General features: G+C 55.8%; 63 protein-coding genes (2 of these 63 running past the window's edge). 35 read left to right on the top strand and 28 right to left on the bottom strand.

Annotated features, from left to right (window positions below; translation table 11 throughout):
• Together SynBIOSE41_RS07895 and SynBIOSE41_RS07890 are read left to right on the top strand one after the other, a co-directional pair.
• A protein-coding gene (locus SynBIOSE41_RS07895; protein ID WP_186540355.1) for a pitrilysin family protein crosses the window boundary here: on the top strand, positions 1-1,010 show its 3' portion. 280 nt of this gene lie to the left of the window's left edge; the window shows 1,010 of its 1,290 coding nt (coding positions 281-1,290); its start codon lies off the left edge, out of view; the stop codon is at positions 1,008-1,010.
• Entirely contained in the window at positions 1,007-2,287 is a 1,281-nt protein-coding gene (locus SynBIOSE41_RS07890; RefSeq protein WP_186540353.1) for a pitrilysin family protein, read from the top strand. Before SynBIOSE41_RS07895 ends, SynBIOSE41_RS07890 begins: the two co-directional genes overlap by 4 nt.
• Here the strand turns inward: SynBIOSE41_RS07890 and SynBIOSE41_RS07885 are convergent, their stop codons facing one another.
• Positions 2,288-2,587: a DUF3148 domain-containing protein gene (locus SynBIOSE41_RS07885; protein ID WP_186540351.1), complete on the bottom strand. Its 300-nt coding sequence runs from the start codon at positions 2,585-2,587 to the stop codon at positions 2,288-2,290. It abuts the gene before it with no gap.
• A 56-nt stretch (positions 2,588-2,643) separates the two neighbouring features.
• Here SynBIOSE41_RS07885 and SynBIOSE41_RS07880 point away from each other — a divergent pair, with 56 nt between their 5' ends.
• From SynBIOSE41_RS07880 to SynBIOSE41_RS07865, 4 genes are read left to right on the top strand one after another with little or no spacing between them, the layout of a single operon-like run.
• Positions 2,644-3,216 (top strand): biotin transporter BioY, encoded by a 573-nt coding sequence (locus SynBIOSE41_RS07880; protein ID WP_066906611.1) that lies wholly within the window; start codon positions 2,644-2,646, stop codon positions 3,214-3,216.
• Between the two features lie 14 nt (positions 3,217-3,230).
• A complete protein-coding gene (gene lspA, locus SynBIOSE41_RS07875) occupies positions 3,231-3,719 on the top strand; it encodes a signal peptidase II (RefSeq protein ID WP_186540961.1) in 489 nt (162 codons plus the stop codon).
• A complete protein-coding gene (locus SynBIOSE41_RS07870) occupies positions 3,700-5,859 on the top strand; it encodes a transglycosylase domain-containing protein (protein WP_186540349.1) in 2,160 nt (719 codons plus the stop codon). The genes lspA and SynBIOSE41_RS07870 overlap by 20 nt, the downstream gene beginning before the upstream one ends.
• Positions 5,856-7,454 carry a YcjF family protein gene (locus SynBIOSE41_RS07865; RefSeq protein ID WP_186540347.1) on the top strand — a complete coding sequence of 533 codons (1,599 nt, stop codon included), beginning with the start codon at positions 5,856-5,858 and terminating at the stop codon, positions 7,452-7,454. The genes SynBIOSE41_RS07870 and SynBIOSE41_RS07865 overlap by 4 nt, the downstream gene beginning before the upstream one ends.
• Positions 7,455-7,544: 90 nt before the next feature.
• On the opposite strand, the gene SynBIOSE41_RS07860 is transcribed toward SynBIOSE41_RS07865, so the two are convergent.
• Positions 7,545-8,993 (bottom strand): aminotransferase class V-fold PLP-dependent enzyme, encoded by a 1,449-nt coding sequence (locus SynBIOSE41_RS07860; protein ID WP_186540345.1) that lies wholly within the window; start codon positions 8,991-8,993, stop codon positions 7,545-7,547.
• Positions 8,994-9,035: 42 nt separating this feature from the next.
• On the opposite strand from SynBIOSE41_RS07860, the gene tadA reads away from it, so the two are divergent.
• Complete coding sequence (gene tadA, locus SynBIOSE41_RS07855; protein ID WP_370594202.1) at positions 9,036-9,563, top strand: tRNA adenosine(34) deaminase TadA; 528 nt, start codon at positions 9,036-9,038, stop codon at positions 9,561-9,563.
• Here the strand turns inward: tadA and SynBIOSE41_RS07850 are convergent.
• Together SynBIOSE41_RS07850 and SynBIOSE41_RS07845 are read right to left on the bottom strand one after the other, a co-directional pair.
• Positions 9,505-10,683 (bottom strand): alanine--glyoxylate aminotransferase family protein, encoded by a 1,179-nt coding sequence (locus SynBIOSE41_RS07850; protein ID WP_186540343.1) that lies wholly within the window; start codon positions 10,681-10,683, stop codon positions 9,505-9,507. The genes tadA and SynBIOSE41_RS07850 overlap by 59 nt on opposite strands.
• Positions 10,684-10,794: 111 nt before the next feature.
• A complete protein-coding gene (locus SynBIOSE41_RS07845; protein WP_066906617.1) occupies positions 10,795-11,319 on the bottom strand; it encodes an allophycocyanin subunit beta in 525 nt (174 codons plus the stop codon).
• Between the two features lie 214 nt (positions 11,320-11,533).
• Here SynBIOSE41_RS07845 and glnA point away from each other — a divergent pair, with 214 nt between their 5' ends.
• From glnA to SynBIOSE41_RS07830, 3 genes are all read left to right on the top strand, one after another.
• Complete coding sequence (gene glnA / locus SynBIOSE41_RS07840) at positions 11,534-12,955, top strand: type I glutamate--ammonia ligase (protein WP_186540341.1); 1,422 nt, start codon at positions 11,534-11,536, stop codon at positions 12,953-12,955.
• A gap of 84 nt (positions 12,956-13,039) precedes the next feature.
• Positions 13,040-14,839, top strand: a complete 1,800-nt coding sequence (locus tag SynBIOSE41_RS07835; protein ID WP_186540339.1) for a phage integrase SAM-like domain-containing protein — start codon at positions 13,040-13,042, stop codon at positions 14,837-14,839.
• Positions 14,839-15,930 carry a hypothetical protein gene (locus SynBIOSE41_RS07830; RefSeq protein ID WP_186540337.1) on the top strand — a complete coding sequence of 364 codons (1,092 nt, stop codon included), beginning with the start codon at positions 14,839-14,841 and terminating at the stop codon, positions 15,928-15,930. The genes SynBIOSE41_RS07835 and SynBIOSE41_RS07830 overlap by 1 nt, the downstream gene beginning before the upstream one ends.
• On the opposite strand, the gene SynBIOSE41_RS07825 is transcribed toward SynBIOSE41_RS07830, so the two are convergent.
• Both SynBIOSE41_RS07825 and SynBIOSE41_RS07820 read right to left on the bottom strand, forming a co-directional pair.
• Complete coding sequence (locus SynBIOSE41_RS07825; RefSeq protein WP_186540335.1) at positions 15,927-16,076, bottom strand: hypothetical protein; 150 nt, start codon at positions 16,074-16,076, stop codon at positions 15,927-15,929. The genes SynBIOSE41_RS07830 and SynBIOSE41_RS07825 overlap by 4 nt on opposite strands.
• A gap of 4 nt (positions 16,077-16,080) precedes the next feature.
• A complete protein-coding gene (locus SynBIOSE41_RS07820) occupies positions 16,081-16,482 on the bottom strand; it encodes a hypothetical protein (RefSeq protein ID WP_186540333.1) in 402 nt (133 codons plus the stop codon).
• Between the two features lie 115 nt (positions 16,483-16,597).
• Between SynBIOSE41_RS07820 and SynBIOSE41_RS07815 the strand changes: the two genes are divergently transcribed.
• The 3 genes from SynBIOSE41_RS07815 to SynBIOSE41_RS07805 all read left to right on the top strand — a co-directional run bounded on the left by SynBIOSE41_RS07815 (position 16,598) and on the right by SynBIOSE41_RS07805 (position 20,023).
• On the top strand, positions 16,598-17,263 hold the full coding sequence (locus SynBIOSE41_RS07815; protein ID WP_186540331.1) for a hypothetical protein: 666 nt from the start codon (positions 16,598-16,600) through the stop codon (positions 17,261-17,263).
• Between the two features lie 387 nt (positions 17,264-17,650).
• Positions 17,651-19,570 (top strand): hypothetical protein, encoded by a 1,920-nt coding sequence (locus SynBIOSE41_RS07810; protein ID WP_186540329.1) that lies wholly within the window; start codon positions 17,651-17,653, stop codon positions 19,568-19,570.
• 87 nt (positions 19,571-19,657) lie between these two features.
• Complete coding sequence (locus tag SynBIOSE41_RS07805; protein WP_186540327.1) at positions 19,658-20,023, top strand: hypothetical protein; 366 nt, start codon at positions 19,658-19,660, stop codon at positions 20,021-20,023.
• On the opposite strand, the gene SynBIOSE41_RS07800 is transcribed toward SynBIOSE41_RS07805, so the two are convergent.
• Positions 20,024-20,284, bottom strand: coding sequence for a hypothetical protein (locus tag SynBIOSE41_RS07800; RefSeq protein WP_186540325.1), 261 nt, complete (start codon positions 20,282-20,284; stop codon positions 20,024-20,026).
• Between the two features lie 196 nt (positions 20,285-20,480).
• The gene (locus tag SynBIOSE41_RS07795; protein ID WP_186540323.1) at positions 20,481-20,693 is read right to left on the bottom strand and encodes a hypothetical protein; all 213 of its coding nucleotides are present in this window, start codon (positions 20,691-20,693) and stop codon (positions 20,481-20,483) included.
• A gap of 153 nt (positions 20,694-20,846) precedes the next feature.
• On the opposite strand from SynBIOSE41_RS07795, the gene SynBIOSE41_RS07790 reads away from it, so the two are divergent.
• The 8 genes from SynBIOSE41_RS07790 to SynBIOSE41_RS07755 all read left to right on the top strand — a co-directional run bounded on the left by SynBIOSE41_RS07790 (position 20,847) and on the right by SynBIOSE41_RS07755 (position 27,312).
• A complete protein-coding gene (locus SynBIOSE41_RS07790) occupies positions 20,847-21,095 on the top strand; it encodes a Nif11-like leader peptide family natural product precursor (protein ID WP_186540321.1) in 249 nt (82 codons plus the stop codon).
• A gap of 382 nt (positions 21,096-21,477) precedes the next feature.
• Positions 21,478-21,747 carry a Nif11-like leader peptide family natural product precursor gene (locus SynBIOSE41_RS07785; RefSeq protein WP_186540319.1) on the top strand — a complete coding sequence of 90 codons (270 nt, stop codon included), beginning with the start codon at positions 21,478-21,480 and terminating at the stop codon, positions 21,745-21,747.
• A gap of 212 nt (positions 21,748-21,959) precedes the next feature.
• A complete protein-coding gene (locus SynBIOSE41_RS07780; protein WP_186540317.1) occupies positions 21,960-22,214 on the top strand; it encodes a Nif11-like leader peptide family natural product precursor in 255 nt (84 codons plus the stop codon).
• A gap of 182 nt (positions 22,215-22,396) precedes the next feature.
• Positions 22,397-22,636 carry a Nif11-like leader peptide family natural product precursor gene (locus SynBIOSE41_RS07775; protein ID WP_186540315.1) on the top strand — a complete coding sequence of 80 codons (240 nt, stop codon included), beginning with the start codon at positions 22,397-22,399 and terminating at the stop codon, positions 22,634-22,636.
• Between the two features lie 138 nt (positions 22,637-22,774).
• Positions 22,775-23,047: a Nif11-like leader peptide family natural product precursor gene (locus SynBIOSE41_RS07770; protein WP_186540313.1), complete on the top strand. Its 273-nt coding sequence runs from the start codon at positions 22,775-22,777 to the stop codon at positions 23,045-23,047.
• A 690-nt stretch (positions 23,048-23,737) separates the two neighbouring features.
• Positions 23,738-23,971 carry a hypothetical protein gene (locus SynBIOSE41_RS07765; RefSeq protein WP_186540311.1) on the top strand — a complete coding sequence of 78 codons (234 nt, stop codon included), beginning with the start codon at positions 23,738-23,740 and terminating at the stop codon, positions 23,969-23,971.
• A 2-nt stretch (positions 23,972-23,973) separates the two neighbouring features.
• On the top strand, positions 23,974-26,664 hold the full coding sequence (locus tag SynBIOSE41_RS07760) for a DUF3854 domain-containing protein (RefSeq protein WP_186540309.1): 2,691 nt from the start codon (positions 23,974-23,976) through the stop codon (positions 26,662-26,664).
• A gap of 489 nt (positions 26,665-27,153) precedes the next feature.
• Positions 27,154-27,312 (top strand): high light inducible protein, encoded by a 159-nt coding sequence (locus SynBIOSE41_RS07755; protein ID WP_186540307.1) that lies wholly within the window; start codon positions 27,154-27,156, stop codon positions 27,310-27,312.
• Between the two features lie 1,677 nt (positions 27,313-28,989).
• Here the strand turns inward: SynBIOSE41_RS07755 and SynBIOSE41_RS07750 are convergent.
• The 4 genes from SynBIOSE41_RS07750 to SynBIOSE41_RS07735 all read right to left on the bottom strand — a co-directional run bounded on the left by SynBIOSE41_RS07750 (position 28,990) and on the right by SynBIOSE41_RS07735 (position 30,420).
• Positions 28,990-29,220, bottom strand: a complete 231-nt coding sequence (locus SynBIOSE41_RS07750; RefSeq protein WP_186540305.1) for a DUF1651 domain-containing protein — start codon at positions 29,218-29,220, stop codon at positions 28,990-28,992.
• 59 nt (positions 29,221-29,279) lie between these two features.
• Positions 29,280-29,486, bottom strand: coding sequence for a DUF1651 domain-containing protein (locus tag SynBIOSE41_RS07745; protein ID WP_186540957.1), 207 nt, complete (start codon positions 29,484-29,486; stop codon positions 29,280-29,282).
• Between the two features lie 187 nt (positions 29,487-29,673).
• Positions 29,674-29,856 (bottom strand): DUF1651 domain-containing protein, encoded by a 183-nt coding sequence (locus tag SynBIOSE41_RS07740; protein ID WP_255476002.1) that lies wholly within the window; start codon positions 29,854-29,856, stop codon positions 29,674-29,676.
• A gap of 291 nt (positions 29,857-30,147) precedes the next feature.
• A complete protein-coding gene (locus SynBIOSE41_RS07735) occupies positions 30,148-30,420 on the bottom strand; it encodes a hypothetical protein (protein WP_186540303.1) in 273 nt (90 codons plus the stop codon).
• A gap of 150 nt (positions 30,421-30,570) precedes the next feature.
• Between SynBIOSE41_RS07735 and SynBIOSE41_RS07730 the strand changes: the two genes are divergently transcribed.
• Entirely contained in the window at positions 30,571-31,656 is a 1,086-nt protein-coding gene (locus SynBIOSE41_RS07730; protein ID WP_186540301.1) for a class I SAM-dependent methyltransferase, read from the top strand.
• 55 nt (positions 31,657-31,711) lie between these two features.
• Positions 31,712-32,026, top strand: a complete 315-nt coding sequence (locus tag SynBIOSE41_RS07725) for a copper-binding protein (protein ID WP_066906370.1) — start codon at positions 31,712-31,714, stop codon at positions 32,024-32,026.
• Positions 32,027-32,029: 3 nt separating this feature from the next.
• Here the strand turns inward: SynBIOSE41_RS07725 and SynBIOSE41_RS07720 are convergent, their stop codons facing one another.
• A complete protein-coding gene (locus tag SynBIOSE41_RS07720; protein ID WP_156486564.1) occupies positions 32,030-32,284 on the bottom strand; it encodes a hypothetical protein in 255 nt (84 codons plus the stop codon).
• A gap of 56 nt (positions 32,285-32,340) precedes the next feature.
• Between SynBIOSE41_RS07720 and SynBIOSE41_RS07715 the strand changes: the two genes are divergently transcribed.
• Positions 32,341-32,589 (top strand): DUF6439 family protein, encoded by a 249-nt coding sequence (locus SynBIOSE41_RS07715; RefSeq protein ID WP_114993014.1) that lies wholly within the window; start codon positions 32,341-32,343, stop codon positions 32,587-32,589.
• Here SynBIOSE41_RS07715 and SynBIOSE41_RS07710 read toward each other — a convergent pair.
• Both SynBIOSE41_RS07710 and SynBIOSE41_RS07705 read right to left on the bottom strand, forming a co-directional pair.
• Positions 32,549-33,013 (bottom strand): ATP-binding protein, encoded by a 465-nt coding sequence (locus tag SynBIOSE41_RS07710; protein ID WP_067325686.1) that lies wholly within the window; start codon positions 33,011-33,013, stop codon positions 32,549-32,551. The genes SynBIOSE41_RS07715 and SynBIOSE41_RS07710 overlap by 41 nt on opposite strands.
• Positions 33,014-33,079: 66 nt before the next feature.
• Positions 33,080-33,793 carry a GUN4 domain-containing protein gene (locus SynBIOSE41_RS07705; protein WP_186540299.1) on the bottom strand — a complete coding sequence of 238 codons (714 nt, stop codon included), beginning with the start codon at positions 33,791-33,793 and terminating at the stop codon, positions 33,080-33,082.
• Between the two features lie 40 nt (positions 33,794-33,833).
• On the opposite strand from SynBIOSE41_RS07705, the gene mnmH reads away from it, so the two are divergent.
• Genes mnmH through SynBIOSE41_RS07685 form a run of 4 tightly spaced genes read left to right on the top strand, consistent with a single transcriptional unit; the run spans position 33,834 to position 37,379 of the window.
• Entirely contained in the window at positions 33,834-34,889 is a 1,056-nt protein-coding gene (gene mnmH, locus SynBIOSE41_RS07700) for a tRNA 2-selenouridine(34) synthase MnmH (RefSeq protein ID WP_186540955.1), read from the top strand.
• A 26-nt stretch (positions 34,890-34,915) separates the two neighbouring features.
• Entirely contained in the window at positions 34,916-35,305 is a 390-nt protein-coding gene (psb28, locus tag SynBIOSE41_RS07695) for a photosystem II reaction center protein Psb28 (RefSeq protein ID WP_186540297.1), read from the top strand.
• Positions 35,302-36,381: an AI-2E family transporter gene (locus tag SynBIOSE41_RS07690; RefSeq protein ID WP_186540295.1), complete on the top strand. Its 1,080-nt coding sequence runs from the start codon at positions 35,302-35,304 to the stop codon at positions 36,379-36,381. Before psb28 ends, SynBIOSE41_RS07690 begins: the two co-directional genes overlap by 4 nt.
• Positions 36,378-37,379, top strand: coding sequence for an AI-2E family transporter (locus SynBIOSE41_RS07685; RefSeq protein ID WP_186540953.1), 1,002 nt, complete (start codon positions 36,378-36,380; stop codon positions 37,377-37,379). The genes SynBIOSE41_RS07690 and SynBIOSE41_RS07685 overlap by 4 nt, the downstream gene beginning before the upstream one ends.
• A gap of 14 nt (positions 37,380-37,393) precedes the next feature.
• On the opposite strand, the gene SynBIOSE41_RS07680 is transcribed toward SynBIOSE41_RS07685, so the two are convergent.
• Positions 37,394-38,230 carry a hypothetical protein gene (locus tag SynBIOSE41_RS07680; RefSeq protein WP_186540293.1) on the bottom strand — a complete coding sequence of 279 codons (837 nt, stop codon included), beginning with the start codon at positions 38,228-38,230 and terminating at the stop codon, positions 37,394-37,396.
• Positions 38,231-38,429: 199 nt separating this feature from the next.
• Positions 38,430-38,912 (bottom strand): flavin reductase family protein, encoded by a 483-nt coding sequence (locus SynBIOSE41_RS07675; protein WP_066906390.1) that lies wholly within the window; start codon positions 38,910-38,912, stop codon positions 38,430-38,432.
• A gap of 151 nt (positions 38,913-39,063) precedes the next feature.
• On the opposite strand from SynBIOSE41_RS07675, the gene SynBIOSE41_RS07670 reads away from it, so the two are divergent.
• Complete coding sequence (locus SynBIOSE41_RS07670; protein ID WP_255476001.1) at positions 39,064-39,645, top strand: hypothetical protein; 582 nt, start codon at positions 39,064-39,066, stop codon at positions 39,643-39,645.
• Here the strand turns inward: SynBIOSE41_RS07670 and SynBIOSE41_RS07665 are convergent.
• The 7 genes from SynBIOSE41_RS07665 to rsmA form a co-directional block, all read right to left on the bottom strand.
• A complete protein-coding gene (locus SynBIOSE41_RS07665) occupies positions 39,617-39,868 on the bottom strand; it encodes a hypothetical protein (protein WP_370594198.1) in 252 nt (83 codons plus the stop codon). The two genes, SynBIOSE41_RS07670 and SynBIOSE41_RS07665, sit on opposite strands and share 29 nt — an antisense overlap.
• On the bottom strand, positions 39,861-40,856 hold the full coding sequence (gene secF, locus SynBIOSE41_RS07660; protein ID WP_186540291.1) for a protein translocase subunit SecF: 996 nt from the start codon (positions 40,854-40,856) through the stop codon (positions 39,861-39,863). Before secF ends, SynBIOSE41_RS07665 begins: the two co-directional genes overlap by 8 nt.
• A gap of 3 nt (positions 40,857-40,859) precedes the next feature.
• Entirely contained in the window at positions 40,860-42,332 is a 1,473-nt protein-coding gene (secD, locus tag SynBIOSE41_RS07655) for a protein translocase subunit SecD (RefSeq protein ID WP_186540289.1), read from the bottom strand.
• Between the two features lie 3 nt (positions 42,333-42,335).
• Positions 42,336-43,319 carry a pyruvate dehydrogenase complex E1 component subunit beta gene (locus SynBIOSE41_RS07650; protein ID WP_186540287.1) on the bottom strand — a complete coding sequence of 328 codons (984 nt, stop codon included), beginning with the start codon at positions 43,317-43,319 and terminating at the stop codon, positions 42,336-42,338.
• 182 nt (positions 43,320-43,501) lie between these two features.
• On the bottom strand, positions 43,502-43,807 hold the full coding sequence (locus SynBIOSE41_RS07645) for a DUF3082 domain-containing protein (protein ID WP_066906400.1): 306 nt from the start codon (positions 43,805-43,807) through the stop codon (positions 43,502-43,504).
• On the bottom strand, positions 43,804-44,736 hold the full coding sequence (gene ispE, locus SynBIOSE41_RS07640) for a 4-(cytidine 5'-diphospho)-2-C-methyl-D-erythritol kinase (protein ID WP_186540285.1): 933 nt from the start codon (positions 44,734-44,736) through the stop codon (positions 43,804-43,806). Before ispE ends, SynBIOSE41_RS07645 begins: the two co-directional genes overlap by 4 nt.
• Before the next feature lie 150 nt (positions 44,737-44,886).
• Positions 44,887-45,720 carry a 16S rRNA (adenine(1518)-N(6)/adenine(1519)-N(6))-dimethyltransferase RsmA gene (rsmA, locus tag SynBIOSE41_RS07635; RefSeq protein WP_186540283.1) on the bottom strand — a complete coding sequence of 278 codons (834 nt, stop codon included), beginning with the start codon at positions 45,718-45,720 and terminating at the stop codon, positions 44,887-44,889.
• A 199-nt stretch (positions 45,721-45,919) separates the two neighbouring features.
• Between rsmA and SynBIOSE41_RS07630 the strand changes: the two genes are divergently transcribed.
• Complete coding sequence (locus tag SynBIOSE41_RS07630; protein WP_186540281.1) at positions 45,920-46,543, top strand: uridine kinase; 624 nt, start codon at positions 45,920-45,922, stop codon at positions 46,541-46,543.
• Here the strand turns inward: SynBIOSE41_RS07630 and SynBIOSE41_RS07625 are convergent.
• Positions 46,515-46,907, bottom strand: coding sequence for a YraN family protein (locus SynBIOSE41_RS07625; protein ID WP_255476000.1), 393 nt, complete (start codon positions 46,905-46,907; stop codon positions 46,515-46,517). The two genes, SynBIOSE41_RS07630 and SynBIOSE41_RS07625, sit on opposite strands and share 29 nt — an antisense overlap.
• Positions 46,908-47,443: 536 nt before the next feature.
• On the opposite strand from SynBIOSE41_RS07625, the gene SynBIOSE41_RS07620 reads away from it, so the two are divergent.
• From SynBIOSE41_RS07620 to SynBIOSE41_RS07605, 4 genes are all read left to right on the top strand, one after another.
• The gene (locus SynBIOSE41_RS07620; RefSeq protein ID WP_186540277.1) at positions 47,444-49,702 is read left to right on the top strand and encodes a cation:dicarboxylate symporter family transporter; all 2,259 of its coding nucleotides are present in this window, start codon (positions 47,444-47,446) and stop codon (positions 49,700-49,702) included.
• A gap of 370 nt (positions 49,703-50,072) precedes the next feature.
• Positions 50,073-50,552: a pentapeptide repeat-containing protein gene (locus SynBIOSE41_RS07615; protein ID WP_186540275.1), complete on the top strand. Its 480-nt coding sequence runs from the start codon at positions 50,073-50,075 to the stop codon at positions 50,550-50,552.
• The gene (locus SynBIOSE41_RS07610; RefSeq protein WP_186540273.1) at positions 50,549-50,995 is read left to right on the top strand and encodes a hypothetical protein; all 447 of its coding nucleotides are present in this window, start codon (positions 50,549-50,551) and stop codon (positions 50,993-50,995) included. The genes SynBIOSE41_RS07615 and SynBIOSE41_RS07610 overlap by 4 nt, the downstream gene beginning before the upstream one ends.
• Before the next feature lie 12 nt (positions 50,996-51,007).
• Positions 51,008-51,442, top strand: coding sequence for a 23S rRNA (pseudouridine(1915)-N(3))-methyltransferase RlmH (locus SynBIOSE41_RS07605; protein ID WP_186540271.1), 435 nt, complete (start codon positions 51,008-51,010; stop codon positions 51,440-51,442).
• Between the two features lie 38 nt (positions 51,443-51,480).
• Here the strand turns inward: SynBIOSE41_RS07605 and SynBIOSE41_RS07600 are convergent, their stop codons facing one another.
• From SynBIOSE41_RS07600 to SynBIOSE41_RS07590, 3 genes are read right to left on the bottom strand one after another with little or no spacing between them, the layout of a single operon-like run.
• Positions 51,481-52,140: a hypothetical protein gene (locus tag SynBIOSE41_RS07600; RefSeq protein WP_186540269.1), complete on the bottom strand. Its 660-nt coding sequence runs from the start codon at positions 52,138-52,140 to the stop codon at positions 51,481-51,483.
• 33 nt (positions 52,141-52,173) lie between these two features.
• Entirely contained in the window at positions 52,174-53,412 is a 1,239-nt protein-coding gene (locus SynBIOSE41_RS07595) for a YbfB/YjiJ family MFS transporter (RefSeq protein ID WP_186540266.1), read from the bottom strand.
• Positions 53,413-53,421: 9 nt separating this feature from the next.
• On the bottom strand, positions 53,422-53,814 hold the full coding sequence (locus tag SynBIOSE41_RS07590) for a hypothetical protein (RefSeq protein ID WP_186540939.1): 393 nt from the start codon (positions 53,812-53,814) through the stop codon (positions 53,422-53,424).
• A 99-nt stretch (positions 53,815-53,913) separates the two neighbouring features.
• Here SynBIOSE41_RS07590 and SynBIOSE41_RS07585 point away from each other — a divergent pair, with 99 nt between their 5' ends.
• Positions 53,914-54,510 carry the 5' portion of an SGNH/GDSL hydrolase family protein gene (locus SynBIOSE41_RS07585; RefSeq protein WP_186540264.1) on the top strand. It continues 96 nt past the right edge of the window, so only the first 597 of its 693 coding nucleotides appear in the window; the start codon lies at positions 53,914-53,916; the stop codon falls past the right edge of the window.

The following is a 54,510-nucleotide window of genomic DNA, read 5'->3' as shown; positions in this document are numbered from 1 at the left end:
CCGGCTTCGATGATGTGCACTACCACGTGCTTGTGCCCAGCGCGGAATCGAACAAAGCACTAGATCTACTGCTGGATCTCGTTCTGGATCCGGCTCTGGAGCAGGACTGTTTCTCGATGGAGCGCGACGTGGTGCTCGAGGAGATCGCCCAGTATCGGGATCAGCCCGATGATCAGGTGCTGCAGACCTTGCTGGAACTCTGCTGTGCTCCCCACTGCTACGGCAGACCCATCCTCGGCTGGGAAAACAGCCTGCGGGAGATGAACCCGGGGGGAATGCGCTGCTACCACCAACGCCGCTACCAGGGAGCCAACTGCTGCCTGTCAGTGGCCGGAACCATTCAGAATGATCTGGTCAGCCACGTGCTCGATAGCCCCCTTGCAGCGCTTGACAAGGTCAGAGACTCAGATCTGAACACGACAACACGACCATCGCTGAGTTTTCGCAGCGGACGGGAATGCCGAAGCTTTCCTCGACTGGAAGCTGCGCGGCTGATGATGATCTGGCCGGTTGCCTCTGCAGACGATCAGCTGGCGATCGCCGGAGCTGATCTGGCCACCACAATCCTCGCCGAGGGTCGTCGCAGCCGACTGGTGCAGAAGCTGCGGGAAGAGCTTCAGATCGTTGAATCCATCGACATGGATGTCACCACGCTGGAACAGGGCAGCCTGGTGATGCTTGAGGCCTGTTGCCCCGAAGATCAGATCGAGCGCGTCGAGACCGAGATCCACCGAGAGCTGGACAGCAGCTTGACCACTGCAATCACCGATGAGGAATTGCATCGCGCCATGCAACTGGTTGGAAACGGTCATCGCTTCAGCCTTGAAGCCCCTGGAGCTGTGGCCGCCAGTGCCGGTTCACAAACACTCTGGGGACGGCACCGAGACCTTCTGGCTCCGCTTCAGGATCTGTTGCACTGGAATGCATCAGCTTTGCGGGAAAGGGTCATGCCCCTGCTGCAACCCCAGCACAGCTTCACCCTGATTGCCCGATCGGAGGACAACGCTTGAGCTCCTGCTGTGATCTTGTTCTTGATCCTGTAACCACGACCGGGGTGCTCTCCGCCAAACTCTGGATCCGGCGGGGAAGCAGTGCTGATCCTCGGGGGCAGAGGGGGGGGCATCAGCTACTGGGTTCGGTACTCAGCCGTGGATGCGGCCCTGTCGATCATCTGCAGCTTGCGGATCTGATTGAAGGCTGCGGCGCTGGTCTTCGTTGTGACACCCACGAGGACGGGATTCTGATCAGTCTCAAGTGCCGTGACATTGATGCCGATCGTCTGTTGCCTGCTCTTGGCTGGATGCTGCGCCAGCCGCACCTGGACGAAGCACAGATCGAATTGGAAAAAGACCTGAGCTTGCAGGCCCTGCAGAGACAGAAAGAGGATCCGTTCCATCGCGCCTTTGATGGCTGGAGACAGCTGGCCTATGGCAGGGGGCCCTACGGACACGATCCCCTTGGGATCGGTGTCGATCTGGAACAGCTTCAAAAAGCAGAGCTGAGTTGTCTTGCTGCAGATCTCGAGAGCCGGGGTTCGGTGCTGGCGCTGTCCGGAACCATTCCTGAGGGAGCCAAGGAGCGACTGGAGGAGTGGCTCGGCACAACCAAAACCCGGTTCAGCTGCCAAGAGCCCGGAGCCACGATCCAAGAATCATCTGAATTGGATCCTGGCAAGAGGTCGTCATTAGGCCTCCAAGCCCTTGCCACCGAACAGGTGGTGCTGATGCTGGGTCAGGCCGCTCTGCCCCACGGTCACTCGGACGACCTGGCTCTGAGGCTGCTGCAGGCTCACCTGGGATCAGGCATGTCCAGCCTGTTGTTCCGCAGGCTTCGAGAGGAACATGGCGTCGCCTACGACGTGGGTGTCCATCACCCGGCGCGCGCTGGCGCGGCACCCTTCGTGATGCACGCCTCAACCGGAGTCGACAGGGCAAAACTGTCACTCGAACTCCTGATCAGCAGCTGGTCCGAGCTGATGGAGCTCACCATTTCCGAGCTCGATCTCAATCTGGCCAAGGCCAAGTTCAGGGGGCAACTGGCTCACGGCTCCCAGACCACAGGCCAGAGGGCCGAGCGGCGGGCGCAACTGCGTGGCCTGCATCTCCCTGATGACCATGACCAGAGCTGCCTGAACCAACTGGAACAACTGCGAGGCACTGATCTGCGTGAGGCGGCACGCCGCCATCTGCAGAGTCCTCAGCTCAGCTTGTGCGGTCCCGAGGGAACGCTTGCATCACTGGAGAAGCAGTGGAGCCTGAGCGATTTTGCTGCGGGCGCCAAGCCTTGATCAGTTGCCTGGATCTGCAGAACCCCGGGTTTCAGATGAAGCATCTGAGTCCGATGCAGCGTCCTGATCCGAAGCATTGTTCAGGTCTTCGTTCACGAGCGTGAGTTGCTCGATCGACAGCAGAAAAGTTCCTCTGGCGAAGCGCACTGACGCCGTTTCCGCAGGTAGTAGTGCCATGACCCTGCCGATCTCGTCGTGGGCCACAAGATCGGGAGGCCTGAGCATCGGCATCGGATCAGCTGTCTTGAGGAAGGTCTGGGGGCGCACCAGTCGCACCTGGTCACCGATTGAAACGGACATCTCTGCTGGGCAATGCCTCTCTCTTACAGCAGGATGGTGCGAGCTGACGATTGCCCGTGCGGGCACTGTCCACCTGGAGCGGCGCTCTTGCCGGATTGCTTCTGATCCTCGTCGGAAGCCTGATTCCGACTGCTCTGCTGCTGCCTCTGCCCGAATTGCCTCCCGCCGTGCTTGGTCTGCCCAGCACCTGGCAGGTACCGGCACTGCTCGTCTGCGCCCTTGTCGCGGGCCCAAGAGCGGGAGTCATCGCTTCAGTGGCTTATCTGACGATCGGATTGGTTGACTTGCCTGTGTTCCACGGAGGTGGCGGTTTCGCCTATGTGCTGAATCCTGGATTCGGTTACCTGGCGGGGTTCGTCCCCGCCGCCTGGTTGACCGGACGGCTGGCCCAGCAGAACGGCATGAATGACATCGCCAGACTCACCCTCGCAGCCATGGCAGGCCTGCTGACCATCCAGGTTTGTGGTCTGCTCAATCTTGCTCTTGGGGCAGCGCTGAATCGCTGGAATGAACCCCTGATCGACCTTGTCTTCAGCTACAGCCTCGGTCCCCTGGCTGCACAGCTGGCCCTGTGTTGCGCTGCTGGACTGATCGCTCGCGTGAGCCGTCGCGTGCTCTGGATGGAATGAGTCGGAACCGTGCCATGAACAGCCGTCCAGCCCGAAGCATGCGACGCGGCAGCGTCGTCGCACTCAGCGTGGTGATGGTGGTGCTGGATCAGCTCAGCAAGCATTGGGCCAGAGGCATCCTCCTTCCTGGAGAGACGATGCCCTTCATTCCTGGATTGCTGCAACTGAATCTTGTGCGCAACACTGGGGCTGCATTCAGTCTGTTCAGAGATTCCTCCCTGGTGCTGGGGATTCTCAGCCTGGCGGTTGCCATCGGCGTCAGCATCTGGATCTGGCGAGAGATGCGGAGAGGTCTCTGGATGGGACTGGCCCTCGGCTTTCTTCTGGGAGGAACCATCGGCAATGGCATCGACCGCTGGCGGCTCGGTCATGTGACCGATTTCCTCGAACTCGTGCCAATCCAGTTTCCAATCTTCAACTGGGCTGATGTCGCCATCAACCTGGCAGTGCTCTGCTTCGCCATCGACGCCTTCAACAACAGAAATGAGCAGAGCGACGGCTGAGCCAAGGAAATTGGCCCTGCTGACGGTTCATCAGCAGGGTCGGGCTGAGCGCACGCTGCAACTGCATGGCGAGGGATATCGGATTGGACGTGATCCAGACATGGAGATCTGCATTGACCATGCGGCTGTCAGCCGCCTGCATGCACTTCTACAAAAGCAAGGCCAGCACTGGATTCTCAAGGATCAAGGCTCAACCAACGGACTCTGGTGGAAGGGCCGACGTGTGCAACAGCTGGAGCTCCAGGACGGCGATCGCATCAGTTTTGCCCCGACTGATGAAGCCGATAGCCCCAGGATTGACTTTGAGAGACCTGGTCAACGACGGCATCAGCGGATCAAGCGGTCTCTGGGGATCGGAATCCTGTGCTGTCTCGGCGGAGCAGGACTGTTGTTGGGCCATGCCTCGCTCAACGTGCCGGTGAGTGGACGACTGGCCAGCATTCGCGGACCGCTCGCCATCTACGACGGCAACAACAAACCGCTCAAATCGGTGGATTCCAATCGCCACCGCGAACTGAACAGCCTTGGCGAATTTTCTCCGCTGTTGATCGATGCCTTGCTCAGCAGCGAGGACAACCGCTTCTGGTGGCATCCAGGGGTTGACCCGGTCGGCAGCTTGCGTGCTTTCGCCGTCAACCTGACCGGGGGAAAGGTTCTCGAAGGTGGCAGCAGCATCACCCAGCAACTGGCTCGAAGCCTCTACCCGGAAATGGTCGGTGAAGGTGACACCCTGGGCCGCAAATGGCGTGAGCTGCTTGTGGCGCTGCAGCTGGAAAGCCGTTTCAGCAAACGGGAGCTGCTGCTGAGTTATCTCAACAGGGTGTACCTCGGGGTGGGATGGGGATTTGAAGACACCGCACAGACCTTCTTTGATCAATCAGCAGCTGATCTGAGCATTGAACAGGCCGCTCTGCTGGTTGGACTGTTGCCATCACCCAATGGCCACGACCCCTGCCGTCATCCTCAGCGGGCCCTAGAAGCCCGCAACCGCGTGATCAACAAGATGGCCGATTCCGGTCGCTTATCACTCGATGCTGCTCGTCTGGCGAGACGTCAACCCATCCAACTGGCAACCACGGCCTGCAGCAGGACTGCGCTGACACGCTCAGCACCCTTCTACACCGATCAGGTGCGCAGGGATTTAACAGCAATGGTGGGCCCGGAGGTGGCCGCGGAAGGGAATTTTCTGATCGAAACCCACCTTGACCCCGTGCTGCAGGCCGTGGTGGAGAGACAACTGCGCAATTTGATCGGCAATGCCGGCGGACTCGGCGTGAGTGAGGGGGCCGCCGTGGTGATCGACAGCAGCACAGGAGGGGTCCTGGCGATCGCCGGCGGACGCGACTACCGGTTCAGTCAGTTCAACCGCGCATCCATGGCCCTGAGACAGCCAGGGAGCACGTTCAAACTGATGACGTATCTGGCCGCCCTGGAACGGGGAATCAAACCCAACGAAACCATCGACTGCAGTTCTCTGAACTGGAGAGGCCAGCGGTTTGAAAGCAGCTGCAGAGGTCGCCTCAGCCTCACCAGAGCCTTCGCTTCGAGCAGTAACACGGCGACTCTGCGCCTAGCTCAGCGGGTTGGGCTTGAACAGGTTGTTCGCCAGGCCAGGGCCCTTGGCATCACCACACCGCTTGATCCGGTGCCAGGTCTTGCACTGGGCCAGAGCGAAGTGCGACTGATCGAACTGACCGGAGCCTATGCGGCCATTCTCAACAAGGGCGAATGGAAGCCCCCCAATACGATTCGTCGGCTGCTTGATGCGGAAACCTGTCGCAATGACAAGCTGCGAGGCTGCGGCAGCCTCGCCGGCGACGATCAGCGGGGTCTGAATCCTGGACGCCAGGCTGTCCGAGGCGACAGTGCAGCGCAGATGCAGTCTTTGCTGCGCGCGGTTGTGCGCAACGGCACCGGCACCGCCGCATCGCTAGGAGGACAGGAAGGGGGCAAGACCGGAACAACGAATGAAGGCCGGGATCTGCTGTTCGTGGGCTATGAACCCTCGCGCCGTTGGGTGCTGGGAATCTGGCTCGGCAATGACGACAACAGCCCCTCCAGCAGCTCCAGCGCCCTTGCGGCATCGCTCTGGGCTGACATCATCCGCGCGGCGGGACGAGGTGGGCTCAACGGAAGATGAGGGGATCGACGCGTTGGATTCTGTTTGGTGCCGCTGGTCTGATCGCCCTGATGGTGATTGGACTGGTGCTGCAGGGAATCCGAAACCTGCTCTGGGATCTGAGTTACTGGCTGCCGCCCTGGCTGGTCGGCCCTGTGCTGCTGATCGGCACGGTTCTGCTCGTGGCTGTGGTGATTCAGGTCGGCCTGCCATGGCTGCGTCAGTGGCGCACACAGCGTCAGCGTCAGAACACCTCATCGCCCAAGGACAGACCGGCACCAACCAGCAGCAGGGATGCAGCGGAACAAAGCCTGTCCAGTGTGGATCGCCTGCTGGAACGACTCCAGGACGATGTGGCTCGTCAGTCTCTCCTGCAGGAACGGCAACGGGTCGCGAGGGAACTCGAACGCGGAGATCTCGTGCTGGTGGTGTTCGGCACCGGCTCCAGTGGAAAAACGTCTCTGATCCGCGCCCTGCTCAAGGAGATCGTCGGCGATGTCGGTGCTGCGATGGGCTCCACCGGCGAGAGTCGCAGCTACCGACTCCGGCTCAAAGGTCTGGAAAGAGGGGTGCTTCTTGTTGATACACCGGGAATCCTTGAAGCCGGCCAGGAAGGACGGGGACGCGAGCAGGAGGCACGTCGCCGAGCCAGCAGAGCGGATCTGATGATCGTTGTGGTTGATGGCGATCTGCGCAAGAGCGAGCTGGAGGTGATCCAGAGCCTGTCGGGACTGGGCAAACGTCTGGTGCTGGTGCTCAATAAATGTGACTTGCGCGGTGAAGAAGAGGAACGCAGGCTTCTGCAGCTGTTGAAGCGACGCTGCTCGGAATGGCTTCAACCCGAGGATGTGATTCCCGCCAGTGCAAGCCCCCAGTCACTGCCCCGACCCGGGCAGCGTCCCGTTCAGCCACCCGCCGAAATCGGGCTGCTGGTGAGACGGCTGGCCGCAGTGCTTCATGCCGATGGAGAGGAACTGCTGGCCGACAACATCCTTCTGCAATGCAGGGATCTTGGTTCCGCCGGCCGTGATCTGCTCGACCGTCAGCGCTCGGACGAAGCCCGGCGGATCATCGATCGCTACACCTGGATCAGTGCTGGGGTGGTGGCCGCAACGCCATTGCCAGGGGTGGATCTATTAGGCACGGCGGCTGTGAACGCCCAGATGGTGATGGAGGTGGGAGCGGTGTATGGCATCCAGCTGACCCGCAGCAGGGCCCAGGAACTGGCAGTTTCGGTGGGCAGAACCCTTGCAGGACTGGGGGTGGTCAAAGGCGGAGTGGCTTTGATCGGTACCGCGCTGAGCGTGAACCTGCCGACCCTGCTGCTCGGGCGGGCGGTGCAGGGTGTGGCGGCAGGCTGGCTCACCAGAATTGCGGGCGCCAGTTTCATGACCTATTTCCAGCAGGACCAGGACTGGGGCGATGGCGGAGTGCAGGACGTGGTTCAGCACCACTACGAACTCAACCGAAGGGATCGCTCTCTTCAGGACTTTCTGCAGGCGGCATTGCAACGGGTGGTGGAGCCTCTGCAGCAGGAGGCCAAGAAACGACTTCCGCCCCGGCCAGGGCCTCGGGCGGCGGAGGACGCATCGGACCGCGGCTATCGAGCACCGTAATCAGACCGAGATACAACACACCAATCAGCACCGACATGGTCCCGGTGACGATTGCAACCCAGCGACCCCGCTTGTTCTGAGCTGCAGGCATCACACCAGCTCCCGTGAACAGTCGTTCAGGTCGGCAGCCAGTTGGTCGATGAGCGTATTGGAGGTGTGGGGATTGCCCAGCACAACTTTGATGCGATGCCGTCCTTGATGGACTGGTCTGGACACCATGATCTGCCGATCGAGCAGCCGTTTTCGCACGGCAGCTGTCCATTGATCGCAACGCGCTGGATCCGCTCCAAGCGGAGCGCAGGCGAGCAGATGCAGCGGGCCTGAGGTGATCTCCAGGACCGCAGGATCAAGACCCTGTTCCAGGCGCTGACGTCTCAACAGAGCTTTCTCGATCACAGCATTGATCCCCTGCTCACCCAGTTGTCGTAACCCAAGCCAGAGCTTGAGGATCTCAGCGGGACGACTTCCCTGCAGGCCCAGTTCACCGCCATGGGCAACAGCGAAGGCGGGCTCCATGTAGGGAAGCCCAGTGTGAAATGTCTCCTGGAGAGCTGACTGATCACGCACCAACAGCAGAGAGGAGGTCTTGGCGATTCCGAGCAGCTTCTGAGGATTCACCGTGATGGAATCAGCCTGGCCAAGCCCTGCCATCAGCTGCGAAGTGTGAGGGCAGAGGGCAAAGACAGCGCCAATCGCACCATCCACGTGCAGCCACAGACCCTGGTCCCTGCAGAGCTGAGCCAGAGAAGGAATTGGATCGATGGCTCCACGCACGGTCGTGCCCGCCGTCGCCACCACGGCGATGCAGGGCCGGTTGTGCTGCTTCAGCCCCTGCAGATGTTCTTGCAGATCTGCAATCCGCATGCATCCCTGAGAATCAACAGGCACACGTCGAATGCCGTCAGGCCTGAGCCCCATGACCCTTGCAGCCTTCTCAAGTGACACGTGAGCGTCATCACTGATCAGAATCACCGCATTGGGGTCATGGTCCAGCCCCATCCGATGTCGCGCGGTGACCAGGGCGGTGAGATTGCTGAGGGAGCCACCGCTCGCGGCGACACCGCCAGCGCCATCAGGCAATTCAAAACGGGCAGCGAACCAGCTGCAGAGCTGACGCTCCAGTTGACTGAGACTCGGTGAGAGCTCCTCCGCCAGCAGATTGTTGTTGAGTCCCGCACAGATCAGTTCTGCCGCGATCGATGCTGTGTTGGGAGGAGGATCCAGATGCGCAAGGGCTCCTGGATGATTGGGCTGGTAAGCACCATCCATCAACTGCTGAAGGTCGTCCAGCAGGCGATCCGCACCCACACCCTGTTGCTCGGGGAAAGCCTCTGGAAGCAACCGCAAAGCCGGCAGCGGAGATCGCTGGGAAGCTGACCCGAGCCATTCACACAGACGAGCGCTGGCGTCCTCCAGGAACCGCTGCAACTGCGGATCCAGTGCATCTGAAGAGGCAAATGCGGACAGTTCCGTCGCAGTCGATGCCGCCGATGAAGTCCTGGAGGATCCGAACAAGGAGGGTGCGGAAGGAACAGCCATTCTCACCTGCGGTGGCACATTGGACGCCTCTGCACGATTGGGGTGGACGAGCGACTGACACCGGTCGAGCTGGAGAACTCCCAGATCCACGCCTGGATGGAACGCTTGCTCCGACGTGCTGAGCAGCTTGGCAAGTCGGGAGAGATCCCTGTCGCTGCGGTGGTGCTGGATGCGAAAGGACGCTGCATCGGCCACGGCAGCAATCGGCGCGAGTGGGCTTCAGATCCACTCGGACATGCGGAACTCGTGGCTTTGCGCCAGGCATCCTTGATCCTCGGCGACTGGAGACTGAACCAGTGCACCCTGATCGTGACGCTGGAACCCTGCCCGATGTGCGCGGGAGCTCTGGTGCAGGCCCGCGTTGGTCGGGTGATCTACGGAGCAAACGATCCGAAACGGGGTGGTCTTGGAAGCACGATTGATCTCTCCAAACACCCCAGCGCTCACCATCACATGCAGGTGACGGGAGGCGTGATGGCGCTTGAAGCATCAGCTCTTTTGGGACGCTGGTTCAGGCAGCGACGGCAGCGTTCTGCCGGAAGCGGGGCAGCTCGGTCTCGAACAGATTGAGCAGACGATCCACATTTTCAGGTGTGGAGTTGTAACCCATCAGACCGATCCGCCAGATCTTGCCGGCAAGCACACCCAGTCCTCCTCCAACTTCGATGCCGTGGGTGTTGAGCAGGTGGGAGGAGAAAGCCTTGCCATCCACATCTTCGGGAATGCGAACCGTGGTGAGGGTTGGCAATCGCAGCTCTTCCGGCACATGCATTTCCAGTCCGAGCGATTCAAGACCAGTCCAGAGGGCTTCGGCATTGCGACGGTGACGTGCCCAGGCCTGGTCCAGTCCTTCTTCGGAAAGGAGGCGAAGCGCTTCACGCATGCCGAAGTTCATGTTCACCGGAGCGGTGTGGTGGTACACACGATCGCTGCCCCAGTACTGGTTCAACAGAGAGACATCCAGATACCAGTTGGGAACTTTGTCTTGACGGGCAGCCAGCTTGGCCTCTGCCCGCGGTCCCATAGTGAAGGGACCAAGACCCGGAGGGCAGCTAAGGCCCTTCTGACTGCAGCTGTAGGCCAGATCGACCTTCCAGGCATCCAGGTAGAGCGGCACGCCTCCGAGGGAGGTGACCGTGTCGAGCAGCAGCAGGCAATCATGCTCACGGCACAGATCACCGATCCCTTCCATCGGCTGGCAGATGCCGGTTGAGGTTTCGGCATGGACCATCGCCAGGATCGCAGGCTTGTGCTTCTTGATCCCCGCTTCGATCTCCTCAAGGCTGAAAGCCTCACCCCAGGGCTTCTCAATAACCTGAACATCGGAGCGGTAACGACCTGCCATATCCATGAGGCGATTGCCGAAGTAACCCTTCACGGCAACCAGAACCGTGTCGCCGGGTTCAACCGTGTTGGCCAGAGTGGCTTCCATGGCTGAACTACCCGTGCCACTCATCGGCAGCGTCAGGCGGTTGTCGGTCTGCCAGGCGTAGCGCAACAGTTCCTGTACCTCACCCATGAGTTCCACGTAAAGCGGATCGAGGTGACCGATCGGCGTACGCGCCAGGGCCTGCAGGACTGTGGGATGAGCGTTGGAGGGGCCGGGACCCAGCAACAAGCGGTCGGGTGTGTCAATCGGACCGATGGAGCATCGATGGCACGGGTCAACCGACAGGTGAGAGTGCGTCATCGGCGGAGCCGGAACCGGAAATCAATGGCGAGAAGCCTACGCATCAATCGGTCAAAAATTGGGCCTGAACGGACACTCCGAAGCCGCTTGAAATGATTCGGAGACTTTCGATCAGCGCTGACGCACGTCACTGGCGGCAAGACCGGAGGCCATGTGCTCGAAAGGCTGACGCACAAGAGCGCAGCGATCCTGACGAACACCCTCGTTGAGAAGGCGTTCACAGAGAACATCAGCCAGAAGCACCATGCTTCTGACGGTCGGCCCGGTTGGAACGCCCAGACTCTTGTAGGTGTCATCCAGTCCGTTCAGAACCCGCTCGTTGAGAATGGTGCTGTCGCCGGCAATTAAGGAGTAGCTGGCATAGCGAAGGAAATAATCCATGTCCCTCAGGCAGGCAGCCAGGCGGCGGGTTGTGTAAGCGTTTCCGCCTGGAAGCAACAGCTCGGGATCCGCCTGAAAAAGTCTCTGGCTCGCTTCACGCACAAGCTCGGAAGCCTCACGGTTGATGATTTCCACAGCGAGGACACGAACATCCGCTTCATCGAGGTAAGACTCAATGCGATTGATCGCAGAGCGATCGAGATAGCGCCCCAGCTGGTCGTACTGACCGATCAGTCCGGTGATGGCATCGCGCATGCAAGCCCTGTCCACGTTGGTTGGAAGGTAACACCGACAACGCGTTGAAACCTGCTCCAGCAAAGGCGATCACAGCAATCTGACAGAAACGGTTACCTAGAGCGCCCCTGAAGCCACCCAGGGAAACGGAAGGCAAAAAGGTGCCCGTTGATACAAAACTGCTACGGATCGATATCTACGGTCGATGCGATTTATTTGGGCTCCATTCCCCGCCATGGCCAAAACCGCCCAGGACGTGCTTCGTCAGATCAAAGATGAAGGCATCGAGCTGATCGACCTTAAGTTCACGGACCTGCACGGCAAGTGGCAGCACCTCACTGTCTGTCAGGACCTGATCGAGCCTGAATCCTTCACGGAGGGCCTGGCCTTCGATGGCTCGTCCATCCGTGGCTGGAAGGCGATCAACGCTTCCGACATGGCCATGGTTCCCGACCCCGAAACAGCATGGGTCGATCCGTTTTACAGACATAAAACGTTGAGCATGATTTGCTCGATTCAGGATCCCCGCACGGGAGAAGCCTACGAACGCTGTCCCAGGGCTCTTGCCCAGAAAGCACTGGCCTACCTGGCCAGCACCGGACTTGCCGATATGGCGTTCTTCGGTCCGGAGCCGGAATTCTTCCTGTTTGACGACGTGCGATACAACTCCGCCGAAGGCGGTTCGTTCTACAGCGTTGACACCATCGAAGCCGGCTGGAACACAGGCCGGATCGAAGAAGGCGGCAACCTTGCTTACAAGATTCAGGAGAAAGAGGGTTATTTCCCCATCGCCCCGAACGACACCGCCCAGGACATCCGCTCGGAAATGCTGCTGATGATGGCTCAGCTGGGCATTCCCATCGAAAAGCACCACCACGAAGTGGCGGGAGCTGGTCAGCACGAACTGGGCATGAAGTTCGCCGAGCTGATTCAGGCCGCCGACAACGTGATGACGTACAAATACATCGTGCGCAATGTCGCCAAGAAGTACGGCAAGACCGCAACCTTTATGCCCAAGCCGGTCTTCAATGACAATGGCTCAGGCATGCACGTGCACCAAAGCCTCTGGAAAGGCGGGCAACCCCTGTTCTTCGGGGAAGGGACCTACGCCAATCTGTCGCAGACAGCACGCTGGTACATCGGCGGCATCCTCAAGCATGCGCCCTCATTCCTGGCCTTCACCAACCCCACAACCAACAGCTACAAACGACTGGTTCCAGGCTTTGAAGCCCCGGTGAACCTGGTCTATTCGGAAGGAAACCGCTCTGCAGCAGTGCGCATTCCACTCACCGGACCCAGTCCGAAAGCCAAGCGACTTGAATTCCGCTCCGGTGACGCCCTGGCCAATCCGTACCTCGCTTTCAGCGCGATGATGATGGCCGGCATCGACGGCATCAAAAATCAGATCGACCCCGGCGACGGTGTTGATGTTGATCTTTTCGAGCTGCCCGCTGAAGAGCTGAAGAAGATCGCCACCGTTCCCGCATCCCTGAACGGTGCACTGGAAGCTCTCAACGCCGACCATCACTACCTGCTGGAAGGCGGCGTCTTCACCAAGGACTTCATCGACAAGTGGATCGACCTGAAATACGAAGAGGTGCAGCAGCTGCGTCAGCGGCCGCATCCCCACGAATTCGTGATGTACTACGACGCCTGATCAATAGGGCCTAGTAGCACTAGGGTACTTGACTTTCCCCAAAAACTGTCCCCAAAATGGTCCCCAAAAGGAGGCCGTTTTTTTTTGGGTCGCGATCTTCCGACAAGAGTTGCTTCCGCTCCCCGTGGGCTTGGGCTCTATCGACGTGTAGGTCGGGATGGATTCTTCTTTGTCAAAAACCTGGCGGCTCAGGCAAAGCTCTACCCAGGTCGGATCAAGCCGAAATACATAGACGAGTGGATCAAGAGAGCTGACGGGACGCTGGTCACGAGCCAGAAGGAAGCCGAGAGCTATTGCCACAGGCGCAATGGCCAGATCCAAGAAATGCTGCTCACGCTGGCTGGCAACACCGTTGATTACAGCGGCACAGATCTAGAGGGAATCGCTCAACAGCTGGCCAATCAGTGGATCTCAGCGGCACAGCGTGGATTGAACCTGCAGGACATGAATTCCACTGTCTTGCAAGCCTTCGCCAATACGGCTTCGGGCGGGAAGGGTCACCACGAAACAGAAGACGGAAAAGTTCTATTTGCAGAGATCCAGCGAACAGAGAAAGAAAAGGCCTTTTTCAAAGAGCATCCACAGCTGGAACACAAGCCCTATGTGCAATTAACAAAGGAAGAGCGGGAGTTACTAGAGAAGTTCCTTAAGTCGTTCACCCTTGACGATCTGGATGTGGATGGCCGCATTTATGTCATTGACAAAGCAAAGCTTGAAGAGGGCAGGAAGATTGAACAACTCTGCTGGGATAACGGCTTCAGACCGACAGAAAACGGACTAGATCGCATCCTGGAGCGGTTCTCTGATCTGGTTAAAGACCACCTGGAGATCGCCGACGTTGCCCGCGTACAGGGTCGACTGAAAGCACCAAAACCAGCACTGGAAGAAAAGAGCACCACCTGGCAGAGATTGCTTGGGGCCAAGCAGGAGGAAGGCGTTGCTGTCGGCACCCTGGCTGGCATGACAAAGGCCGCTGAAAGACTGGAGAGCTGGACTAAAGCGAACTACTCACTGCACCTTCCAGGAGCCATCGACGATGAGGTTGCGAAGCAGTACAGGAGCTGGCTTTTCAGTGGTGACTCGGGCCTGTCGTCTTCGAGTGTCAGCAAAGAGGTTCGCTACCTAAACAGCATCTTCAACGCTTCCGTCAGGCAAGGCCTACTTGAGGAGAACCCGTTCAGGAACCTGCCAAAGGATCGACGGGCTGCCATGCAACAGCAGGTGGATTCACGCAAGACGGTTGATTCCAACAAGGTGATCAGTCCTGAGGAAGCGCGATCGATCTATGAGCGGATGAACAGCGACAAGCGCGGCAACCGTGATTCAGGGTTTGATCTCTTCTATCTACAGGCCGTTACTGGCACCCGAATCCAGGAGGTGGCGGGTCTCAGGCGATGTGATTTCACCGAGCGGAAGTTCGACGGCAAAACCTACAAGTGCATCGAGATTGTGCGCTGGAGCAAGAGGGGCATTGCGGTCCTGGGGGAGCGTGGCGGCCTCAAGACTCCACAGTCAGAACGGATCGTTCCCTTACCCAACTGCGCAGAGGAGATATGGAATAAACACGCTGGGCCAAAGAGCAAGGAACCTGCATTCCCGAAGGAAGAGCCCAAAACAGAACGCGCTCACTGGGGAGACAACCTTGCTCGACGCATGCGGGACAAGATTCCTGACTTCCCTGGTACGCATTCCTGGCGGGAAACCCTGATCAACAACCTGCTCAACAGCGCGGTTCCTGCGCGGATCGTGGAGATGGTCACAGGCAAGACGGGGAACACACCGCTCAGTCAATACACCTCTGATGACCTGCCATCAATGGCGCGGGCGATCGAGCTGCATGCCGAACACCTTGCCCTGCCTGCCTACAAGGGGGAGCAACAGTAATGAGAGCAACCAACCTCCATGCATTCACGGTCTCGCTGAGGCAAGAGTTCCCCGAAGCTGATTCACTGCGAATCAGGAAAGCGAAGCGGGCATCTGGAACCGTCTGGCAGCTGGTGGGAGTCCACGGAAACGGTGAAACCATCGCAAGGCAAATCAAGGCCAGCAATGAATCTGAAGCCTTCCACGGGGCCAGGGAATTGATGCTGCAGCTCAGTGGCCGCTCTGCATCAAAGAGTTCCACCAAACACCACCTAAGGGCTGCTCTGGAGGCGATCACTTCAAAGGGCTATCGCGATGCGACCGAGAGGGCCAAGGTTTCTGGCGTCAGACAATTGTGTGAGTGGCTGGCGGAAAGATCCCTGGCAGTGGATGAGAAGGGGCTGCATCAGGCCGTCATGGAGCTGGCACCCGAAGAGAACCGCAAACGTCGAAGTGTTCTGGAGGCTGCTTCCCTGTTGGCCGAAGTTGCTGGGGTGAACCTCAATACAGAGAGCCTGCGATATCGGAACCCGATCCCGACCAGACGCGATGCCGTTGACGATGACGCGATCATCCAGGCGCTCGACACTGAAATCTTGAAGCTCGGGGACCCTGGCGCGATCTGGATTTACAGGATGGTTGCCGTCACAGGAATCAGAGGGAATGGCTGCCTGTCGCTGCAGACCCCTGAGGCAGAGAGTTATCAACCTGGGATTCAATTGCCCTACTGGGATTCCAAGCGCTCCAGGCGTGGTTTTGCGACTCCCACAGTCCGCGATTGGTTTGACCGCTGGAACCTCGGCAACAGGCCGTCAGAACTGGATTCATTCCTGATGCCACACGACCGCCCTGCCACCAACGAGCAGATCGAAAGGGCTAACAACCTGCTTAGCAACTATTCCGCAATGCTCCGTCGAAAGGTCCACCCAGAAGCAGCAAAATCCCTCGGTTTTAGAGCCCTGAGACACGCCGCAACCGCGAGACTACTGAGATCAGGCATGCAGCCTTTGACTGTGGCTGAGTTGATCTCCACGTCAGTCGCGCAAATTGAGGCGACCTACAGCGATTACTTCAGGCAACACGCGGTCACCGAAGCAGCAAGGTTGCTCTAGTCCTCACCACCAATAAAGAAGGCCCTTAAACCCCACTCATCCCAGAGACTGTCAGCGTCCTGTGGTCGACCCTGCCGAATCAGTTCAAAACCCCTCTCAGCAAGCTGCTGAACCTGCTCATTAGGGATCACGGTGTAATTATCCATAGGCTCAGTTTTCCGTTGGCATTACAGGAACAACAGGAAATTCAGTCACCACTACCGAGGTAGATTCTTGTACAACACTGCTTCGCTTTTTTCGGGTTGGGAACTCGCACTCTAAGGCGATTAATACCGATGCCTTTCCTGTTGTCTCCAGAACAATCTCAGTCGGAAACGAAAATACTATATCGCCCTTAGATAGGTCGACTTCATATTCTTTCTGGCTGCGGTCGTAACTTCCAAGGTCAATCTTTGGGTTGAAAGCGCATCCTGTGTGCAGCGTCAATTTACTGCCTGGTGTGCTGCGTGACCATGTCATCTTAGCGCTGTACGGATATCTAGCACCTTCTACCCTAAACGTCTTTGGTTGGCCCGCTGTAGTGACAACTTTGCGAAAAATGGTCTTTCTCATGGATATCATTTAACTGATCAAGTTTTCCGAAGAGACTGTTAGCGTGATCTGCTTTCCGACGCAGCCGCTTTAGCCATTTTAGGCAATATATATCAGATATAAGAAACATCCTCCCATGGATCAGGACACACGGGCAGAACTATTTCAACAAGCATTTGGCCAAGATGACTTCAAAGCACCACGCGCAATCACAGGAAAGCGCTGGCGGGTGAATCAAGCAAAATCTAAAAAGCTAACTTTTGAGGAGCTTTATCAGATCCAGGAACTGCAGAACCAGGACGTACCTTATGCCGATTTGCCTGAATGGATTTTGGATAATGGCTATGTAGAACCAACCAAAGCAGAAAAGAAGCTTCAGCAGGATTTAACCGACAAAACAGGTTTAAGCATTTCTGAGAGGAGGTCTGTCTTTAATGCTGCCCTGGCTGATACAGAAGCTTTAGCATCAATGACCACGTCTGAGATTCTTCGCGACTCGGCTGCACTTGACGATCAAATCAAGCATTTCATTAACCGCTACGGTAATGAGGCCGTAAAAATGCTCAAGGAAGTTGACGGCGAAGCTGCCGCATATGTTCACTCCCGCTTAGCGCTTAAAGCCGCCGAAGAAAAAGCAACTAGCAGCGACGAAAGCATCCGCCAAGAACTAAAGGCTGCTCAGGAAGCTATTGCTGCTCAGGACTCTACAGGCCTCCAGAACGTCTCTAATGATGCTATCCAGGCCGAACTAGCCAGACGCGCATCTATCGCCACTCAGGACGCTGCTGCGCAGGGCGAATGATGTCTGGGGGACCTAAGGTTGGTAGCTACAGAACAAACAAATACGGGGTTTTAGAGTACATCGAGACCACGATAAAAACTCGCAAAAAGCTGGAGGTCATTGACAAGCTAGACCGTATCTATAAGGCCCATAATCATGGCTGTCTAGACCTGGCTGATAATACAACTCACGTCCGATTCAGTATCGATCGTATTGAACCTGCCGGACTCTGGAGTGTATCCCTGGGGACTCACCTGATCAACATCGGCCCTGACCTAGCTGGTGAAAGATTCGACGAGATTATTGCCGTCAGCCCTGGGCTTTCTGTTTATACAAACCGGCACGGCATGCAACGACCAGGGAGTTCGCCTCTCTATGTCCAGGAACTAGTAATCGAGGAAAATTGATATGGCTACTAATACCCGGCACTTCAAGCTCGATACCAGCTGCCCTTTGCGCCGACAACAGGGTGAACGAGCCTCCGCACATCAGCACTTCCAGAGGTGGAAGGAACTCGAATGGTGCAGCGATGAAGAGCTGGCCGCTGACAATGGAATTGTCTCTGCCGCGACGTTTGCCCGCTATCGCACTGGATACAAGTGGGAGGAGAGACGATCGCTGTTCTTAGCTCGCCAACAGCAACCAATCCACGAAAGGATTTACCCTCTTCCAGATAAGACAGCAGAGGCTCCAAAGGCACGCAAGCGCCGCCGATCTGACGCGACAGTAACTAACAACGGCGACACCTTATTGCCACCTCCAGAGCCCATTCAGATGGGGCTGACGGAATTTAGTTTGCTCTATGCCCGCGTTGTATGTCCTGGCTTCGAGCTGGATTCAGTAACCGAAGCAATGCTGGTCGAGTTCGAGGCATTGATCGACGGGAAGGCTGGCGGCCGATTAATGGTCAACCCACCCCCGAGGCACAGCAAAACCACCTGCGCGATCTTGGCCCTGTGCTGGTCACTTCTCCGATATCCGGACCGTGGCCACATCCTGATCAGCGCCAACGGTCGACTCAGTGCAATGAACTGTGCGTTGTTCAAAACGCTGTTCGAGGTGGCAGTCCCCGCTGGCTACGGAATCAAGACTGATCAGAAATCGAAACTTGCTTGGGCTCCAGACTGGGAAGGTGGCAGGACTCAGCTAGCGGCATCCAGAGGAGCAGCACTGCTGGGATACACGGGGCACATCGTTCTGGTGGACGACATCGTGGGCAACATCGCCGAATGCGAGTCGGTCGACGTGATCGATACGGCCATGCGGACTATTGGCGTGGACATCATGACCCGCTTGACCCGCGACAAGGCAGGCAAAGGCCAGGGGTTGATCCTTATTGCCCAGCGGCTTGGACCTAATGACCCAACCCAACGGATGATCGACCGAGACAAGGGCCGAGAGAAGGCTGGCGACAAAGTCGTGCCGTGGACTGTGCTGGCATCTCCACTATTGAACCCAGACAACGATGAAAGGGCCAGGATCCTGAATGACTATCCCGCTTCATGGCTGGTCAAGTTCCCGAGATTCGGAGAGCCTGGGGAGCCCGTCAGTCACCAGTTCACAAAGGAGTTCGCGGAAGAACTGGAAGCGCAGATGCCGCCGACAGATTTCGCAGCGCTATACAAACTCGACTGCTCCGTTGACGTTGGCTACTGCTCCTGGCGGCGTTCGTACCTGGTGCCCATTGAGCAAGACGACATCACCTGCCGTGGCTCATTCATCGCAATCGATATGAACCTATCCGGTGAAAAAGGATCCGATACCAGCGCCCTGGTTGCAGTCGGTGCCCAAGATCAGAAGGCCGTCATCCTTGGCGTCCATGAGTTGCACGGCCATGTCGAAGATGCCCTGCCTCAGATCCTGGACTACGCCGATAAATACAACTGCCATACCCTTGGCGTTGAAAAGGCAGCAGGTGGGCACTACATCCTGAGAAGCCTGGGGAACAATGTCGCTGGCCGCACTTTCAACGTGGTACCCCTGAGCCATGAGGGTCGTTCAAAGCGGAACCGCCAGGCAAAGATCCTGGGACTGGCCGCCAGTGGGAAGGTCCTGATCAGGGCTGACGTGCCGCTGATTGAAACTCTCCACCAACAGCAACGCTCTATCGCTCTCGACAAGAAACGCGATCGCGACGACTATGCCGATGCCTGCAACTACGCCGTCGACTGGGTCAATTCACACTGGCTCTCGTCTGGCTTTACCCCTGGCGATGTCCGCTGGGTCGGGGGTAGCGGTGGTATTGCAGGAGTCACTGAAGTGACCTGGGGCAGAGGCACCCACGCACGTCGACCATCACTCGCTGAGAGATACAAAATCTGGGACTGAAGAAAGAGGGCGGCAGGCTCAAACCACCCGTCATGTCTACATTTTTAGGTTGCCCAGGAAGCCTATGGAGTACTGCCTTCAATACTCATGGCACCTTCAAGACGCTCTTACGGACTCTTCCCCAACACCGCTTCAACCGACGACGAAGCCGGTCTGCTGACAACAAGCTTCCAGCCAATCGTTGGCCTCCAGTCAGCCAAGACTGCTCAGATCAATATCGTCGCTACCTTCGCCGCAGACACGGATGAGGTGATCATCCAGGTTCAGAAAGGCGGGGTTACCAAAAACTTGACCTATGGCTGGGGAGATTTCCGGGGACCATCTAATCCCAGCTTTTTTCCTGGCGAATATCGCCTCGCCGCTTGCACCCGTGGTTACGGGATTACTGCTGCACGGGTAGGCCTGTCGTCGACGGCAACGGATATTCGGGCTGATTTTTCTGCTGTTTGCTGATCAGATATCGAGGTCGATAAAGCTCTCGGCAACTGCTGTAGCGACCCTATTGGACAACTTGGCATTTCTTGCGGCCTGCACAGCGCGGGCCTCTTCTAGAGCTGTCTGGGCGTCTCTCAGATAAGAACTGACACCACCTTCTTCTTCAAACTCCCGCCACAGCTTTTCAGATTCGAGTCGTTCACCCTCGATCCAATTTTGTCGCCAGACCTCATCTCGAAAGGCTTGAAAATTGTCGTAGTCCTGTTGGCGCTGGGTCAAAGGACGGGGTGGAATGTTCTTACTCACTGGTAGCTCTCCAGATACTCCTGACAAGCCTCTAGAAGTGCACGTTGGACGCTCAGACCCTGCGCTGCAGCTTTTGCCTTAAAGGCTCGTACTATTGCCCTGTCGGGCTCTCTGACGCATGTTGCTGTTAGATAGTCGGGACGACTCTGCCGGAAATAAATACGGGCCATCACTTTGTCCCCCAAGGTGTGTAAGCCTCAAAAACTTTGGCCTCGGAATGTTTTGCAATTTTTACGGCCTGAATCGCACTGACAGAAGCAACCATAGAAACGCCACCTCCGATTTCAAAGCTCACATCTCCACTGCATTCCTTGCCATCGCGTACCTGAATCCAGCGATCGCCAATTAAGACTGCGTGGCATTTATTCCAGTCGCATTTCATTTCAATACCTCGTCGATTGTACTAATCAGCAGTAAGGAGACACCTAGGTAAATTCCAACAGCTGCGATAACAATCATTGGACTGCAGTCTCATCTAAGCTGATATGACTAGTATTCCGACCGTTGCTATAACCGTTAAAGACTCCCGAAAGCCATGTCAGAAGACCAACTGAAAGCCTTCCTGGAGATGGTCAAAGCAGACACCAGCCTGCAGGAGAAGCTCAATGGAGCTGCAGATGCAGATGCTGTTGTGGAGATTGCCAAGGACGCAGGCTTTAAGATTTCTGCTGAAGACTTGAAGAACGCTCAAGTCACAGAGCTTTCAGATGAGGAATTGGAGGGCGCAGCTGGAGGTGATCAGACAGAAGAGGGTACAGCTTTGGTTGTGTGTAGGGGTTGTTAAAAAGGGGAGGGGGTATGCTCCGAAGGGTATATACGAAAGACCGAAACTCTCGGAAGTCTCGAACAACAAGCCCAACGAGTTCTCAACGCCTACACACCCGCGAAAGCCCCTGCATTGACAGGGGTTTTTTATTGCTTCAATGGTCTGACTGACCCCATAAATCAGCCTTCAATGCCTGGCATGATTGAGCGCAGTTGAGCAGTTATCAGGCAGATGAAAACATTTTTCAAAAGGTGGTGACTGAGTTCTGAGCGATTCACCAGTTGCTCACCAGAACTTCGCGGGGTCTACACCAGAGCTGTGTAGTGGGGTTCACCAGAAGGGCTGTGATCTTGAAGGAGTCGAGGGGGGCAACACCCCCAAACATTCATTCTTTAGAACCATGACACAAGAACAACTCACAGCTTTCATCGCTAACGCCAAAGGCAACACCAGCCTTCAGGGGCAGCTCAAAGCAGCGGCTGATACCAATGCTGTTGCTGCGATTGCAAAAGAAGCAGGATTTAGCATCTCTGCTGATGACTTGAAGAACGCTCAATCAGAGGTTTCAGACGAAGAACTGGAAGGCGTGGCTGGTGGTGCTGATAGACCTGCTACCTATTACTGGGGACCTGCTACCTATGGACCTGCTACCTATTCCTACCTATTTTAATACTGATATAAGCAGTATCATCCAAATGGCTGGAGTCTGTTATTTTCAGTTCACACAAAGCCCCTGCTACCACAGGAGCTTTTTATTGCTTCAATCACACCAAAAACCCCACAAATCAAGCCTTCAATACCTGGCACGATTGAGCGCAGAAAGTATTAGCCAAAGACTCTGCAGCACGCCGTTGCTATAACCGTTAAAGACTCCTGAAACCCATGTCAGAAGAACAACTCAAAGCTTTTCTAGAGAAGGTCAAAGCTGACACCAGCCTTCAGGAGAAGCTCAAGGCAGCAGCTGATGCCAATACTGTTGCTGCGATTGCGAAAGATGCTGGGTTTAGTATTTCTGCTGATGACTTGGATAACGCTCCAATAAAGCTTTCAGAAGAAGAGCTTGAAGGCGTGGCTGCAGGGGCTGCCTCCCAGACTTTGAAGCTGTGCAACCACTGCAGCGCAATCAAGTGTATTTAAAAGCCGGATGGAGCTGAGCCTACTCATCAAAGCCCCTGCAACGGCTGGGGTTTTTATTTCTTCAATCACTCCAAAAAGACCATCAATCAGCCACCAATACCTGGCACGATTGAGCGCAGTAATTATTAACCAAAGCCTCTGCAGCAGACCAGTGCTATGACTGCTTAACAAGCCCGTTACCCATGTCCCTAGAACAACTCAAGGCATTCCTCGCCAAGGTCAAAGGTGATTCCAATCTTCAGGAGAAACTAAAAGCAACTAAGTCACCTGAAGATGTTGTGGGCATCGCTAAAGAACACGGCCACGAATTCACTGCTGATAAGATCACTGAACTCAGTGAAGAGGAACTAGAAGGCGTGGCTGGTGGCAATTGGTGTACTTTTGGAATGTATTCAGACCCTTGTCAAAACCCTCTGCATTGACAGGGGCTTTTTATCTCTTCAATCACCCCAAAAAGACCATCAATCAGCCTTCAATACCTGGCACAATTGAGCGTATTAATCGATTGACAAAGACGCTGCAGAATATCGTGCTATAGTTGTTGATGACTTTTGAAACCCATGTCAGAGGAACAGTTCAAAGCCTTCATGGAAAAAGTTAAATCAGACACTATCCTTCAGGAGAAGCTTAAGGTTGCAGCGAACCCTGATGCAGTTCTTGCGATTGCCAGAGAGGCTGGGTTTGAGGTTTCTGATGACGACCTTACTAAAGAGCTCACTGAGGCTGAGCTGGAAGGCGTGGCTGGTGGTGGGAGCTATATGCAAGGCGGGTGTGGGGATGGCAGTTGCCAAAAAGACTGCCGAGCGTCGACTTATTGCACTGTGAATTGGTAGAGTTAATAACTAATTCACAAAAAACAATCTGTTATAATAGGGAGCTTTTAGCGCTTCAATAGTCTGACGAATCCCACAAATCAGCCATCAATACCTGGCACGATTGAGCTTATTAATTCATAGCCAGGGGCAGCAATCAGGCTCAGCTGCCAGCCAACTCAACGGCACGTCATAACGCTTCCAGATGGTGATCCAGCGTGGTGCTCTAGGTTTATATCTGTTTGCTTTGTATTCAGAATAAAGTTGGTTCCTGAAGCTCATGCCAGCCACTTTTATTCTTCACCGCGTCTTCCTGGCGAAGTCAATTACATTATCCAGGGCGTAGACGGCAGCAGCTCTCAGGAAGGCTGATTGGTTCATCCCAAAGGACTTAGCCCCGACAGCAATACGATCACGGAGCACCCTGTCTTCCATGGAAGTGCCGAAGTACACAGGGATTCGCTTGTCCGAAATAGCCATAGCTGTCCAGTTATTACAGCCATAGGTTTCCTATTGCCTGTATGGGCCTACCAAGTCAGATGGACAGAATTGGAAGACTAGGAGGCAACCGAGAGACGCCCGAAGCTGAACTATCAGGCGCTGGATGTGGTGTGTTGCGGAATGTAAACACTGCATCTTGCCCATGTGCCTATTACTGGAAGTAGGGCATCAGAAGCCTTTATTCACTCACTTCAACAGGAGATCGCCACCATGGCTACAGAAACTTTCTACAGAGAATCCGGCAACAGTCCTCCGAGAAAGAGGCACGGTTTCGAACTCAAGTTCACAGCCTGGGGGCAGCCGATGCAGGCGGTGACTGATCAGTACGAGGAAATTGTGCTCGGGTTCAGGATCACTTCGCGCGGTGTTGTCTATATGGCAGCCAGTGGCCGCGAGATTCCTGCCCAGGGGACTGCACTGTTCCAGCTCGGGACCGAGGCGTAGTTGTGCAGGATCTCTGTATTCAACTGGTTAAAAACCACGGTATTGATCACACCCTGTTTGCAGACGGTTTCATCACAACCGGTGCAGACAAGGGATGGGAAGACGCGATTGATCGCCACGCTGAGGCCAAGAAGAAGCAGGCCAGGGACAACAGCGAACTACGCCCTAACGAGGTGGCGCAGGCTGAACGTGACCTGAACCGGATGGCCTCCAGGACTTTGAAGGAAACCCCTTTCATTAACTGGAACCTCTATTCAGCGGTGATCACTGACCGGGGCATCATCAAGCCCGGACTGGAGTGGGCCGGCCATCGGTTACATCCCTCCATCCGTACCGGTGACGACGACGAGATCAAATTCGACTGCCGTTCATCACGGGTGAAGGTTTTCCTCCCTCCCCTGAGCTGGTCTGGAGCCATGGAGCTTCTGGATCACTACGGCTTTGATTGCCCGGATGATCAATACAGCATCGAGAAGGCTTGGCAGTTCGTCTTTGATAACCCTGAGGTCCCTGTTCACGTCGAGGAGTCAGCCCTGAAGGCGTTGGCTTCATCTTCGATCGGGCAGCTCGCAGTCGCCCTCAATGGCATCAACTCTGGTGGCCAGAAGCTTCGATCTGATCGTCTCCGCAAGCCGTTGGAGATGTTGGCCGCAGGTGGTCGCCGGATCACGGTTCGGTTCGACGCGGGAAACTCCTCTGTACGAATGGCTCAGCAACTCCATCGCCAGCTATCAAAGGCCGGTGCTGATGCTCGCTGGTACTGCTGGATCGGTAGCTATGCCAAGACGGACGACTATGTCGCCGCGAAGTTGCGTGGGATGCAAGTGCCCGCCAGCCTTCCAATTCTCGGCCACCAGGAGGATCTGGGCGTCCGTGGCTTCTTTAGCCAAGCCCCTTACAGCCGACTCCGTAAGCAGTGGTCAACTATCACCATCGACAGGGAATTTGAACCGGAGGACATACAGAAGGCATCCATCGACAGTCGCGTGATCGCTTTGGTTGGTGCGACCGGTACCGCCAAGACGAAAGCCTCGGTGGCTGCTGTGGACCTGATGGAGAGAGAGCTAGGCCATCGGATGGTTGTACTGGGCCTGTATCACCGTGCCTCGCTTGTCCATAAGGGCGCTGCTGAATTCGGCGTACGTGACATGTCGGCAGCACGCAACACGGTGGAACGCACTCTTGGCGTGCATGAGGGAGTCTTCAACAGAGATGGTCTTTTCTGTTGTTGTGAGTCGATCCAGAAGCCTCCAGGCAATGAATGGGATATGTGGCGTTGGAGCCATGAGCTGGAGGAGAACCCACGGCCCACGTTCCTGTTCATGGATGAGACCTCTCAGACCGGGATGCACCTTCTGGTCGGTGGTACTGAACGGATGCCAGAGGTTCGCCGTGAAGCTGTCAGGGCACTTGAACGTCTCCTGAAAAATCCCTGCGTCACCGTGATCGCCGCTGAATCCGGCTTGGGTGACATCGAGCTGGAGTGGCTGAAAGAGACAACCGGAACAACACCCCGCGTCATTCAGACCACCTTCGCCAGGGAGCGTGTTCTGTACGTGGGGGAAACCAATAGAGAGAACATCGACTTGCTGCAGCAGCTTTCGGCCCAAGCCCTGGAAGACGGGCACAAGGTCTGGGCATCGTTCGGGGAAGCCAAATCAATGATCGAATTCTCGGCTGTCTTCACTGACGAGAAGAACGTCCTTCAGATCAGCGCAGAAAACTCATCGTCTCAGGCAGTGTCTGAATTCATGGGGAACACAGAAGGGAGCGGTCCGGCTTACGACATGGTGGCGATGTCTCCCTCAGTCATCTCCGGCATCTCAATGGCTAAGACCTCTGTGGGCATTGCTGCCTGTGTTCAGCAGTACGCCATGGGTCCTGAGGATGCTCTGCAGGCTCTTGATCGGGCTCGCAGTGCTCAGGTCCGGGTGTTGTTGATGCCCTCGGTTGTTCCGAATGCAATGGTGGGCACCAGAAAAACTACCTTTGAAGCAGTTCAACGGGCTAAATCAAAGGCCGCCAGTCATGGTGATCTTGATGCCTATAGGGACTTCGCTGGAGCAATTTCAACCGGCTCACTTTTTTATTCTCACGAATTAGAGGCTCGGAATAATTATGAGGCCTTCGCTAATGAACACGTGCTTAAGTGCCGTCTCCAGGAACAGGGTTACACGCTAAAGCCATTCCTTGAATTGTTGGCACAGAACCCCAATAAGGGAGCCACAACATCACGGAAGGTACGGGCAAAGCGTCAGCGCGACAATGCAAAGTCATTCCGCCAGGGTTTATTGCGTCAACTCTGTAAGAGAGAGATCCGTTTAGGCGAAGCACGATCACAGGCTCAGAAAGCGTCTGTAACTGGTCTTGCTGTTGATTACGAAAGAAGGGATCCAAGTCATGCTTTTTACTGGCTGGAGAGGCTCTCCGTGATCTCTCTGATTGATGCTGGGATGTTCCATGAAGGCACCCAGGAATTTGCAGCCGTAGCCTCCCTTGTGCAAAACCTGGTCAAGAAAGAAGCTCAAGAACTGAAGCAACTCCTTGGCGGCAAAATTGTCATCCCAGGTCCAGATGATGTGGTGAAGGCAACGTTCATTAAGGCACTGGTACAAATGGCTGGGTTTGATGTGGCCAGAGGCAAACAGGTCTCCACCAATGGCATTCGAGTCTGGTCGTATACGGTCTCCTGAACTGCACAGAAATTGAAGTGGGAGTTAATACTCTTTAGATACCACTTCGGAATTTGTGCAGTTGGGTCTAGTCCTGAGGTGAGTCAACCTTGGAAGCCGCTAGGAGATGCCCTGAAAGCTTCTGTAGTGGATGTGATGTATCGATGAACCGACAGCCCTTGTAGAGCCTTCTAGGTGCCCCTGAGAGCACTCCTATCTATATATGCAAAGGGAATCTTGTGCTGTCAGGCTGTTGTAGAAAAACTGGAAGAGCTGGGCATGAGTGAATATTGCTCCTGCTGAGCCAACTTCGGCATCCTTGATTGGGCATTGTTCCTCTGGTGTGACACGCTGTAGGCCACTGAACGAGAGCTGGCAGTGATTGGCGACTAAGTATTGTCACTTATCCCATCAACCTGCCTCCCAATAAAGCCAGTTACCGCAGGGCATCTCGGAAACCCACAACACGCCCGTTACATTCGTTAACATTGATTAATTGCGTCCCATCCAATGCCCGAAGCAACCGACAATTTCAGCCCTGACTCAACCAAAGTCTTCAGCGAAAAACTCAATGGACGAGTTGCAATGCTTGGACTTGCAATTGGTTTGGCAACTGAAGCTTTGACTGGCAGGGGAATTATCGACCAGGTGTTTGGAATTTTCGGCTGAGTTTCGTTTTCTCAAATCCAGCCAGGCATCTCTTCTCCTCTGCCTACCGGTAGGGGATTTTTATTGGCCCTTCCAGTCTGAAAGCAGTAAACAATTGGCCGGTTGACACTTGAGTCGCTTAAATCTGAACTCAATGTGAAATGTAAACAGATTAGTGTGTACGGTTTTTGCGATAAATCAATGCAACTTTCAACCGCGGCTCTGCACATGTGCTTCTTAGCTTCGATTCACTTGCATAAGTTGACATGGCATCGAAACTAAGACTTTCAACATCAGAGGAGATTGAAATTGCAATCAAGTGGGAAACAGTCAGAGCTGAGTACTTCCGTACAATGGGAGATACGAAGAAATCTGACGAATCACTTCGGGCAATTAATGAGCTCAAATGGCGTCTTCGCGCTGAAGACTCAAAAATCGGTTCAGACCAGAGTCCAGAGACAGACGATCTGACGGACTCAACAACAAAGCCTTCAGAAGCGGTTTTCGCATAACGCCAGCCTGAAAGATTCGTCCAATTCGCTTAACCCCTACCCGGCATTCTTGAACTGGAATCCTGGATGTGGGCATTGGGTCTCCTCGCGATACTACGGGGAGACTTTTTCTTTTAGCCTCAACTTTTTTTATTGTTGCCAGTATTCTTGATCCGCTGAATATCACACAAGCTCCTGTAAGCGTCCCTGATGGCTTCTGTGGTGGATGTGATGTATCGATGAGCTGATGGGCCTTGTAGAGCCTTCTGGAGGTGCCTGAGACAGTTCTATCTAAATATGTGAGAGGAATCCTATGTTGTCAGGCTGCAGGACACTCTGAACACGACCTTTCAGTGATTGTGGTGATTGATTATTGGCCTGATTGTTGTGGGGTGGATGGCGCAAAATTAGAAATTCTTATCTATAAAGTAGTTCCTCTAAGTAACACAGCCCAGCACAGACTACACCTACCGACTCCTAAGAAGCACTGCTACGACTGGGTTCTGAGCGGATAGGTTAGCTATAAGAATGGTTCGCTGAAAACGAGGTTACGCTCTACTTATCACCTAGTAGTCACTACGTATTGCAAATGAATAGTACCTGTTAGCTGACAGCATAAAGTGCGCCAAGCAATGGCTAAAAAGCCCTGTCACCACTGGGCTCTGCTCGACTGAGTTATTGATAATAATCAATTAGCATCTGGCTGCCTTATTCATCAGACAGCAGGCCGTCGTAGCCCATCAGCGCTGCTAATCAATCAGGGTGGATGGTTGTCACTCAGGCACAGTGATTCTTGTCCCATGCATACTATGCATCGGGCATCCAAGTTATAGCTTGATTCCAGCCTTGTCAGTACCAATAGCAGTACCGTTTCCCTTTACCTGACTGGCTTCTTATCACTCTTGCTAGCAGCTTAAGGATTAAAAGTCAAGAAAAATTCTTCCAGGTCTTGCAGTGAATGATGTTAAGCATACTGCCTCCTAGTGCCTACATTTTTAGGACTGATTAGCTGCTATATCTATTGCTTACAATGCAAATCAGATTCGAATAACAATAGCAACCTGTAAATCGTAGAAGGTATTAACAACTCCCCCACCCCGAAATACATTTAAGGGCAGGTGTAGACACTCCCCTTCAACACGCGCAAGGACCTCTCGATCAGGATCAAGGGCTTCCTGGCTGACTTCGAGGGCTCTAGATCACATCCTCAAGCGGGTTCCGCCACAGTCCACCCACAGCGTTGAAGCTCTTTCCAGAGAGCAACGGCGTCCTCATAACGCATGTTCCTGCGTGTCTTTAAAAGTGGAGGATGACCTTCTGGCATGTCTTTGATGTGGTCAACGATCACAAAAACATCATTTGCCGAACCACTGGTATTTGGATCGGAAAGGAAGCTGACCGTTTGGCACTTGTTCGCGATGGTCAGCAAGCCTTCCATTTGACGCGGTCTCGACCAACAAAAGCTACAAGCCTCTACTTGTATCGGCGGACACGCAATCACCAAGCAGCTTCAGCCACGGTCCACCCAAGCCTCTTCAGCTGGAACCACAGACTCGCCGCGGCTTCAAATCTCATCTCTCTTCTGGTCTTGAGCAAAGCAGGTCCATCAGGCATAGGTCTGCCGTGATCGACAAACACGCGCTGATCTCTGACCCACCTGCTCTTTGGGTCTCCTTGGAAGCGAGCAAGCCACGCCTGAAGCATTGGAGTATTAAGCTTTGTAAAGCGCTTCCTTGGACGGGATCCTGCTTTCTGAGAAGGGCCGTGGGGGTCCTTCTTTCTCAGACTTTCAAAAGGCTGCACCCTCAGCAACACAACTGACAGAAGCAGCTAAGGCTCAGCTCTCTCACCCCATTGAGGCTCTGACTGCTGTCAGCCAAAGCTGATCAGCTCACGCCAAAGCTTCTGCGCATCCTCGTATCGCTTCCCTGCGTGTCTTGAGCAAAGCAGGTCCATCGGGCATCGGTCTGCCGTGATCCACGAACACCCTTTGATCCTTGATGCAGGTGCTCTTTGGGTCCCGATGAAACCTTGCAAGCCAGTAACCCTTCGGACCTGAAGGCCATCCGCCCATGGCGTCCTCACGGCTAGAACACCTGTACTAGCTAAGAGGCGGTGCTGTGGTCAACCGTCCCCAAAAACTGTCCCCAAAGCTGTCCCCAAAAGCGTCCCCAAAACGGCAGAATAGGGATAGAAGCAGAATGCAGTCTGTGACTGGTGTTTTAGTGATATTGACGGTGTATTACGACATTCGTGATGTACTACGACGCCTGATCCTTCATTGATCCACAGGTCACCTTCATCACAAAGGAGCTTCGGCTCCTTTTTTTGTGCCGGCCCTGCAAAGCATCAAGGACCAGTCTCTTCAGCCATGCCTCAGCAGAGCCATCGAACTGTCGTGCAGTTGCTTGGCATGAAGTCGACGGCGAGCACAGACCTGTTGCTGCGCCAGAGCGCTGCGTTGATCAAGGCGATCAGGATGACCTTCAACCTGAACATGGGCCGCTTGCTGCCTCAGCACATCGTGAGCGTGGTGCTCTGCCCACGCCAGAAACTCGGCAGCCGCTCGCTGCCGCCGCTCCAGCACATTGCCTGAGTAAGACGTCATCGTTCCTGCATCAGTGATCTCAACGGCCATCAAGAGCTCCTGGAGGACTTGAGTCAATTCTGTAGCAACGGCTACCGTTTTTACGAGGGCTTCACATAACTTTCGTGATCGCAGCGGCAAAAGCCCACAGAGCGGGGCACGATCCATTGAAATAAGTCGGCTTGGATTTCAATCCTGTTCATGGCGCCCAGCTTCACTGAAATCGCTTATCGGACCATGCAGCAGGGCCGCAGCCTGGCTGGTCTGGTTCACAAGGAACTGAGCACCAAGGTGATGGAAGTGGTGGCGCCTGATGTGGTGCCCAAAACGCAACCTGTTCCCAGCGCGATGGTCGATGCGCTGCGTCAGTCGCTGGATGAGCTGCATGCACGTGACTGGCAGGATTCTCAGTCCGGGATTTACCCCCAGTCCCTGCTGTTTGATATTCCCTGGCTGGAATGGGCTGAACGCTATCCACGGGTCTGGCTGGACCTGCCCTCCAACTGGGCAAGAAGGCGTGCAAGAGACGTCAAGGACATCCCTGATCTCACCAATCGTGATCTTTATCCGGACTATTACCTCCAGAATTTTCACCATCAGACCGATGGCTACCTCAGCGATCATTCCGCTGAGCTGTACGACCTTCAGGTCGACATCCTGTTCAACGGCGCCGCTGATGCCATGCGTCGTCGAATCCTTCCTTCGCTGCACAAGGGACTCAACCGATTTGCCGATCGTGCCCAGGGCAGCCTGCGCATTCTTGATGTCGCCACGGGCACGGGCAGAACATTGCATCAGATCCGTGCTGCGCTACCGCAGGCCACTCTGGTGGGAGTGGATCTTTCCGAGGCCTATCTGCGCCAGGCCAATCGATGGCTGAACCAATCCAACAAGCCACTGGTACAGCTGGTTCAGGGCAATGCGGAACGAATGCCCTTTGATGACGCCGGCTTCCAGGCAATCACCTGCGTGTTCCTATTCCACGAACTGCCAGCCGGTGCACGGCAGGCAGTGCTGCAGGACTGCTATCGACTGCTCGAACCCGGCGGGGTTCTGGTTTTGGCGGATTCTGTTCAATTGAAGGATTCGCCTCAGTTCGACGTTGCCATGGACAATTTCAGGCGAGTGTTTCACGAGCCCTATTACCGCAATTTCATCAGTGACGACATTGACCAGCGCCTCGAAGATGCAGGTTTCAGTGATGTTCAGGCCGAATCTCATTTCATGACCAGGGTGTGGACGGCCACCAAGAATTCATCACCTCAACACAGTGATTCCCTGACATAGACGCTTGCAGGGGCACGGCAACCCCATATGGTGCAATCACTCAGGGACTCCGTCCATGTCGAATCCTTTTCGGATCCGCTGGTTGCGGGGATGGACCTTCCAGATCGTTTTCATGGAAGGGAAGGTTCAGGTTGAAGCTCAAGGTTTCGGAATCTGCCTGAGAACGGCATTGAATTCCGGCGAAAGCCCAACCGCAGCCGCGGATCGTCTAGTGCTTGCAGAAGATCGCCGCCGGCGGGCTCTTTATCAGGCCTGGCTAAAAGGCCAACCCCTTCCTTCACCGCAGGAAGGCCAGCCCCATCCCGAAGAGCGCCTTCAAGAAGCCCCTGATTCACTGGTGGTGGTGGATAGCGCAGCAGTAGCAGCCTGAGGTTCAGCGAGTCAGCCACCACCCCAGCACAAGAGCAGGACCACCCCAGCGCAAGGCTCTCCAGAACCGCTGACCTCGTTCTGGTGTGATCAGCCAGTTGAGAGCTTCAGGATCCGCCTCGATCAATTGACGCAGCAATCGACGTTGCTGGATCCGTCGGATCGAACGGCGATCCTTGGCCTCCCAGGATCTGGGCTGGTAACGGAGAAGAGATTGCAGTCCATGCAAACCTCCCCGACTGCGAAGCTGCCTGTTCACCACCACCAGCGGTCACACAGGTCAGGATAGAGAGACCATGATGATCCAACGCCAACGTGTCCGCGAAGAAATGGCCAGAACAGGCGATTGAACAGGCCCTGACACTGCATCAGAGCCTCAGCATCAGTGATCGTGAATGGCACAGGCTCAAAGGCGATGCCGATCGACGCGGAGCCGAATTACTGGCTGCGGCGCTGGCACAGCTGCTCCAGAATGGACGCAATGATGATGTTGAAGCACTCACTCAGCAGGCTCTGGGCTGGATCAGGGGAGAGCTGAAAGACCCTGGCTGCCCTCGGCACTGATCGCCCCCTGGCTCGATCCTGGTCGACGGCAGGCCAGCTGCACCCTGTTGCCGCGACGGCTCCAGCGGATGTCATCAAAACACTGGTGCATCAAAAAAAGACCGCGCCCTTGATTGGCATCGACTCGATCCGGCAGACAACCCTGTCGTGCATCTCTCGACAAACCATCGCCCTCATCCTGGATCTGCCAGATCAACCAGTTCGGCGTGAGAATCCGACGGATTCGCAGGCACTTACGAGGGTCTCCGGCATTGCCGTGACGCACGGCATTGACCAGTGCTTCCTGGAGACCCAGTTGCAGTCGACACGAAGTCTCATTGCAGTCAACCGGCTCCAGCAACAGCTCCATCAACGGACTGAGCTGAAACGTTGACGGAAGGATGAAATCAGCCCACCGGAACGAAGGTAGAAATCGGCTGAACATCAGCGCTGTTTCATCCTTTTCGACATTACCGGCAAGCTGACGTTCTGCCAGAGAAAGCCCTGGGTGTCAGGACCTGCTCGCCAGTCCAGGATGCTGCAGAAGAGCATCCATAAGACGCACCCCCCTGAGTTGGTTGACCAATGGCATGTGTCCTTCAGGCGCATCCATGCACCACTCAAAACTGCCTGGATAGCGGGTCCAGACACCATCCTTCTTCCAGCCGATCCTTGGCCAAAGCCTGTCGTACCGCCCGCCGAGTGCACTGAGGAGTCGAGATTGAACCGTGAATCCGAAGCGTCCCTGGGAGTAGGCGATCCAGAGTCTGTCGATGGTGGTTAAATCAAGGGCCTCCATGGCAGGGACTTCGCTGAAATACACGTATCCCCGTTGCACCGCCTGGTCGCCGGCGAGTTGACGCAGGGCGCAACTGGTGAGGCGATCAGCCTCCTCAAACTGTTCCCGAAGTAATGCCTGCTGCAGAGCCGAGTAGTCGATCCCACAGGACGACGGCATCTGGAACCAACCACTGGAGACACCTGGAATGGCTTCCAGAGCCTTGGGCTGATGACGTTGGAGGATCTGCAGAATCCAGCCTGCTCCCCAGTCATCCCCCTCGGGCGAATAGGCCTTCAGGGCAACAACAGCTTTGCCTGAAAGCTCCTCTGAAACCTTCTCCAGCGCTGAAGCCGTTGAACGCTTCTGCCGAGATGATCCCGAAATCAGTCGATCCAGCAACTGATCAATGCCGAGTTGTGTGGAGGGTGGTCGTCCGGAAAGCATGGCGAGGTGCCGGCACCGACTGGCTCAGCATTGGCCCACTATGTCAGGCATGGGCAACAGCATCGTGACCGGCCTCAATTGCTTCCGCATGGCGACCGGGACCATCGTGGATGTAAGAACACCCACGGAATTTGCTCAAGGCCACTGGCCAGGGGCTGTGAACATCCCCCTGTTCAGCGATGATCAGCGTCATCAAGTGGGGTTGTCCTACAAGCAACAGGGTCGGATAGAAGCGATCCAACTGGGATTAAAGCTCTGCGGCCCTTCCCTCGAGACATTGTCTGGTGCACTCACAACTGCAGCCGGAGGACCCGCAAAGCCACTGAGGATTTACTGCTGGCGTGGAGGCATGCGGTCCAACAGCATGGGCTGGCTGGCTGGCCTGAGCGATCACCCTGTCACCGTGCTGGCTGGGGGGTACAAGAGCTATCGAAGGTGGGTGCTGGATCGCTTCGACCAGACCTGGCCGCTGCGGGTGCTGGGCGGCAGGACAGGAACAGGCAAGACCGATCTGCTTCTGGAATTAAACAGACAGGGCGTTGGCGTGATCGATCTCGAGGGTCTCGCCAGCCACCGCGGCAGCAGTTTCGGCAATCTGGGGTTGCCGCCGCAACCAACCAGCGAGCACTACGAAAATAAACTGGCGGAATGCCTTGAGACTCTGCGCCTCAAAGGAATTCAGGAGATCTGGCTGGAAGCCGAAAGCATCCAGGTGGGTCGCTGCAGGATTCCCAAAGGGTTATTCGATCAGATGCAAACTTCTCCGGTTCTGGAGATCCAGCGCAGTGACCAGGAACGGGTTCAGCGACTTGTGGAGGTCTACTCGTGTCATGAGCAGGCCGAACTGCGGCAGGCCACGGAACGGATACAGAAACGCCTTGGCCCTCAGCGCACACGTCAGGCCATTGAAGCGATCGATTCCCAGAACTGGGATGCGGCCTGTGAGGCCATGCTCGATTACTACGACAGCTGTTATGACCGTGAACTTGAGCGTTCACCGGCTAGATCCTCGGTGAATCTCCAAGGACTCGACAGCAAGCAAGCGGCAAAACTGCTTCTGGATAAAGCGCACATCATCCCTGGGATCTCCAATTAAGATCCACACCTCCAAGTTGATGAACCATGGCAGAAGGTGACAAGGCGGCGATTCAGTTCTTCCGCGGCACTGACGAGCCGGTTATTCCCGATATCCGCATGACCCGCAGCCGCGATGGTCGCACCGGGCAGGCCATCTTCGTTTTCGAGGAACCGCAGGCACTCGCACCGGAAACGATGGAAGCGATCGCCGGCATGTGGATGGTGGATGAAGAAGGCGAAATGGTGACCCGTGAAGTGAACGGCCGTTTCGTGAACGGCAAGGCTTTTGCTCTGGAAGCGACCTACACCTGGAAAAGCGAAGCGGATTTCGAACGTTTCATGCGCTTTGCGCAACGTTATGCGGATGCCAATGGAATGGGTTATTCGCAGAACTCCGGCGACAATGAATCCAGTGAGGAAGGAACAAACGGGTGAAATTTCAGCACTGGCTCGGACTTGCGGCATTGCTGACAACCGGGCTGTTGCTTTGGAGCCTCCGCGAAGTTCTTATTCATCTCTTCGCCGCTGTGGTTCTGGCCATGGCGGTTTGCACTCTTGTAGGCGCCCTGCGCAGGCGATGGACGATTCAGAGGCCTTTGGCCCTGATTATCTGTCTTCTCGGTCTGGTTTTGATCGTGGCTGTTGCAGTGGCCGTGATCATTCCGCCGTTCTTCAGTCAGTTTCAACAGCTGCTTCAGCAGTTGCCTGCTGCGGCCCGCGAGCTCCAACAGATCGTGATGGGATGGCTCAACCATGCCTCATCACTCGTCTACGGAGCAGGTGATTCAGCTGATGGCGGAGCTCGGTTCGTTCCTGGTGACCTGTCATCTCTCCCCAACAGCACGGCTCTAGCCTCCGGCGTCAGTGGAGGAATCAAAGGTTTGCTGGGTCTTGCCAGCAATCTCGGCAACGGACTGATTCAGCTGGTGCTTATGTTTGCAGTGGCTCTGATGGTGGCGATTCAGCCGGAGTCCTATCGCAATGTGGCCATTCAGCTGGTGCCGTCTTTTTACAGGAGACGAGCCAAAACCATTCTTCTGCAATGTGGCGAAGCCCTGAGCAGCTGGATGATCGGAGTGCTGATCAGTTCGCTGTGCGTGGGGCTGCTGGCGGGAATCGGACTATCCCTGCTTGGCGTGAAGCTGGTAATGGCCAACGCTCTGCTGGCCGGTTTGCTCAACGTCATTCCCAATGTGGGGCCCACCCTCAGCACCGTGTTCCCCATGGCGGTGGCTCTGCTTGACGCCCCCTGGAAGGCTCTTGCCGTCCTGGGTCTCTATGTGGTCATCCAAAACGTTGAGAGCTACGTGATCACACCATCAGTGATGCAGCACCAGGTGAACCTGCTTCCTGGCCTCACACTGACTGCACAGTTCATCTTCACGGTGCTGTTTGGACCGCTGGGGTTGCTGATGGCCCTGCCTCTGGCAGTGGTGATACAGGTGCTGATCCGGGAGATCGTGATCCACGACCTGTTGGATCCATGGAAGAAGCGTCGCGCGGCCGCATGAATCCAAGCAATCTGCTGGCAGCTCTCACCCTTGTGGTGCTTGCTCTGCTGACCTGGCAGCTGCGCTGGGTGCTGTTGGTGCTGTTCGGTGCCGTGGTGTTGGCTGTCGCCCTCGATGTTCCCGTTGACCATTTGATCAGGCGCTACCGATTACCCCGACCGCTCGCTCTGCTGACGGTGCTGCTGATCGGAATCATTGGGGGGCTGCTGGTCATGCAGCTGCTGCTGCCTCAGCTGATCAACCAATTCGAACAGCTCACGACCCTGTTACCTGCCCTTTTTGGCCAGGTTCAGGCCCTGCTGTCCAGTCAGCCCCTGCTTGGTGAGCTGGCGCGCAGCCTGCCCGACCAATTCAGCTGGGACCGCATTCAACCGTTCGGCTTTCAATTGCTCGGCGTGGCTGGTGGAGCGGCCAACGGCCTGGTTCAGGTGCTGCTGATGAGCCTGCTGGCTGTGCTGCTTGCCCTGGACCCCTCGGCACACCGACGCATGGTGATTGCTGCAACTCCGCGGCCAGCACGCGCATCCATGGAGGATCTGCTGGACCAGTGCCGCACCGCTCTGGGTGGCTGGCTGGCTGGCATGACCCTCTCTGCCCTGGCGATGTTTCTTTGCACCTGGGCAGGTCTGGCAATTCTGCGCATTCCCCTGGCCCTGCTTTCTGCTTTGGTCTGTGGACTGCTGACCTTCGTGCCGACGATCGGGCCCACAGCGGCAACGCTTCTGCCTCTCAGCCTGGCGTTGATGATCTCACCGGGAACAATGCTTCAGGTGTTGGTGCTGCGACTGGCACTGCAGAACCTGGAAGCCTTCGTTCTCACACCGCTGTTGCTCAGGCGCACCGTGAATCTCCTGCCCACGGTTGCTCTGACTTCCCAGCTGAGCCTGGGCGCTCTGCTGGGACTACCTGGGGTGTTACTGGCGCTTCCTCTGGTGGTAGTGCTTCAGGTGGGGATGGAGCAGGTTGTGGTTAAGAAGATCATGGACCGCTGGACCTAAGCGTCTGAATCGTTTCAAGCCGGTTGCGAGAGCTCAAGGATTTTGTAGTACCCCGCAGGCAATGGCAGATTCTGACGATCAGCGCTTGATTGAACCGAAGTCCTGAAACTCTTCAGGGCTTGATCCCAGGTCAGTGCCTGATCGTGACGAGCCATTGTCAAACGTTCGACACCTATTCCAAAACCCCAGTCTGTGTTGAGGCCAATCTCAGCAATTTCAATTTCCTGGCCGTCGGGCAAAACATATTCAATCGAATACGTCTGCAAAGACGGCGAACGGGGATGACCCTTGGGTTCAAAATAGCCTGATCCTTTTCCAGCCATCCGAGCCTCATTCAAGTCAACGAAGCGAATCTGCGATTGTTGAATTCCGTATTTTTGAAGCAAAGGCAAATGATCCAGGACATGTTCTGTTCCAGTGATTTTCAATCGATCAGGCGCGAGGCCGATCCGGCCAACCAACAACTTCAGGGCGAGGTCAACACTTTGATTGGGCTTGCTGCTGTCCAGTGATCCCAGGCTGATTATGTGAAAGAGCGGAAGAGTCCCTGGCCTGGACTTTTCGCTGACATCTTCAACTCGTGAAGCCGGTTGTATACAAAACTCATTGACGCCAATCAGCGAAAGATTGTCGTCAAATTCCAAGCCTCCGTTAAAGTCATAACCGGTCACCAAGGGCCCGGCTTGAACCAACTTATAGCCATATCCTTGGAAGAAGTTAATCAAATCACTGGCTGTTTCAGAAACCTGAGCATTGACAAATTGATTTTGAATGCTGTTGTTTCGCCCTTCTGCTTTTGAGCGCTTCATCAAGCCAAAACCGCCCAACACAAAACCAGTAAATGTTGTCAAGCCAATAAATGTTCTACGAAGCATAGATAATCTTCAACTCTCCACTTTTAACACATTTAGAACTCACTACAAACGTCGAGAGTCATCCTCAAGACGCAACAATAACCAGCAGCTACAGAGAAAAAATCTGAATAGCGCTTGTCCATGTCGAAGCAGACGCCATTCAGATCTGGTCTTCAGAGCTTCAGCCCAAGAAGACTCAACCGCCGTACTGCCAGCCGGTGGTGCTCAGCTCAAGGGCATCTCCATCTCTGTGAAGCACCGCTGATTTGACCTCACCGATGAAGACAGTGTGATCACCGTGAGCCAGCTCACCCACCAGTTCACACTCAACACCGCCCAGGGCATCTTTCAGAATCGGCAGACCAAGGGAGCCGAGCTCAAAGGGCGCAGCCTCAAACCGGCCTCCCACCGCGGACTGGGGCTTGAAGAATGTCGCAGCCAGATTCTTCTGGTCGGCGGCCAGCACGTTCAGCGAAAAACGACGCGTGCGCTTGATCATGCCGTTGCTGGTGCTGTCGGCACGCACCCCCATCACCACCAGAGGCGGCTCGAAGGAACCCTGGGTGACCCAGCTGGCAGTGAATCCATTCACCTCATCACCTTCCGCGACGCCGCAGATGAACAACCCATGAGGGATTTTCCGCAACAGTGTCTTCTTGGCGTCCAGATCAAGTGACATGGCGGTTCGTGCTCACGATGTGGGAAGAATAGGCAAAACCGTGACAGCACAACGTGTCAGCGCTGCAGACACCAGAGGGGGACTGCTAGTTTTCGACGGCTTCTGAGCAGGATCCCTGGACCGGCCCTCCTCCCTGAGTCTGTTCGCAACGGTGGCCGGAAGCGGAGTGGTGGGCCTGTTGATCTACGCCGGCTTCTTTTACGCCAACCTGCGTCGAACCAGTTCAACGTTGGAGCATCAGGAGCTTCGCCCCTCTTATCCAACTCAAGCGCAGGCCGAGCAGGAAGCCGAACGGTGGATCGAGGAGGGGGGCACCTTCACGGTCAAGACCACACAGCGTTTTCGCAGAACCATTCCCCTCACCCGCCAGGAACGGCTCAAACTCGAGCTTTTGGCTGATGAGAAGCGCAGAGCCCTGATTGAGGCGGACTATGAAGCCTGTCTCAATCAAGCGGCTACGGATCTTGCCAAAGAACTCTGTTCCTTTCAGCAGTTACCGCCCAACGAGAATTCGACCGCATCGGGTACAGGTGATATCGGCGGTGTTCCCTCCACCAAAGTCATTGAGGATGTTCGTGTTCAGACCAGTCAACGCCCGCGCCGAACATGCACTCCTGTGAGTTCTTATCGACGTCTCAACTGCATTGAATTCGACGTTGACAGGAATGAAGAAGTCAGCAGAGAACAGCAGAACTCCCTGGAGGTCAGAGGGTATCGACAATTTCGTTATTGACGCGCCGATGGCGCGGGCCGTAGTGGATCCAAAGCGAAGGTTGCAGCACCAGAACAACCACAGCGAGCAAATGATGACGTACCGCAAAGATCAGAGCCGTCAGGGTGACCTGATCCGCCAACAATCGCAGTTCTGTTCTGAGATCACTCAGAGCAAGCAGCAGCAACAGCAGCGGTATCCAGCGCTGGGAGCGGACTCGTGCTGTCGCTGAACGTTCAGGCACTGGCAGCTGCAGCGGACCGAGATGGCCAGATGCTCAAAAGAGAGGGCGCCAGGGCAATGCTGGACCAACTGCCAACGACCACACCAAGCGCGAGAGCAATGGCAAACCAGTAGAGCGTTGAACCGCCGAACAGAATGAGGGCAACCAGGGGCAGAAGTGTGGTGCCGCTTGTGTAGATGGTTCTGGTCAGCGTGGCTGAAACAGCACGGTCAACCTGCACCGAGAGAGGAAGGTCACCATCGATGCGTTGGCGCTCGCGAATTCTGTCGAAAACGACAACCGTGTCGTTCACGGAGTATCCGGCAATGGTCAGCAGAGCAACGGCAAACAGGCTGTCAACTTCCAGACCTGTGATGAGTCCGAGCCAGGCGAACACGCCGCACACAATCACGATGTCGTGAGCCAGTGCCACTAGGGCCAGAAAGGCGTAGCGAGGGTCGTAGCGAACAGTGATGTAGAGAGCGATCCCCGTGAAGGCGACCAGCAGGGAAATCAGACTGCTGCGCAGCAGTTGTCCACCAAGGCTCGGACCGATCGTGTCAACGGACTGTCCACCAGGCTCAAAAGGACCAGCAACCGGCTCAAGTGCTTCAATCACAGCTTGCCCCTGGCCCGCAGTGAGAGCTGGCATGCGCAGCACGACAGACTGACCTGCATCGAGGAGCTGAACGCGAGCGTTCTCCAGCTTGGGCAATGCTTTTCCGTCCTGAACTGGCAGCTTGATCTGCTGAAGCTCAGCTTCGACGGCGACGGTGCTGAGCTGATCGCAGCTGTCAGAGCAGCTGCGCTCAAGCTGAATCTGGGTTCCTCCAGTGAAGTCAAGACCGGGCCTCAAAGGCAAACCAATCTGAGGGTCCGTCCAGCTGCGCACAATCCCGAGCAGGCTCAGCAGCAGACAAACGGCGGACACCAACCAGACCTGCCTTCGACGGCTGGTGAGGGGGAAGCGCAGAGGTCGCACATCGTTTTCGGGTGAAGTGAAAGCCATGGCTCAGGACGCAGTCTTGGGAAGTTGACTTGCAGGCAGGAAATTCGTTGGACGCCGCAAGCCCTGATAGCTCATCAGGAAGCGCAGCAACGTACGCGTACAGGTCAGAGCCGTGAACAGACTCAGCAGAACGCCGATGCCGAGAGTCGCCGCAAAGCCCTTGACCAGACCGGTGCCCAGGAAAAAGAGTGCGGCGCAACTGATCAACGTGGTGAGGTGGCCGTCAACAATCGATGAGAAGGCCTCGGAAAAACCCGTTTCAATGGAGCGGATCAAGGTGTTGCCGCGCCGCAGTTCGTCCTTGATGCGCTCGAAGATCAGCACATTGGCATCGACCGCCATGCCGATACTCAGGATGAACCCGGCGATGCCTGGCAGCGTCAGCGTGACGGGGATGAGGGCATACACCGCGAGGTTGAACAAGGCGTAGAGGCTGAGGGCCATCACCGCAACAACTCCTGCAAGCCGGTAGATCAGCAGCATGAAAATGCCGACCAACACAAGACCTGAAAGGGCGGCGATCAGGCTGCGACGGACGTTCTCAGCACCAAGAGACGGTCCGATGGTGCGCACCTCAAGGATTTCAACCGGCAAAGGCAACGAACCACCCCGCAGTTGAACCTCAAGGTCACGTGCATCTTCTGCCGTGAAATTACCGGAAATGGACGCCGTGCCCCCCGAAATTCCAGCAGCTTTGTACTGGGGACCGACGCTGGCTTCACTGATGAGCTCACCATCGAGAACGATGCCAAGCAGACGCCCCGTGCCGGCGATCGACTGGGTGAGTTCAGCGAATTTCTCACCACCCTCAGCATTGAAATTCAGGGTCACCTCCCAACCAGAGCCGTTCTGCTGTTGCTGACGACCTGCGCTGATCAGTTGCTTGCCGGTGAAAGCCGTGGGTTCGAATCGATCGAGAATTTCCCGGTTGGTTTTTGCCAACAGCTGTTGCAGCTGATCGGTTTCCGTCTTGGCCGTTCCATCAAGCCCCAGTTCCTTCTGACGGTTGGCGAGCTCCTGCTGCTGCTCGGGATCAAGCTCAGAGGTCTCATCCTCAGTGCGCGTGGCCAGCACACTCTGCAGCTGGCCCCTCAGCTGTCGCAGGCTTTGTACTTCCTCCTGCGTGCCTTCCTTCTGAGCCCTGAACTCCAGCAAGGCTGTGCTTCCAAGCACGTCTGCGGCGCGGGTCGGATCGGTGACGCCTGGCAGCTGCAGCACGAGCTGATCATCACCAACGGTCTGCAGTGTGGATTCAGCCACACCCAGGCCGTTGACACGGCGATCGAGCACCGCCTTGACCGCCTCCATCTGCTCGGCGCCGATGGTGGTGATCTCCCCCGCCGGCTGGACTTCGAGCGTGAGCTGACTGCCCCCGCGTAGATCAAGTCCAAGCTGCAGCGGGAAACTGGACAGAACCGCTGCTGCCGCGATAGCAAGCGCAAGAATGAGGGCGAACCAGCCCTGTTGGCGGGCCATCAATCAGAGCCCCTGACGAACAATGGTCTGAGCCGCTTCGACAATCTGATGCGGCTGGATGATGGTCAGATTCTCGAGGTTGCCGTTGTAGGGAGTGGGGATGTCCTGGCTGGACAGCCGAATCGGCCGGGCATCGAGCTCATCGAAGCACTGCTCGGTGATCAGAGCGATCAGCTCGGCACCGATGCCGCCAGTCTTCATGCACTCCTCCACCACAATCACCTTGTGGGTCTTGCGGATCGAGCGGGCGATCGTCTCCATATCGAAGGGCTTGAGGCTGATCAGATCAATCAGTTCGGCACTGATCCCGTCGGCCTCGAGCTGTTCCACAGCCTTGAGGCAGTGATGACGCATTCTTGAGTAGGTCAGGATCGTGATGTCACTGCCCTCCCTGACCAGATCCGCCTGATCGAGGGCACAGGTGTAGTCGCCTGCCGGTAGATCCTCCGTGAGGTTGTAGAGCAACACATGCTCGAAGAAAAGAACCGGATTGTTGTCGCGAATGGCAGCCTTCATCAGGCCCTTCGCGTTGGTTGGCGTACTGCAGGCCACGATCTTGATGCCGGGCACGGCATGGAAATAAGCCTCGAGCCGCTGACTGTGTTCAGCTCCCAGCTGTCGACCAACTCCGCCCGGCCCCCGCACCACCGTTGGAATCGTGAAATTGCCGCCGCTGGTGTAGCGGAGCATCCCCATGTTGTTGGAGATCTGATTGAAGGCCAGCAGCAGGAATCCCATGTTCATGCCCTCCACGATCGGCCTCAGGCCTGTCATCGCGGCACCTACAGCCATTCCGGTGAAACTGTTCTCGGCAATCGGGGTGTCGAGAACCCTCAGTTCGCCGTATTTCTCGTAGAGATCCTTGGTGACTTTGTAGGAGCCGCCGTAATGGCCGACGTCCTCTCCCATCACACAGACGTGGGGATCACGGGCCATTTCCTCATCGATGGCTTCGCGAAGTGCGTTAAAGAGAAGCGTCCCTGCCACGGCGTTGCTGCAATCCCGGCCATGCCGGCGTCAGCGGCCAAGCTATCTCAGTCCAGGTGTGTTCAGCCCCCGGCGGCAAAGGTCGCCAGCAGCAGCACTGAAAGGAGCAGACCTGGAGACAGCAGCAGCACCAGCTGACCGAGATCGTGGGGGGTCATGGCTGCAAGGGATCTTGGCTGAGGCTAGGCAGCGTCCAGCTTGTCTTTCATGAAAAGACTGCGAAGAAACACCAGGAACAAACCAATTCCGATGAAGGCAAAGCTGAATGTGGCCAGGAAACACATGCCAATGAACAGAGTCTTCATGGCAGAAGCGATGTTCTGCGCTGTGGTGCTGCTGAAATTTGAAGAGTGAGTTGACAGATAGATCACGACTTTTTTGCTCAAGCCAAAACTCAACCAGGCCAGAACCAGGCTGGTGATGGATCCCGAAAGGAAACTGAGTGGTCCTTTACGGGGTTTCGCTGAGGCTGTGTTGCTGTCACTCATGCCGCCAGCTTGACGCCGTGTGGCAGCAGTGAGCAACTCCAGGACTGCAAACCCTCTGCCAGAAACAGCTCGGTCGTTCGCTGACGGGCTTGTTCAGCCGCAGCGAAGTTGGGGAACAGAGCAAAGCAGCTCGGCCCTGAACCACTCATGGCCGCCCGCAACTGGCCCGGTAATGCCTCCAGGAGCTGCAGCGCCTTTCGCACCGAGGAGTTCTGCGGTGCCACCACGGCCTGCAGGTCGTTGCGCAATGGCGGAGGAGCTTCAGCTCGCAGAGGGTGCAGCCATGCAGAGGATCGAAGCTCTTCACGACGCTGCTCAAAGGCTGACTCACCATCGAGGTAGTGATCGAAACGCTGGCGTTTGCACTCGCCGTAGGCCCACGGCGTCGAGACACTGATGGACGGATCCTTCACCAACAGAACACCCATCGGCACGGACGGTTCTGGCAGCAGCTCAAGCCGCTCTCCTCGTCCAAAACAGAGCTGGGTGCCGCCGGCAACACAGAACGGCATGTCGGATCCGAGATCGGCAGCAAGCGTCTCAAGCTGGGAGAGGGTCTGCCCAAGACCCCAGAGCGTGTTCAGTGCAACCAGCGCTGCTGCGCCATCGCTGGAACCTCCCGCGAGACCAGCGCCGATGGGAATGCGTTTGCGCAGATGCATGCGTGCACCCAACTCTGAGAATCCGGATCGCTGTCGCAGCAGCCTGGCCGCCCGCATGATCAGGTTGTCGTCACCGCAACTGAGTTCGGGCTGATCACAGCTGAGGGAAAGAGTCCCGTCAGCGGTGTTCTCGCAATCGAGCTGATCGGCGAGATCAATGCTCTGCATCACCATGGCGAGTTCGTGAAACCCGTCGCTGCGCAGGCCAAGCACCTCGAGGTGCAGATTGATCTTGGCCGGAGCGCTGACGCAAACCGGAGCCGTCATGAACAGAACGCAGCGGAGTTGGCCGGACTCCGACCCAATTCAGGAGGCTAAACCACGGTCAGAGCCCAGTGTTCAAAGGGAATCGTGGGCACGATGCCTTGCGGATCGCAGATCCAAGACAGGCGCAGACATCGATCCCGCTTCGGCAGCTCACTCGCCTCTTTCCGCCTGACTCAATCCCCTGGCCAGGGCCACCCAGCTCTCAGGTGCCACCTCCTGAGGCCTCTGCTGCAGATCAATCCCCGCCTGCTGTGCCAGCTCGTGGAGCTGATCCGGAGGTTTGACACCGGCAAGCGTGTTTCGCAACATCTTTCGTCGAGCGAGAAAAGCCTGTTTGAGCAAACGTTCCACCCGACAGCAGAGATCCGGATCTGGGCGCTGATCCGCCGGCAAGGGATCCAACCGGATGACCTCGGACTGCACCTTCGGAGGTGGCTGAAAGCAACGAGGCGGCACAGGACAAACGCTTGCACAACGAGCCAGAAGCTGGAGACGCACGCTCAGAGCACTGAAACTGCTGTGTCCGGGACGGGCACGAATGCGCTCTGCCACCTCTTTCTGCACCAAGAGAATGAGTCGTTCGTAGGGAGGCTCAACGGGCCGATCCAGACGACCGATCAGACGATCGAGCAGGGGCCCTGTGATGTTGTAGGGAATATTCGCCACCACCTTGGAAGCCGCAGCGCCGTCCGGAAGCGTCAGAGGCACCTCAAGAACATCCCCCTCACAGAGCGAAAACCGCGGCTTGGGACCGAAACGCGCACGCAGACCTGCCACGAGATCACGGTCCAACTCAACAGCGTGAACGAAGGCAGCAGGACTGCTGAGCAGACGTTCGGTCAGGGCACCACGGCCAGGCCCCACCTCCAGCACACGATCCGCCAGCGTCAGCTCCGCAGCCTCGAGGATCCGATCCAGAACCCGTTCATCCCGAAGCCAGTGCTGACCAAACCGTTTGCGGGCCGTATGTCCTGCGAAGCTCATGTCATGCGGGGCATGGTTTCACTGTGCATCAGCGCAGACAGTGCTGAGCGCAGACAGTGCTGAGCACAGACAGTGCTGAACGGAAGTTGAGCTGAGCGAAAACAATGCTGAGCGAAAACAATGCTGAGCGGCAGCATCAAGGAGCGGAAAGGGTGCATGCAGAACGCGATGATGCTGTTGTTCAGACCTCGGGCGGTTGATGACCAGACCGGCCCTGCTGATTTTGATCGCAGGCCCTTCAGCGGCAGGCAAGACCCACTTCAGTAAGGAGCTGAAGACGTCGCTCGTGCAAAGCGGGATTGCTGCTGTGGTGATCGGCTCCGACGATTACTACCGCGAGCACTGGACACCGAATTCGATCTATGGATTCGACACGGTCGATGCCATCGACAGGGATGCACTGATCGGAGACGTTCAGGCTCTGCTCGAGCGCCGTCTGAAGCATCGACGTCGTTACGACATGAGCACCAGGGCCGTCAGCTGGGAGTCTCTGAAGACAACCTGCGACGTCGTGCTGTTGGAGGGAGCCTATGGTCCGCAGCTGCTGATGAATCATCTCCATCCTGATCTTCTGATTTATGTGAGCGCATTCCTCCCGATCAGGGTGATGCGGCGACTGCGACGCGATGTGCGCGAACGTGAGCGCTCAGTGCCATCTGTGCTTCGCCAGATGCTGCTGAACATGATTCCTGGGGAACGGCGCTATATCCATCCGCTTCAACGTTCTGCCGATCTGGTCATCAGTGATGTTCCGCAAGGCCTTCTTCAGGCTGTGCAGAGGATTGAAGTTCTGATCAGGCAATCCCAAGCTCCGGCACCCTGATCCAGCGCACAGGCCTGGAACTGGGAGGTAGCGGTACCAGCGCGAGCACCACCTCCAGATGCCCCTGATCACTCCAGGGATTGCACGACTGCCAACAGGCAACAGTCCGCGCCAGGCGTCTGCGTTTCATCGGAGCAAAAGCCTTCAACCCCCAGTAATCGGGGCCGCATCGCCGCCTGGCCTTGACTTCAACCATCAGCAGGCGTGGCCCGGAGCGACCCGGTTTGATCATCATCAGATCAAGTTCGCCATAACGACAGGCCCAGCGCTGATCAAGGCAGCTCCAGCCACGGTTCTTCAACAGATTGAGAGCACGCTGCTCCGCCCAGCGACCGGGATCACTCTTTGCATCAACAGCGCTCAAGATCAGCTCCCTGGATTCAGAAAGCATTCCCCATCAGCTGCTGAAAGGGTTGTCATCAGACAAGCGGACAACTCCTGATGACGTTCATACACACACAGTGCTGATCACGATGACTTGATTGAACGACTATTTAACCCAGCCAAGAAGACGATCATTGGATGGCAGCAACACCAACCCGACCAAGTATCCAAGCCGTGTAAACAAAGAGCCTGAACAACACAACATTGAAAAAGCATATTTTGCTCCAATCACCTGAGATGCCAATTCATCACGACATGGATGGAAGCAAGATCAAACAGTGCATGCCATTGAAAAGACACGCCATCGCGATTCGATTCATCGGAGCAGACCGTGCTTAAGCCAGGACGATCAGAAAAAATCAGAGCTCACCACACGGGAAGAAAATCACTCGATCAAAAGCATTGACGCATCGCCAGCGCAAGCCAGTTCATACGACAAAAGAAACCCAGGCATGTTGCAAATGGGGTGCCGCAATAACTGGAGGCGCTATGAATTATCCGTAGGACAGCAAAAGCATGAAATCAATTTCAAGGGATTTCATGCAATTAATCAAACGATTCAACCGACAAAACTTTGCTGCCCAGGTTATCGAGGGCATGGGCGTCGGCTTCATACTGGGACAGCTCCTACCCGACCAAGCAACGACTTATCTATCACCCGTCGGCAATGGATTCATAAGGCTATTTCAAATGCCTGTTTTACCATTTATCAGCCTATCTCTCATCGCTGGCGTGGGGAGGCTGGAAATGCATCAGGCCGGTCGACTCTTAATCAGAGCAGGAGCTGTGCTTGTCTTTTTCTGGGCACTTATTTTACTGACTGTCTGCCTCATACCACTTGGCTTTCCTGATTGGCAACAAGGATCGTTCTACCAACCCAGTCTTCTGGAAACAGGAGAATCATTTGATTTAGTCGAACTCTTTATTCCTTCAAACCCATTTGAGGCATTTGCGCAAACCCAGATACCGGCAATTGTGCTTTTTTCATTAATGCTAGGAATTGCGTTAATCAGAATCCCAAAAAGAAAATCACTCATCAAAATATTTGACACTCTTTGCAGTGGATTGTTAAAAATATCGACAACAATTTCCAAACTCACCCCACTTGGAGTTCTTGCAATTGTGGCGTGCAGTGCCAATAAAATAGGCAGTTCACAGATCCCGCGAATCGGGGTCTACGTAGCCATACAGGCAGGAATTGCCTTGCTATTCACATTCCTCATTCTCCCCCTAATCGTCCAAGGCCTAACCCCTTTCAAAGCCAAGAAAATTATCAATAGATTCAAGAACCCCATGCTGATTGCGTTCGCTACAGCAAACATGCTTGTGGTCTTACCATCAATAATCAATATCATTAAGCAGCTGATTTTAGAAGAAAAACGCAAGGTTCACCATATCAGCACTCATAATCAATCCGCAAGTTCAGCCCTGATCAAGGAGATTGAACTCCCCATTGAGCTACTTACACCTCTGGCATTGGTCTTTCCTGGCATGGGCAGAATCGCCTCTATTGCATTCATTCCTTTTTCAGAATGGATGACTGGCAGACCATTGATCATCGAAGCTTATCCGGAGTTTCTGCTCACAGGCCTTGCCAGCACGTTCATGGAGGGAGTCATGGCAATGACATTCATGATCAACAGATTGAATCTGTCCAATCAACTTGTTGACCTTTATGTGACTCTTGATCAAACAATTATTGCTCGACTCGGAACCCTACTGGAATGCAGCAGTGTCTTCAGCCTCGTAATCATAAGCACTTGGATCAGCCTGGGAAATAAACACGAACAACAACGAAGGCTTTTACCAGCGGCAATATCGTATTTAAGCATTCCCCTATTCATTGCAACGATCAATGCAATCTTTAACAGGGTTCCTGCACCCGTCAACTGGGAGAAAGAGCAAATGCTTTCGCAGGGCTTTGCAGTGGCAAAAGGAACTGCGAAAATCGATCTCTCATACACAAAGATTTCAGAACCTGGCTCATGGCAAAGGATCAAGAAACAAGGAGTTATTCATTATTGCATTATGAGAAATGACTACCCAATGTCATACAAAAACTCCTCAGGCAATCTTGTCGGACTGGATATTGAAATCGGCCTGCTTTTTGCTGAAGAGATGGGCTTGAAACCGGAGTTCAAACTATTCAAGTCGTTCAACAAACCAATCGGCAAAAGCACAAAACTGAATAAGAACTTTTTTGCATCACATAATTGCGACATGACCCTTTCTAACGTTATTACCAGCCACAAAGTAATTTCCAAATTTCTGTCTACAAGATCTCTTAGAGACCTGAGTCTTTCGTTCCTAAGCAAGCAGCCTCAATTCAGCACCATCAAACAATGGAATGATCTTAAAAAATATAAAACGTTGAGGATCGGAATTCTAGAAGGCAAAAATTTGGTTGATTCAACATTGAGCCAGGCTGCACCTGAAGCGATTTTTATACGACAACGCACTAATCGTTTACTGATCGAAGCCTTAAACAACAATCAGGTCGATCTCGTTTTAATGACAACGGAAAAGGCAAGCGCCTGGACAGTTCTTGAACCTTCACTGAGGATCACTGTGCCAATGCCAGTACAACAAGTCCCTAAACAAAGAATTCTGCCACTGGAAGCAAAAACTCTTCTGCGTATCTGGGATGACTGGATGTTTTTTCAATATACAACCGGTGTAACAGAAAAGATTTTTGATCATTGGGTTAAGGGCATTCCAGTTCAATCACTCAACGAAAGCACAAGGGGGAAATCCAATTTGAGCACACAACCTTAGACGTCAGCTACATCATTAATTTTTGAACCCGTATCAAAGTTTTTAACCTGGCCTGATCGACTGGAATAATATTTTTGAATCTGTCATTTAAAGTTTGCCTCGCCCTCTTGATCGAATGATCCCGACTGGTTGATTGCCAAAAGTGATGCATTCAAAAATATGCTGACAAGCAATGACAGAAGAACAGTTCAAGGTCTTCCCGGCAAAAACAAAGCCAGACACCAAAAAGCCTGACACCTCGGCAATGTGATTCTTCGCCTGCAGTTGAATGCCAATCCTTCATGAACAGCTCATCGACACCTTCACTCAGCGTTTCGCTTAAAACAGAGTTCAACGCGCTCTAGGCTTGAACAGCGTTCTTCATCCGCTGATGCAACGACATCTACTGGCCTCTCTGCTTGCTTTGCTTCTGCTGGTGGGTCTGCCTGCTCAGCCGGTTGAGGCTGCAATGGATTACGCCAAACAGGTGTTGATCGGTGCTGATTTCTCCAACCGGGAGATGCAGGGCGTGACCTTCAACCTCACCAACCTGCGTGAAGCTGATCTGTCTGGCAGCGACCTTCAGGGCGCCAGCCTCTATGGAGCCAAGCTTCAAGACGCCAACCTCGCAGGAGCCAACCTGCGCGAGGCAACGCTGGATTCAGCGGTGCTGGATGGCACCAACCTCACGGACGCCGTTCTTGAAGATGCTTTTGCCTTCAACACCCGCTTCATCAACGTGACGATCACCGGTGCCGATTTCACCAACGTGCCTTTCCGCGGTGACGCACTCAAAACACTCTGCGCCGCCGCCGACGGCACCAATCCAGTGACAGGCCGCGAAACCCGCGACACCCTTGGCTGCTCATGAGCTTCGATCCCCGCAGCCTGGAGCGGCTCAGGCAACTGGGACGTCAGCTTCCTGAAGCCATCCCCGCACCGGCAACCGAAACGAAACGCGCCGCCAAAGACAGCCGGCCCCGCCACAAGGTGGAAACTGAACAGGATCCCAAAGCTCTGTTCCATGAACTGATGCAGGTGAGCCAGGACGGCACCGTTCCAGAGCATCTGATGGCGAGATTGCGTGATGCGGAAGAGCGGGTCGACAGTGAACGACGCCAGCAGCGGAATGCCCCTTCTCCCGTTACGCAGGATTCGGCTGCATCCCCGTCAGCCTTGCCGACCCGTTCGACGGGCAAGGGTAAAAACACCCGGCCTCAACGCCGTGATGTCATTCCCGGCAGCGAAGAGGACAGTCTGTATGTGGCTTTCGGGCAGATGTTTCTCGAGGAACAAGACGACGAAATGGACTGAAGCCGCAGTGCCATGAACATCTCCCGCTGCCGCATCATCGCGGTCGGAAAAGTGCGCAAGCGCTGGGTTCAGGAAGGTGTGGAGCTCTACCTCAAACGGCTGCCTGGCCTGGGCGTCACCGAACTGCGTGACAGCAACCCTGAGAAGGAAGCGGAGGCGATCCGTCAGGCCCTGCGTAGCGATGAATGTCCGGTGCTGCTGATGGAGCAGGGCATCACCCTGACCTCTGTGGGCTTCGCTGATCGTTTGCGGGACTTGGGTTCTGAGCGTCTGGCGTTTGTGATTGGTGGCGCTGACGGCTTCACCGATGCACTCAAGAGCTCAGCCCGCTGGCAGCTGAGCCTTTCGCCAATGACGTTCCCCCATGAACTAGCCCGGCTGCTACTTCTTGAACAGCTCTACAGAGCACAGTCGATCCTTCAGGGCAGTCCCTATCACCGGGCATGACAGCCAAACCAAGGACGAACGCCCAGATGCCACGGCATTCAAGCCCCCACGGCAACCAGAGCCTCGGCCCAGGCATCACGGCATACCCACCACTTGAGGTATCCAAGCTGATGCACGTGAGGCAGCAGCTCAAGCATCATCGCAGCAGCTGCTGTCGCCGCCGGATCAGGCTGAGTCCTGGCCAGTCGATAGTTCGCGCAAAAAGCACCGAAGGTTCCTTTGCGAACTCCCCGCTGACGGTTGAGATGCTCCTGCAGCACAGGGTCGGTGCGATGGCCACTGATAGCGGTCTGCTCAGCTGATGCACCGAAATCCTGAGCACCCGGCAACAGATCCTCACCGGTGAATCCGCACACCTCACCTGAGGCCAGGGCCTCGAGATTGTCAGCATCAAAACCCTGAACCTGCTCATCGCCGCGCTTGGCCATCTCCTCTAGACAGATCTCAGCGATGTCCTGGTCGCGCCAGTCGAACAGGTCACCAACGCCGTTGGAACGCACAATGTCGACCATCTGACGCCGAAGCATGCGTTTGCAGGCTTCAGCCTGCAGTCGGTCTTGATCCGATAGCAAGGGCCTGCGGAGGGCCCATTCCGCATTCAGAAAAAACGCCGAGGTGGTCCCTTTTCGGTGGCCATTAGCACTCTGTTGAGACGTTCCCATGATCTGTTCGGGGGTCACACAGCGATCGTTCGTCATGGCTGTGAGCAAGCGCGATGACTTCCATATTCATCAGCTTTGGCTATTCGAAACGGATCGGCGAGAGGTCTGCAACAACTGCGCCAACAGCACGCATGCCATGAGTGCCACCCCAAGCCAGAGCAAGGTCTGCAAGCCCTTCGAGGCCATCGAGCTTGTTCCCATCGAGAAGATCACAAAACCGAGGCCATTGAGCGTGGTGAGTGTTGCCCAGCAACGTCTCTGCAACTCGGCCGGCACCAGGTCAGGCAGTCGATCGAGCGTGAGCGATGAGGTCATGATTGACCACCAACCGATCAAAAAAGCAGACAAAAGCAGCTGTTGTGGCGAGCGCGCCAACGCATAGATCCAGGCCCCCAATCCACCAACCATGGCCACTAAAGGGAGCAACAGTGCCGTTGGCCAGGCCCTGGGCAAACCCACCAACAGCAGTGAGGCCATCAGGCCGCCAAGTCCCATGGCGGAGAAGGAGGCACTGCTCATCGAGGCATCCATTCCGATGCGGCTCGAAGCCACGATCGGCTCATACAGCGCCATTGGCACCTGGGCCGCTCCCGTGAGAGCAAACGCGCAGGTGAGCGCAATCAACGGAAACCAGCCAATTGATCGCACACCGCTGTCAGCAATCGCCACCTGTTGTTCTTCTCCGCACTGTTCGTTGGCGCGCAAACGGCGGTGACCTCGATCGATCAGCCACAGGGTGGGGAGGGACAAAACCGTGGCGAAGCAAGCCAGCACTAGCCAAGCGCCTGCAGCCGAACTCGGAGCCAACCAGGCCACCGCACTGGCTCCCAGCAGAGCCACCAGTGCACCACCTCCCAACACCGTGGCGACCGCCTGGCGTTGATGACGAGCGGGAACGCCCGCGAGAGCCAGGCCTGGCAGACCGCTCATCAGATGTCCAGCGCCCCAGCCGGCCAACACCCTCAGACCACCCTCACCGAGTTGGCCACTCGGCACAGCCCCCAACCAGAGGCAAAGCACTCCGACAACCAATGCCAGCCGCAGGCTGCGCAGCAACTGGGCTTTGCCCTTCAGTTGCGCCTGATGCACACAGCCCAACAGGTAACCCACCATGTTGAGTGCGGCGAGTTCGCCGAGATCGGCCTGAGACATCCATTCCTGCACCACCATTTCCCGGCCGATCACGCCGAAGTCGGATCGGATCAATCCCAGACCGATGCCCAGTCCGCATGCGCCTGCCAGCACCCTGAGTCGATGAGGTTCTTGTGGCTGAAATGGCTCTAGTGAGCCTGCAGCGGACGGCGACATCACCACTGATCAGGCCGGCCAGGCGCTGAGCGCCACAGGCTCGAACTTGGCGATGCTCATGGTCCAGGCACGCCCACAGATGGCTTGAAGACTCGCCTGAAACGCCTCGGTGTCGCCACTGTTGAGCCAGTCAGCTTTGAGCCTGGGGAGATCCTCCGGCAGACACTCCATCGGCAATTCCACCAGCAGCAGACTCTCCACGCCGCAAGCCCGACGCAACGGTCCATCGTCACTGCGCTGCCACAGCCGCAGCAGCAGCTCCAGAGCCAGGGAATGGGCCACCTGGGTGGGCTGCTCCTGCGTGGCGGTTGGCGCACTCAGGGAACGCCCGGCAAGCGGCAGAGCCCTCTTCCCCTCCTGCTCGATCAAGGCGAGGGCAACGAGATATGGAGCAGCAGTCATCACGACAACCTCAGTGAGCGCATCCTCTCCGGTCAAGGCCGCAGTGGCGCCGAATCCGGATCATGGCTGAACTGAATTTGCGCAGACAACCTGCCATCCATGACAGCATCAGCTCAGGAAGCAAGAACCGTCCTCTGCTTTGGCGACTCCAACACCTGGGGATTCAATCCCGACGGTGGAGGACGGCTGCCCCATGACACGCGCTGGCCGAATCAGTTGGAGCAACAGCTGAACCGGCGTGCGTCCGGCAAAGCCTGGCGCACGATTGAGGACGGCCTCAATTCCCGCACCTGGCTGCTCGATGATCCCATCGGTGCCGCCAGGTATGGCGCGCAGTACAGCTGCAGCGGCCGCTCAGGCCTGATGACCTCTCTGCACAGCCACAAACCCATCGACGTTGTGATCCTGGCGCTGGGCTGCAACGACTGCAAGGACTATCTCAACCTGTCCGCCGAGCAGATCGCAGACGGCGCCCGCATCCTGATTCACGACATCCGCAGCGCGCTCAACTGTGGCCCGCGTGAGCGGCCCGACCAGCCCCCCTGCATTGTTCTGATGACCCCGCCCTTGGTGACGATCACTGCGCAGTCGCTGAACTGGGGGTTCGCTGGAGCTGACACGAAATCCCAGGCATTAGCCAGACGCTATCTCCAGCTCGCCGATGAACTGGAGCTGCTCGCTTTCGATGTTCAGACC

This window comes from Synechococcus sp. BIOS-E4-1 (assembly GCF_014279995.1).
Classification (GTDB): Bacteria; Cyanobacteriota; Cyanobacteriia; order PCC-6307; family Cyanobiaceae; genus Synechococcus_C.
This window is presented reverse-complemented; position numbering and strand designations above follow the sequence as displayed.

Excerpts from the sequence above, each read along its gene's own strand:
- SynBIOSE41_RS07885 (WP_186540351.1), bottom strand. The coding sequence starts at position 2,587 with ATGTCCGTTTCAATCGGTGACCAGGTGCGACTGGTGCGCCCCCAGACC.
- lspA (WP_186540961.1), top strand. The coding sequence starts at position 3,231 with ATGAACAGCCGTCCAGCCCGAAGCATGCGACGCGGCAGCGTCGTCGCA.
- SynBIOSE41_RS07870 (WP_186540349.1), top strand. The coding sequence starts at position 3,700 with ATGAGCAGAGCGACGGCTGAGCCAAGGAAATTGGCCCTGCTGACGGTT.
- SynBIOSE41_RS07865 (WP_186540347.1), top strand. The coding sequence starts at position 5,856 with ATGAGGGGATCGACGCGTTGGATTCTGTTTGGTGCCGCTGGTCTGATC.
- SynBIOSE41_RS07860 (WP_186540345.1), bottom strand. The coding sequence starts at position 8,993 with ATGGCTGTTCCTTCCGCACCCTCCTTGTTCGGATCCTCCAGGACTTCA.
- SynBIOSE41_RS07850 (WP_186540343.1), bottom strand. The coding sequence starts at position 10,683 with ATGACGCACTCTCACCTGTCGGTTGACCCGTGCCATCGATGCTCCATC.
- SynBIOSE41_RS07845 (WP_066906617.1), bottom strand. The coding sequence starts at position 11,319 with ATGCGCGATGCCATCACCGGACTGATCGGTCAGTACGACCAGCTGGGG.
- glnA (WP_186540341.1), top strand. The coding sequence starts at position 11,534 with ATGGCCAAAACCGCCCAGGACGTGCTTCGTCAGATCAAAGATGAAGGC.
- SynBIOSE41_RS07830 (WP_186540337.1), top strand. The coding sequence starts at position 14,839 with ATGAGAGCAACCAACCTCCATGCATTCACGGTCTCGCTGAGGCAAGAG.
- SynBIOSE41_RS07825 (WP_186540335.1), bottom strand. The coding sequence starts at position 16,076 with ATGGATAATTACACCGTGATCCCTAATGAGCAGGTTCAGCAGCTTGCT.
- SynBIOSE41_RS07820 (WP_186540333.1), bottom strand. The coding sequence starts at position 16,482 with ATGAGAAAGACCATTTTTCGCAAAGTTGTCACTACAGCGGGCCAACCA.
- SynBIOSE41_RS07815 (WP_186540331.1), top strand. The coding sequence starts at position 16,598 with ATGGATCAGGACACACGGGCAGAACTATTTCAACAAGCATTTGGCCAA.
- SynBIOSE41_RS07810 (WP_186540329.1), top strand. The coding sequence starts at position 17,651 with ATGGCTACTAATACCCGGCACTTCAAGCTCGATACCAGCTGCCCTTTG.
- SynBIOSE41_RS07805 (WP_186540327.1), top strand. The coding sequence starts at position 19,658 with ATGGCACCTTCAAGACGCTCTTACGGACTCTTCCCCAACACCGCTTCA.
- SynBIOSE41_RS07795 (WP_186540323.1), bottom strand. The coding sequence starts at position 20,693 with ATGAAATGCGACTGGAATAAATGCCACGCAGTCTTAATTGGCGATCGC.
- SynBIOSE41_RS07790 (WP_186540321.1), top strand. The coding sequence starts at position 20,847 with ATGTCAGAAGACCAACTGAAAGCCTTCCTGGAGATGGTCAAAGCAGAC.
- SynBIOSE41_RS07785 (WP_186540319.1), top strand. The coding sequence starts at position 21,478 with ATGACACAAGAACAACTCACAGCTTTCATCGCTAACGCCAAAGGCAAC.
- SynBIOSE41_RS07780 (WP_186540317.1), top strand. The coding sequence starts at position 21,960 with ATGTCAGAAGAACAACTCAAAGCTTTTCTAGAGAAGGTCAAAGCTGAC.
- SynBIOSE41_RS07775 (WP_186540315.1), top strand. The coding sequence starts at position 22,397 with ATGTCCCTAGAACAACTCAAGGCATTCCTCGCCAAGGTCAAAGGTGAT.
- SynBIOSE41_RS07770 (WP_186540313.1), top strand. The coding sequence starts at position 22,775 with ATGTCAGAGGAACAGTTCAAAGCCTTCATGGAAAAAGTTAAATCAGAC.
- SynBIOSE41_RS07765 (WP_186540311.1), top strand. The coding sequence starts at position 23,738 with ATGGCTACAGAAACTTTCTACAGAGAATCCGGCAACAGTCCTCCGAGA.
- SynBIOSE41_RS07755 (WP_186540307.1), top strand. The coding sequence starts at position 27,154 with ATGCCCGAAGCAACCGACAATTTCAGCCCTGACTCAACCAAAGTCTTC.
- SynBIOSE41_RS07750 (WP_186540305.1), bottom strand. The coding sequence starts at position 29,220 with ATGGAAGGCTTGCTGACCATCGCGAACAAGTGCCAAACGGTCAGCTTC.
- SynBIOSE41_RS07745 (WP_186540957.1), bottom strand. The coding sequence starts at position 29,486 with ATGCTTCAGGCGTGGCTTGCTCGCTTCCAAGGAGACCCAAAGAGCAGG.
- SynBIOSE41_RS07740 (WP_255476002.1), bottom strand. The coding sequence starts at position 29,856 with ATGGGCGGATGGCCTTCAGGTCCGAAGGGTTACTGGCTTGCAAGGTTT.
- SynBIOSE41_RS07735 (WP_186540303.1), bottom strand. The coding sequence starts at position 30,420 with ATGGCCGTTGAGATCACTGATGCAGGAACGATGACGTCTTACTCAGGC.
- SynBIOSE41_RS07730 (WP_186540301.1), top strand. The coding sequence starts at position 30,571 with ATGGCGCCCAGCTTCACTGAAATCGCTTATCGGACCATGCAGCAGGGC.
- SynBIOSE41_RS07725 (WP_066906370.1), top strand. The coding sequence starts at position 31,712 with ATGTCGAATCCTTTTCGGATCCGCTGGTTGCGGGGATGGACCTTCCAG.
- SynBIOSE41_RS07710 (WP_067325686.1), bottom strand. The coding sequence starts at position 33,013 with ATGTTCAGCCGATTTCTACCTTCGTTCCGGTGGGCTGATTTCATCCTT.
- SynBIOSE41_RS07705 (WP_186540299.1), bottom strand. The coding sequence starts at position 33,793 with ATGCTTTCCGGACGACCACCCTCCACACAACTCGGCATTGATCAGTTG.
- mnmH (WP_186540955.1), top strand. The coding sequence starts at position 33,834 with ATGTCAGGCATGGGCAACAGCATCGTGACCGGCCTCAATTGCTTCCGC.
- psb28 (WP_186540297.1), top strand. The coding sequence starts at position 34,916 with ATGGCAGAAGGTGACAAGGCGGCGATTCAGTTCTTCCGCGGCACTGAC.
- SynBIOSE41_RS07685 (WP_186540953.1), top strand. The coding sequence starts at position 36,378 with ATGAATCCAAGCAATCTGCTGGCAGCTCTCACCCTTGTGGTGCTTGCT.
- SynBIOSE41_RS07675 (WP_066906390.1), bottom strand. The coding sequence starts at position 38,912 with ATGTCACTTGATCTGGACGCCAAGAAGACACTGTTGCGGAAAATCCCT.
- secF (WP_186540291.1), bottom strand. The coding sequence starts at position 40,856 with ATGGCTTTCACTTCACCCGAAAACGATGTGCGACCTCTGCGCTTCCCC.
- secD (WP_186540289.1), bottom strand. The coding sequence starts at position 42,332 with ATGGCCCGCCAACAGGGCTGGTTCGCCCTCATTCTTGCGCTTGCTATC.
- SynBIOSE41_RS07645 (WP_066906400.1), bottom strand. The coding sequence starts at position 43,807 with ATGAGTGACAGCAACACAGCCTCAGCGAAACCCCGTAAAGGACCACTC.
- ispE (WP_186540285.1), bottom strand. The coding sequence starts at position 44,736 with ATGACGGCTCCGGTTTGCGTCAGCGCTCCGGCCAAGATCAATCTGCAC.
- rsmA (WP_186540283.1), bottom strand. The coding sequence starts at position 45,720 with ATGAGCTTCGCAGGACATACGGCCCGCAAACGGTTTGGTCAGCACTGG.
- SynBIOSE41_RS07630 (WP_186540281.1), top strand. The coding sequence starts at position 45,920 with ATGACCAGACCGGCCCTGCTGATTTTGATCGCAGGCCCTTCAGCGGCA.
- SynBIOSE41_RS07620 (WP_186540277.1), top strand. The coding sequence starts at position 47,444 with ATGAAATCAATTTCAAGGGATTTCATGCAATTAATCAAACGATTCAAC.
- SynBIOSE41_RS07615 (WP_186540275.1), top strand. The coding sequence starts at position 50,073 with ATGCAACGACATCTACTGGCCTCTCTGCTTGCTTTGCTTCTGCTGGTG.
- SynBIOSE41_RS07610 (WP_186540273.1), top strand. The coding sequence starts at position 50,549 with ATGAGCTTCGATCCCCGCAGCCTGGAGCGGCTCAGGCAACTGGGACGT.
- SynBIOSE41_RS07605 (WP_186540271.1), top strand. The coding sequence starts at position 51,008 with ATGAACATCTCCCGCTGCCGCATCATCGCGGTCGGAAAAGTGCGCAAG.
- SynBIOSE41_RS07600 (WP_186540269.1), bottom strand. The coding sequence starts at position 52,140 with ATGACGAACGATCGCTGTGTGACCCCCGAACAGATCATGGGAACGTCT.
- SynBIOSE41_RS07595 (WP_186540266.1), bottom strand. The coding sequence starts at position 53,412 with ATGTCGCCGTCCGCTGCAGGCTCACTAGAGCCATTTCAGCCACAAGAA.
- SynBIOSE41_RS07590 (WP_186540939.1), bottom strand. The coding sequence starts at position 53,814 with ATGACTGCTGCTCCATATCTCGTTGCCCTCGCCTTGATCGAGCAGGAG.